Source organism: Ruegeria sp. C2 (assembly GCF_056537765.1).
On sequence record NZ_JBQFRZ010000014.1, the window covers coordinates 1 to 56644 of the forward strand.

The 56644-nt window shown below is 55.9% G+C and carries 53 protein-coding genes and 5 pseudogenes (1 of these 58 cut by a window edge); 23 read left to right on the forward strand and 35 right to left on the reverse strand.

Features of this window, described 5'->3' with window-relative positions; genetic code table 11:
- Positions 1–85 (reverse strand): annotated as a pseudogene (locus tag ACR0IV_RS20725) (IS5/IS1182 family transposase); the annotation flags it as partial.
- 914 nt (positions 86–999) lie between these two features.
- Between ACR0IV_RS20725 and ACR0IV_RS20730 the strand changes: the two are divergent.
- Entirely contained in the window at positions 1000–4266 is a 3267-nt protein-coding gene (locus ACR0IV_RS20730) for a transglutaminase-like domain-containing protein (protein WP_480660898.1), read from the forward strand.
- A gap of 297 nt (positions 4267–4563) precedes the next feature.
- Here ACR0IV_RS20730 and ACR0IV_RS20735 read toward each other — a convergent pair.
- Positions 4564–5270 (reverse strand): annotated as a pseudogene (locus tag ACR0IV_RS20735) (IS6 family transposase).
- Between the two features lie 145 nt (positions 5271–5415).
- Here ACR0IV_RS20735 and ACR0IV_RS20740 point away from each other — a divergent pair.
- Entirely contained in the window at positions 5416–5889 is a 474-nt protein-coding gene (locus ACR0IV_RS20740) for a DUF6714 family protein (protein WP_480660900.1), read from the forward strand.
- A 31-nt stretch (positions 5890–5920) separates the two neighbouring features.
- Here the strand turns inward: ACR0IV_RS20740 and ACR0IV_RS20745 are convergent, their stop codons facing one another.
- The 4 genes from ACR0IV_RS20745 to ACR0IV_RS20760 form a co-directional block, all read right to left on the reverse strand.
- Entirely contained in the window at positions 5921–6259 is a 339-nt protein-coding gene (locus ACR0IV_RS20745) for a hypothetical protein (RefSeq protein ID WP_480660902.1), read from the reverse strand.
- A gap of 127 nt (positions 6260–6386) precedes the next feature.
- Entirely contained in the window at positions 6387–6518 is a 132-nt protein-coding gene (locus ACR0IV_RS20750) for a cytochrome c peroxidase (protein WP_480660988.1), read from the reverse strand.
- A gap of 234 nt (positions 6519–6752) precedes the next feature.
- On the reverse strand, positions 6753–7298 hold the full coding sequence (locus ACR0IV_RS20755) for a GNAT family N-acetyltransferase (RefSeq protein ID WP_480660904.1): 546 nt from the start codon (positions 7296–7298) through the stop codon (positions 6753–6755).
- A gap of 17 nt (positions 7299–7315) precedes the next feature.
- The gene (locus tag ACR0IV_RS20760) at positions 7316–8725 is read right to left on the reverse strand and encodes a tetratricopeptide repeat protein (protein WP_480660906.1); all 1410 of its coding nucleotides are present in this window, start codon (positions 8723–8725) and stop codon (positions 7316–7318) included.
- Between the two features lie 46 nt (positions 8726–8771).
- Here ACR0IV_RS20760 and ACR0IV_RS20765 point away from each other — a divergent pair, with 46 nt between their 5' ends.
- A complete protein-coding gene (locus ACR0IV_RS20765; protein WP_480734437.1) occupies positions 8772–10457 on the forward strand; it encodes a winged helix-turn-helix domain-containing protein in 1686 nt (561 codons plus the stop codon).
- A 327-nt stretch (positions 10458–10784) separates the two neighbouring features.
- On the opposite strand, the gene ACR0IV_RS20770 is transcribed toward ACR0IV_RS20765, so the two are convergent.
- The 7 genes from ACR0IV_RS20770 to ACR0IV_RS20800 all read right to left on the reverse strand — a co-directional run bounded on the left by ACR0IV_RS20770 (position 10785) and on the right by ACR0IV_RS20800 (position 18542).
- On the reverse strand, positions 10785–12842 hold the full coding sequence (locus tag ACR0IV_RS20770; RefSeq protein WP_480660908.1) for a DEAD/DEAH box helicase: 2058 nt from the start codon (positions 12840–12842) through the stop codon (positions 10785–10787).
- A 471-nt stretch (positions 12843–13313) separates the two neighbouring features.
- Positions 13314–14252 carry an HAD-IIA family hydrolase gene (locus ACR0IV_RS20775; protein WP_480660910.1) on the reverse strand — a complete coding sequence of 313 codons (939 nt, stop codon included), beginning with the start codon at positions 14250–14252 and terminating at the stop codon, positions 13314–13316.
- On the reverse strand, positions 14216–15031 hold the full coding sequence (gene phnE / locus ACR0IV_RS20780) for a phosphonate ABC transporter, permease protein PhnE (RefSeq protein ID WP_480660912.1): 816 nt from the start codon (positions 15029–15031) through the stop codon (positions 14216–14218). The genes ACR0IV_RS20775 and phnE (ACR0IV_RS20780) overlap by 37 nt, the downstream gene beginning before the upstream one ends.
- A complete protein-coding gene (phnE, locus tag ACR0IV_RS20785; protein ID WP_480469232.1) occupies positions 15031–15846 on the reverse strand; it encodes a phosphonate ABC transporter, permease protein PhnE in 816 nt (271 codons plus the stop codon). Before phnE (ACR0IV_RS20785) ends, phnE (ACR0IV_RS20780) begins: the two co-directional genes overlap by 1 nt.
- Positions 15843–16637: a phosphonate ABC transporter ATP-binding protein gene (gene phnC, locus ACR0IV_RS20790; protein ID WP_480660915.1), complete on the reverse strand. Its 795-nt coding sequence runs from the start codon at positions 16635–16637 to the stop codon at positions 15843–15845. The genes phnE (ACR0IV_RS20785) and phnC overlap by 4 nt, the downstream gene beginning before the upstream one ends.
- Before the next feature lie 60 nt (positions 16638–16697).
- Positions 16698–17672 (reverse strand): phosphate/phosphite/phosphonate ABC transporter substrate-binding protein, encoded by a 975-nt coding sequence (gene phnD / locus ACR0IV_RS20795; protein ID WP_480469231.1) that lies wholly within the window; start codon positions 17670–17672, stop codon positions 16698–16700.
- Positions 17673–17732: 60 nt separating this feature from the next.
- The gene (locus ACR0IV_RS20800; protein ID WP_480692857.1) at positions 17733–18542 is read right to left on the reverse strand and encodes a DeoR/GlpR family DNA-binding transcription regulator; all 810 of its coding nucleotides are present in this window, start codon (positions 18540–18542) and stop codon (positions 17733–17735) included.
- 244 nt (positions 18543–18786) lie between these two features.
- Here ACR0IV_RS20800 and ACR0IV_RS20805 point away from each other — a divergent pair, with 244 nt between their 5' ends.
- Together ACR0IV_RS20805 and ACR0IV_RS20810 are read left to right on the forward strand one after the other, a co-directional pair.
- A complete protein-coding gene (locus tag ACR0IV_RS20805; RefSeq protein ID WP_480660919.1) occupies positions 18787–18963 on the forward strand; it encodes a hypothetical protein in 177 nt (58 codons plus the stop codon).
- A 192-nt stretch (positions 18964–19155) separates the two neighbouring features.
- Positions 19156–19287: pseudogene (locus ACR0IV_RS20810) on the forward strand (IS5/IS1182 family transposase); the annotation flags it as partial.
- Between the two features lie 99 nt (positions 19288–19386).
- Here the strand turns inward: ACR0IV_RS20810 and ACR0IV_RS20815 are convergent.
- The 6 genes from ACR0IV_RS20815 to ACR0IV_RS20840 all read right to left on the reverse strand — a co-directional run bounded on the left by ACR0IV_RS20815 (position 19387) and on the right by ACR0IV_RS20840 (position 25640).
- Positions 19387–20304 carry a hypothetical protein gene (locus ACR0IV_RS20815; protein ID WP_480660921.1) on the reverse strand — a complete coding sequence of 306 codons (918 nt, stop codon included), beginning with the start codon at positions 20302–20304 and terminating at the stop codon, positions 19387–19389.
- A gap of 9 nt (positions 20305–20313) precedes the next feature.
- Positions 20314–21627 (reverse strand): TRAP transporter large permease, encoded by a 1314-nt coding sequence (locus tag ACR0IV_RS20820; protein ID WP_480471037.1) that lies wholly within the window; start codon positions 21625–21627, stop codon positions 20314–20316.
- Positions 21628–21638: 11 nt separating this feature from the next.
- Positions 21639–22172 (reverse strand): TRAP transporter small permease, encoded by a 534-nt coding sequence (locus ACR0IV_RS20825; protein ID WP_480471038.1) that lies wholly within the window; start codon positions 22170–22172, stop codon positions 21639–21641.
- A 66-nt stretch (positions 22173–22238) separates the two neighbouring features.
- Positions 22239–23207, reverse strand: coding sequence for a TRAP transporter substrate-binding protein (locus ACR0IV_RS20830; protein WP_480660924.1), 969 nt, complete (start codon positions 23205–23207; stop codon positions 22239–22241).
- A gap of 52 nt (positions 23208–23259) precedes the next feature.
- The gene (locus ACR0IV_RS20835) at positions 23260–24510 is read right to left on the reverse strand and encodes an NAD(P)/FAD-dependent oxidoreductase (protein ID WP_480660926.1); all 1251 of its coding nucleotides are present in this window, start codon (positions 24508–24510) and stop codon (positions 23260–23262) included.
- Positions 24507–25640: an enolase C-terminal domain-like protein gene (locus ACR0IV_RS20840; protein WP_480660928.1), complete on the reverse strand. Its 1134-nt coding sequence runs from the start codon at positions 25638–25640 to the stop codon at positions 24507–24509. Before ACR0IV_RS20840 ends, ACR0IV_RS20835 begins: the two co-directional genes overlap by 4 nt.
- 97 nt (positions 25641–25737) lie before the next feature.
- On the opposite strand from ACR0IV_RS20840, the gene ACR0IV_RS20845 reads away from it, so the two are divergent.
- The gene (locus tag ACR0IV_RS20845; RefSeq protein ID WP_480660930.1) at positions 25738–26658 is read left to right on the forward strand and encodes a LysR family transcriptional regulator; all 921 of its coding nucleotides are present in this window, start codon (positions 25738–25740) and stop codon (positions 26656–26658) included.
- Here the strand turns inward: ACR0IV_RS20845 and ACR0IV_RS20850 are convergent.
- On the reverse strand, positions 26619–28313 hold the full coding sequence (locus tag ACR0IV_RS20850; RefSeq protein WP_480485016.1) for a thiamine pyrophosphate-binding protein: 1695 nt from the start codon (positions 28311–28313) through the stop codon (positions 26619–26621). The two genes, ACR0IV_RS20845 and ACR0IV_RS20850, sit on opposite strands and share 40 nt — an antisense overlap.
- A 112-nt stretch (positions 28314–28425) precedes the next feature.
- On the opposite strand from ACR0IV_RS20850, the gene ACR0IV_RS20855 reads away from it, so the two are divergent.
- Together ACR0IV_RS20855 and ACR0IV_RS20860 are read left to right on the forward strand one after the other, a co-directional pair.
- Positions 28426–29130: a GntR family transcriptional regulator gene (locus ACR0IV_RS20855; RefSeq protein ID WP_480660932.1), complete on the forward strand. Its 705-nt coding sequence runs from the start codon at positions 28426–28428 to the stop codon at positions 29128–29130.
- Entirely contained in the window at positions 29127–29837 is a 711-nt protein-coding gene (locus tag ACR0IV_RS20860; RefSeq protein ID WP_480660934.1) for an aspartate/glutamate racemase family protein, read from the forward strand. The genes ACR0IV_RS20855 and ACR0IV_RS20860 overlap by 4 nt, the downstream gene beginning before the upstream one ends.
- 92 nt (positions 29838–29929) lie before the next feature.
- Here the strand turns inward: ACR0IV_RS20860 and ACR0IV_RS20865 are convergent, their stop codons facing one another.
- The 6 genes from ACR0IV_RS20865 to ACR0IV_RS20890 all read right to left on the reverse strand — a co-directional run bounded on the left by ACR0IV_RS20865 (position 29930) and on the right by ACR0IV_RS20890 (position 35263).
- On the reverse strand, positions 29930–30607 hold the full coding sequence (locus ACR0IV_RS20865; protein ID WP_480660936.1) for an aspartate/glutamate racemase family protein: 678 nt from the start codon (positions 30605–30607) through the stop codon (positions 29930–29932).
- A 7-nt stretch (positions 30608–30614) separates the two neighbouring features.
- Positions 30615–31337, reverse strand: a complete 723-nt coding sequence (locus ACR0IV_RS20870) for an ABC transporter ATP-binding protein (RefSeq protein ID WP_480472234.1) — start codon at positions 31335–31337, stop codon at positions 30615–30617.
- 3 nt (positions 31338–31340) lie between these two features.
- Positions 31341–32123: an ABC transporter ATP-binding protein gene (locus tag ACR0IV_RS20875; protein ID WP_480472233.1), complete on the reverse strand. Its 783-nt coding sequence runs from the start codon at positions 32121–32123 to the stop codon at positions 31341–31343.
- On the reverse strand, positions 32120–33091 hold the full coding sequence (locus tag ACR0IV_RS20880) for a branched-chain amino acid ABC transporter permease (protein WP_480660990.1): 972 nt from the start codon (positions 33089–33091) through the stop codon (positions 32120–32122). Before ACR0IV_RS20880 ends, ACR0IV_RS20875 begins: the two co-directional genes overlap by 4 nt.
- 19 nt (positions 33092–33110) lie before the next feature.
- A complete protein-coding gene (locus ACR0IV_RS20885) occupies positions 33111–33980 on the reverse strand; it encodes a branched-chain amino acid ABC transporter permease (RefSeq protein WP_480472232.1) in 870 nt (289 codons plus the stop codon).
- A 95-nt stretch (positions 33981–34075) separates the two neighbouring features.
- The gene (locus tag ACR0IV_RS20890) at positions 34076–35263 is read right to left on the reverse strand and encodes an ABC transporter substrate-binding protein (RefSeq protein ID WP_480472231.1); all 1188 of its coding nucleotides are present in this window, start codon (positions 35261–35263) and stop codon (positions 34076–34078) included.
- A 228-nt stretch (positions 35264–35491) separates the two neighbouring features.
- Between ACR0IV_RS20890 and ACR0IV_RS20895 the strand changes: the two genes are divergently transcribed.
- The 6 genes and pseudogenes from ACR0IV_RS20895 to ACR0IV_RS20920 all read left to right on the forward strand — a co-directional run bounded on the left by ACR0IV_RS20895 (position 35492) and on the right by ACR0IV_RS20920 (position 39030).
- Positions 35492–36202: a GntR family transcriptional regulator gene (locus ACR0IV_RS20895; RefSeq protein ID WP_480660939.1), complete on the forward strand. Its 711-nt coding sequence runs from the start codon at positions 35492–35494 to the stop codon at positions 36200–36202.
- Between the two features lie 107 nt (positions 36203–36309).
- Positions 36310–36567: pseudogene (locus ACR0IV_RS20900) on the forward strand (integrase core domain-containing protein); the annotation flags it as partial.
- 178 nt (positions 36568–36745) lie between these two features.
- The gene (locus ACR0IV_RS20905; protein WP_480660992.1) at positions 36746–37108 is read left to right on the forward strand and encodes a DDE-type integrase/transposase/recombinase; all 363 of its coding nucleotides are present in this window, start codon (positions 36746–36748) and stop codon (positions 37106–37108) included.
- Positions 37109–37170: 62 nt separating this feature from the next.
- Positions 37171–37308 (forward strand): annotated as a pseudogene (locus ACR0IV_RS20910) (DUF2950 family protein); the annotation flags it as partial.
- A gap of 136 nt (positions 37309–37444) precedes the next feature.
- Entirely contained in the window at positions 37445–38023 is a 579-nt protein-coding gene (locus ACR0IV_RS20915; protein ID WP_480660941.1) for a helix-turn-helix domain-containing protein, read from the forward strand.
- Positions 38024–38139: 116 nt separating this feature from the next.
- Complete coding sequence (locus ACR0IV_RS20920; protein WP_480660943.1) at positions 38140–39030, forward strand: LysR substrate-binding domain-containing protein; 891 nt, start codon at positions 38140–38142, stop codon at positions 39028–39030.
- On the opposite strand, the gene ACR0IV_RS20925 is transcribed toward ACR0IV_RS20920, so the two are convergent.
- Genes ACR0IV_RS20925 through ACR0IV_RS20935 form a run of 3 tightly spaced genes read right to left on the reverse strand, consistent with a single transcriptional unit; the run spans position 39017 to position 41228 of the window.
- The gene (locus tag ACR0IV_RS20925; RefSeq protein ID WP_480472227.1) at positions 39017–39589 is read right to left on the reverse strand and encodes a thiamine pyrophosphate-dependent enzyme; all 573 of its coding nucleotides are present in this window, start codon (positions 39587–39589) and stop codon (positions 39017–39019) included. The genes ACR0IV_RS20920 and ACR0IV_RS20925 overlap by 14 nt on opposite strands.
- Entirely contained in the window at positions 39586–40134 is a 549-nt protein-coding gene (locus ACR0IV_RS20930; protein WP_480472226.1) for a decarboxylase, read from the reverse strand. Before ACR0IV_RS20930 ends, ACR0IV_RS20925 begins: the two co-directional genes overlap by 4 nt.
- The gene (locus ACR0IV_RS20935; RefSeq protein WP_480660946.1) at positions 40134–41228 is read right to left on the reverse strand and encodes a pyridoxal phosphate-dependent aminotransferase; all 1095 of its coding nucleotides are present in this window, start codon (positions 41226–41228) and stop codon (positions 40134–40136) included. The genes ACR0IV_RS20930 and ACR0IV_RS20935 overlap by 1 nt, the downstream gene beginning before the upstream one ends.
- A 129-nt stretch (positions 41229–41357) precedes the next feature.
- Here ACR0IV_RS20935 and ACR0IV_RS20940 point away from each other — a divergent pair, with 129 nt between their 5' ends.
- From ACR0IV_RS20940 to ACR0IV_RS20970, 7 genes are read left to right on the forward strand one after another with little or no spacing between them, the layout of a single operon-like run.
- On the forward strand, positions 41358–42383 hold the full coding sequence (locus tag ACR0IV_RS20940) for a succinylglutamate desuccinylase/aspartoacylase family protein (RefSeq protein ID WP_480660948.1): 1026 nt from the start codon (positions 41358–41360) through the stop codon (positions 42381–42383).
- Positions 42380–43840: an aldehyde dehydrogenase gene (locus tag ACR0IV_RS20945; protein ID WP_480660950.1), complete on the forward strand. Its 1461-nt coding sequence runs from the start codon at positions 42380–42382 to the stop codon at positions 43838–43840. Before ACR0IV_RS20940 ends, ACR0IV_RS20945 begins: the two co-directional genes overlap by 4 nt.
- A gap of 24 nt (positions 43841–43864) precedes the next feature.
- Positions 43865–45235 carry a Rieske 2Fe-2S domain-containing protein gene (locus ACR0IV_RS20950; protein WP_480660952.1) on the forward strand — a complete coding sequence of 457 codons (1371 nt, stop codon included), beginning with the start codon at positions 43865–43867 and terminating at the stop codon, positions 45233–45235.
- Positions 45232–45864 carry a hypothetical protein gene (locus ACR0IV_RS20955; protein ID WP_480660954.1) on the forward strand — a complete coding sequence of 211 codons (633 nt, stop codon included), beginning with the start codon at positions 45232–45234 and terminating at the stop codon, positions 45862–45864. The genes ACR0IV_RS20950 and ACR0IV_RS20955 overlap by 4 nt, the downstream gene beginning before the upstream one ends.
- Positions 45864–46490, forward strand: coding sequence for a hypothetical protein (locus ACR0IV_RS20960; protein WP_480660956.1), 627 nt, complete (start codon positions 45864–45866; stop codon positions 46488–46490). The genes ACR0IV_RS20955 and ACR0IV_RS20960 overlap by 1 nt, the downstream gene beginning before the upstream one ends.
- Positions 46490–47680 (forward strand): YlbE family protein, encoded by a 1191-nt coding sequence (locus ACR0IV_RS20965; protein ID WP_480660958.1) that lies wholly within the window; start codon positions 46490–46492, stop codon positions 47678–47680. The genes ACR0IV_RS20960 and ACR0IV_RS20965 overlap by 1 nt, the downstream gene beginning before the upstream one ends.
- On the forward strand, positions 47677–49011 hold the full coding sequence (locus ACR0IV_RS20970; RefSeq protein ID WP_480660960.1) for an amidase: 1335 nt from the start codon (positions 47677–47679) through the stop codon (positions 49009–49011). Before ACR0IV_RS20965 ends, ACR0IV_RS20970 begins: the two co-directional genes overlap by 4 nt.
- Here ACR0IV_RS20970 and ACR0IV_RS20975 read toward each other — a convergent pair.
- Genes ACR0IV_RS20975 through ACR0IV_RS20995 form a run of 5 tightly spaced genes read right to left on the reverse strand, consistent with a single transcriptional unit; the run spans position 48965 to position 54835 of the window.
- Entirely contained in the window at positions 48965–49897 is a 933-nt protein-coding gene (locus tag ACR0IV_RS20975; protein ID WP_480472217.1) for an AEC family transporter, read from the reverse strand. The genes ACR0IV_RS20970 and ACR0IV_RS20975 overlap by 47 nt on opposite strands.
- Before the next feature lie 60 nt (positions 49898–49957).
- Positions 49958–50455 carry a sarcosine oxidase subunit gamma family protein gene (locus tag ACR0IV_RS20980; RefSeq protein WP_480660964.1) on the reverse strand — a complete coding sequence of 166 codons (498 nt, stop codon included), beginning with the start codon at positions 50453–50455 and terminating at the stop codon, positions 49958–49960.
- A 1-nt stretch (position 50456) separates the two neighbouring features.
- Positions 50457–53327 (reverse strand): 2Fe-2S iron-sulfur cluster-binding protein, encoded by a 2871-nt coding sequence (locus ACR0IV_RS20985; RefSeq protein ID WP_480660966.1) that lies wholly within the window; start codon positions 53325–53327, stop codon positions 50457–50459.
- The gene (locus ACR0IV_RS20990; RefSeq protein WP_480660967.1) at positions 53314–53571 is read right to left on the reverse strand and encodes a sarcosine oxidase subunit delta; all 258 of its coding nucleotides are present in this window, start codon (positions 53569–53571) and stop codon (positions 53314–53316) included. The genes ACR0IV_RS20985 and ACR0IV_RS20990 overlap by 14 nt, the downstream gene beginning before the upstream one ends.
- Positions 53572–53584: 13 nt before the next feature.
- Positions 53585–54835, reverse strand: a complete 1251-nt coding sequence (locus tag ACR0IV_RS20995; RefSeq protein ID WP_480660969.1) for an FAD-dependent oxidoreductase — start codon at positions 54833–54835, stop codon at positions 53585–53587.
- Positions 54836–55137: 302 nt separating this feature from the next.
- Between ACR0IV_RS20995 and ACR0IV_RS21000 the strand changes: the two genes are divergently transcribed.
- Complete coding sequence (locus tag ACR0IV_RS21000) at positions 55138–55926, forward strand: phytanoyl-CoA dioxygenase family protein (RefSeq protein ID WP_480660971.1); 789 nt, start codon at positions 55138–55140, stop codon at positions 55924–55926.
- A gap of 195 nt (positions 55927–56121) precedes the next feature.
- Complete coding sequence (locus ACR0IV_RS21005; RefSeq protein ID WP_480660973.1) at positions 56122–56598, forward strand: N-acetyltransferase family protein; 477 nt, start codon at positions 56122–56124, stop codon at positions 56596–56598.
- A 34-nt stretch (positions 56599–56632) separates the two neighbouring features.
- Here ACR0IV_RS21005 and ACR0IV_RS21010 read toward each other — a convergent pair whose 3' ends face one another.
- A protein-coding gene (locus tag ACR0IV_RS21010; RefSeq protein ID WP_480660975.1) for an aromatic ring-hydroxylating dioxygenase subunit alpha crosses the window boundary here: on the reverse strand, positions 56633–56644 show its final stretch. It continues 1035 nt past the right edge of the window; only the last 12 of its 1047 coding nucleotides appear in the window; its start codon lies beyond the right edge, outside the window; the stop codon is at positions 56633–56635.

Genomic DNA, 56644 nt, shown 5'->3' on the forward strand with positions numbered 1-56644 from the left:
CAACGCGAGGTTTGCCGTGGGACTTTGGGAAGAAGGGCGCCAGACGCGCCATTTGCTCGTCGCTCAACCAGAAAAGATCAGACATGTTCACTGCTCGTTTTGAACGCGATGAATCACGCAGCCAAACGGAAATCAATGGGTCCTGAGCCTAGGATATCCAGCCCATCGCCATTTGAATCAATGACATGTTACCACCAGTGTTTCTTGCCGTTGATCAATATCACCACCCCAACCAGATGCGATTTGTTTGTCAGCTCGCTGAACCACCTTCCCTGTTCAGCCAGTTTGAAACGCTACTTATCCCCAAAATGCATAGTCTTGGAATTAAGGGTGCAGTCCGGCAATTGGTGACACAGTCCAGAAATTGAGAGCACAATTTTTAAACTGATTTTGCATAGTTTTCTGAAGCAAGCATCCAGCAATTAGCGTCCTGTGACATCGGGCTACAATTGGCTTTGTGAAGCTGGCTGCCCAAACCGAACGATGTTACGCCTCGCAAGTATGGCGGCGATGCGCAGTAGGCAAAATTTGCAAAGCTCGACGGGCGCCTCCAGTAGTCCCTTGCTTACGCCGGTATGCACTACCGCAGTAGCAGTCAGGGACGAAGTCGATTTTTGCAGTAACAACCGGAGGGATGAAACCCTTTTTGCGTGAAACTATCCACTACACCGTTAGGTCAGGTTGTAAGTCTAGGTGACAATGTGGACGAAATGCACTGCGCGCGCCTAGTATAAAAAGGTCGTCTAGGAGGTTCGCATGCCGACAATGCAGTAAAGACGAGAACGCATTACAGTTCAGCCGAGGGGAAGGAAATGATCTTCCACGATTGTACGATCGAATTTCGTAAAGACTTTGAAGCACTTCCATGGTGGATGCGAAAATCGCTCGTTCGCCACGGGAAGTCACGCATCGAAGCGTATTTTGTTTGTTTGGAAACACATTTCACGTTGAAAGCTCCGGTCAAGGACAGCGCACTCATATCCAATGGGATGTAGGCTAATGTTCTTTTCACGTAATTCTTGTTTGCTTCCGATCGTACTTGTCGCTGGTGTCAGTTATCCCGGCGATGCGTCTGCTCAAGAAGATGCGACGTCGCTCTTAACGCTCCAGGGCGCTGGGCTTGAAGCCGATCTGACTGCCCCGGAACATTTGCCGTCCATTGCCGCGCTGTTGGACGGCAATGCAGATACGGTCGCTCAATTTGACATTGTTGGCGGGGAACCGGTGGATGTGGTGATTGGTTTCGGAGGACGCGTTGCCAGTGCGACGGAACTTGTTCTTGCCCTGTCAAACAATCCCTCAGACACGCCACCTGCCCGGGTGGATATTTTGATTTCAACCTACTCTCCGACTTCCGGGTTTCGATCTATGTTCGAAGAACGCATAGATGCACTGAAGCCCGAACAGGTCATCACGCTGGCGCCCGCCGCGGCGTCCTGGGCATTAATTCGCCTTTTCCCGGCGGACGGTCAGACACAATTCGCCCTGACCGACGTGTGGTTGATGGGCCGGGACGGCCCACCAGAGCCGCAATATGCATTTGGCGAAGCTCCGGCGACAGCGATTACCATGATCGAAGAACTTGAAGCTCTTGGTGAAATCGGATTTTCGCTGACAGAGGCTGAGCAGGGCATTTTTGAGCGAGCGAAGACTGAAATGCTCGATATGCGCGATCTGGAGGAAATTGCCCTATTGGCTTCGGGTGTGATCGAACAATCCGATCGCAATGCCTACCGTGCACAGCTTGATGGGATCGAAGCCCAGATTCGTGCAGATTTAGATGAGAACGCATCCCCTTTTGTGCTTGGTGCAAACCTTTTGGAATGGTTGCACGAGAACACGTTTTCCAACGGGTACAGACTGCGACAAACGGATGTATCAACGGTTCTCGACCAAGGTATTTTTAACTGTGTCTCATCAGCAGCCCTGTATAACATTCTTGGTTGGCGTTTGGGTTTGGACCTAAGAACCATTGAAGTTCCCGACCATGCTTTTTCAGTACTCTATGACGGGATTGACCATGTGGACGTCGAGACAACGACCCGGCGTGGGTTCGCACCCGCCCGTGAACAAATCGAGGAATTCCGCGAGCTAACAGGGTTCAATTACATTCCCCAGTCGCACAAAGATCTACGACGCGAGATCGATCGCAACGGGACGGCTGCGTTGATCTACTATAATCACGGAGTGGAGTTTTATCGCGACGGAAAATTCCGTGAAGCTCTACTTGCCAATTTCCGCGCCATGAGCCTTGACCCTGAATTCTCATCCGCCATCACGAATGCACTGGCGGCGTTGAACGGATGGGCCAGATCGCTGGGGCAAGCCAGCGAATGGGAGCAGGCCACGGCCGTTGCTGCTTTGGGCCGACGATTGTCTGCAGATGACGAAATTCTTGCCGCAAACCAGCGCGCGGTATGGAGCAAATGGGCGGACTCTCTATCAGCTTCGGGGGACTATGTTGCAGCGCTTGAAATACTCGATCGGGCAGCGAAAGAGATTCCAGATCAAAACTTCGATCCCGACCGCATTGCCGTTTTTTTGAGGCCGGCAGAGGTAGCCATATCTCGCGGTGAATGGGAGCAAGCCTTTGCAATATCGGACCGGGCGGTCGATCTCCTGGAGGGTGCGGCACAAGCCGAAGTTGGTAAGTGGCAGTCAAACCTCTATCTTCGACAGGCGCGGTCTTTGATTGGCACAAAAGACTATGAGGTCACTGCGGATCTGCTGATGCAGGGTCTCAGCGCAGATGCCGACTCCAAAAGCGTTCAGCGACTGGCACGCTTCCTTGCGCAGGAATGGGCCAAGGACAGCGGTGGAATTATCGAAGGACTATCCAGAATTGCGGATTTATCAAACCGATTTGCGGCCCTTGCGGAATTTGATGCCGTGGCCGAAAATTTTGCCATAAAGCAAATCAATGCGGGACTCGGTGCGCGCACACTGGAAGAAACATTGGCCGTGGCGCAAGAAATTCAGCCTTTGATTGCCAAAGCGGGTTCCGATTTTGACGCCGGAGCGTATGCCTATAACGCTTATGGCCGCGCGCTGATCGATGGAGAGGATTGGCAAGCGGCTGCTGAACTGCATTCAGATGGGCTGTCAGCGCACCCCGATGACTATTACCTATCTAGGAATGCGCGCTTTGTTGCACAGAGATGGCAGGCAGCTGCGCTATCAGAAGGGGGAACCGCTGACCTGGAAGCGGTCAACGCCTTGCTTCGTCAGTTGTTTCCGACCTTCGCGATAGACCCAGGATTTGAAGAGAATGAGATTATCAGAAAGGTGAACACGCAACTGCGCGATGGAGACTATGATGATGCAGAGCGATTTCTGGCAAGTGCACAGCTGCTACTATCACCTGACAGCTTTCGCAAACTCAGAGTTCTAATCATTGATCATCGCGCACAACTCGCAATGAATGACAAAGATTGGGAAACAGCCGCAACACTCTATTCTAATGGCCGCAGCGAATTGAACGACGCCAAACTGTTTTCCAATAACGTGGCGTACGTGGCGCAGGAATGGACGCGTTCAGCTGGAGCTGAATCGGGCGCTCAGGGCGTAGCCACCGCGGCAGAAAAGCTGGGTATCTTGTTTCCAAGCGACGACAAGGTCGCGAAAATGGGCACGCGAACAATACAGAAACTGATCTCCGAAGCCGTTCGATCCGGCGAGATTGACCTTGCGAAGACACAACTGGCGAGCGCAAGGCCGTTTCTTTCGCCCAAGGATTTCGACAGCAGCACCATTGTGCTTTACCGTGACTGGGGGAACGCGCGATTGGAGCAAAGTGATTGGCAAGGCGCACTGCTTGCCTATGCCGCTGGGCTTGAGCTGGTTCCGGACTCGCGCGATTTGCGACGCAATGTTCCTTATGCCTTTCAAGAATGGTCCAAAACTGCACTCAACGCGGATGGCCCGATTGGCTTGATCGCTGCAGTTGAGAAGATGGAGCAGACCTTTCCTGATAGGAAAACCTTGTCAGATATTTTAGACAACGTTCTGTCTGATCGGGTTGAAGTGATGATCAATGACGACAGGCCGGACGCCGCCTTGAAACTCATTGACGACGTTGCGGTTGTTCTTGATCCCGACACGACGCACGATGTTAAAGTATACGCCTACGAGAAATGGGCGAGGCTGTATTTCAACAATGATGGCTGGCAGCGCGCGGTGGAAATCTACGACCAAGGGCTTGAAGACGTGGGCAAAAGCTCGCTTTTAGAGAACAATCGGCGATATGCGCAATCAAAAGCGGATTAGGCGGCTCAGGCCTCCCCGGTCGAACCTCACGATCACCCCCTGGATGCACTTGACGCGGATGATGTGGGGGCGACACCCAAGTTGCTCAAAGCTTGGCTTGGTAGAGATAGTTATTCTGGTTGGGACCCTCCTGAAGTTAGGGTCGACCTCGCAGCACCGGACCTGTCGCAAGGTTTAAACTAATTGCGTTCGTGCAGCTAGGGGATGCCTGGTTAGTAGCAACAATCAGTTGAAAGCTTGCTCATAGGCTTTGTCAGGTTGTTTGTTGTCTGCAGCACAAAACTATCAGGGTGGAGTTCAAGCGTTCAGTTCGCGCGTGTAATTCTGCAAAATACCAAAAGCATCGGTTCGGGCGTGACGATAAGTACTGGCAGAAAGGTGGTGGCGTTTTGGACGGGACAATACGGCGATTTGGTCATGAGCCGCCAGATATTTCTGCACCTGTCCAGATGATCTGAATCGTCCCATGATCTTCTCCCGACGGCAGGTGTGTCGATGCCAGACTTCGGCTCGATTATTCAGGCCCTTGTGCTGGCGGTGTTCGACCTCTGGTGCAATATCAGCTTTTGAGGCGTCAGACCAAAGCTTGTCTGTGACCAGTACACGAGGATGACGCCTTCGCCTAAACAGCTCGCGAAGTAACCGCTCAGCCGCTTTCTTGTTTCAGCGCGACTAAATCAGGATATCGAGCACATCACCATTTGAATCAACCGCGCGCCAAAGCCGGTGTCTCTTACCCCTTATCAAGATCACCACTTCATCGAAGTACCACTTGTCCGAAGGCTTGGGTCGAATCTGCATGTTTTCACAGCAGACTGTCTGCCAAAAAGTGCCACCCGATCCCGTACTGTTTCGTAGGAAACCTAGATCCCTCGCGACGCAAGAAAACCCTCCACATTCCGTAGGCTCAAGGCAAATCCATTGTACGCCCATACAGCATACCCGATCACGGAACGAGAAAAACGAAAGCCTTTGAGCCAGGACACGTCGGATAGGTTTAGCATGACGCTTCGCCACAACGACATCCCACATCCTGCAACCGGACAAAGCCCCTAAAGAACCTTTGTCCGGCATCCATCGCAATCACTTGAATTCAAACGGTTCCTGATACACTCGATTTCAAGGTTTCAGTCAGGTTAATATCTCAACATGTCAAAGGTAGCGACAACAACGGAAGCTCTTACAACTCAAATCATCACTGCATTTGTCGGTCTTGATCCACCTGCTGACGATGAGCTTCTTCACCCCGAATGTATGGATGATGTGGATGTTCTTGAATTTTATGGAGGGGTCAAATGGCATGAGATAACCGATCAAATGATCGTAAACGGTTATGCTGCCCCCACTGCTTTCAGCGCCAAGGCATTCCAGTACTATTTGCCTGCATATCTGATTTGGACTCTGCACAATTCAGATAGCTTGGAATACGCCAGTGAAAGCATTCTTCTGGCACTTGACCCCGGTACATCGAAAGAGATGCTACACGAGTTCCGGAAGTCCAAGTTCGATCAATTGACGTCTGCACAGAAGGAAGTCGTGTTGAGGTTTCTATACTATTTCAGCGGCCATCCTAAACTCGGTGAATTCGCGGAAGCCGCATTGGTTAATTACTGGATAGAATAAGATGTGTGGTAACTGGGTTAATGATATTCAACTATTTGATGTGATTGTTCGCAACGTTTTTTGTCATCATAGGCTTACCACTGTCAGCGACTGAGAATGACTGAAAACTATCTGACCCGGTTTGAAAACCTCCTAAAAGGTGCTGGTATCCGAGAATTCCGCCCAGTCGCTCAGCAATCAAGTCCCAAGCATCAGTTATCCGATCTTCTGTCACTGCGGTCGCGATCAGGTTCTCTCCCTTCTGGCCTGTCATTTCGATAGGCGACAGAACCGGGAACATAGCTTGCGCGATCGGCGCATTGGGCAGTCTAGCGGGCAAGTGTTCACGCGCGGGGCTCCAAAAAACTGCTGGGAAAAGTTCTTTGATCATCGGGCTCCAGCTTGCCATCGTGGAACATACGCGTGTAACTTCTCGCGCCAATATTGTAGAATGGCTGGGCATCGCGTGGTACGCGCCCGATCACGCCGTCCTTCGTCTCGCGCTTCTGACCTACGCCTTAGCCACCCTCGCCAATACCCAGCGCCAATCCGTCCCCAGTTCCTAGCGACGGGTCGTGACAAGTTCCGAAGGAAATGTTGCGATTGCTTGAAAGAATGGGTTCAAAGAGGAGATATTGTCCAAGAGTGATGAGCGCCTGGTCAGGATTTCCATCCTACAGAAAATCTGTATCTGTCAGAGACGGAGGCATGGGTTGAATGTAGGCTCGCGCAGCCGGGTAGGCTATCACCGTTGTCAGGCATAGTATCGAGATCGTCAGATTTGCTGAGCGCTTGGAGCAATATTTAGAGTCATGTCTTTGTCCTTCGCAAGCTGACGCCTCTTGCTGCGTTTGATAGCAACTCAGCAACTCTGGTTTTCATTTTCAAAAAGAGTGGTTTGCCAGATGGCCGACGCGCAGATCGGCCGCTGCGTGATGATCCGACAATCGGCCCATCATCACTGCATCGACAAAGCCGCCTGGGCGACGGGCGTATCTGCGAATTACGCCTTCGCGCTCGAATCCAAACGCTTCGTAAAGCTCGATGGCATGTGTATTGTCCGACCAGACCAACAGACCGATCCGCTCCAGCTGCAACCAGTTGTCACAGAGGTCCAGCATCGCGCCTAGTAACGCTTTGGCTATTCCCTTGCCCTGAAAATCGCTGCGGACTGCGACCAGGTCAATTTCGCCCACATGGTTGTGGCGTGGCACGTCTGGTTCCGACGACATAAAGCAGATGCCAACGACACAGCTGTCTACTTCAGCCACCAGCTTGTAATCACCGGGTCCCGTGTTGATACGTGCTTCGACATTGGCGTTTGCAATATGTGGTAGGCGCATTGTGCCCAACATCACGGAATCATCTGTTAAAATGCATTTGATGTCCGATACGTCTTGTGCCTCGACATGGCGGATTTCAGTTCTCATTTTTTTTATCCTCTCAATCAGGTCTTTTGGCGCGGGCAAACCGCGCTCGCGCCAGTTTCTTTGCGATGCGGGTTGTTGGCCACGGTCACGGAACCCTGAGGATGCGCGTTCGCACGACCCAGAAAGCGTTTATTGATGGGGCTGTGTGGTTTGACGGCAATCCGCTCGTTTGCCAGGGCTTCAGCAGCATTGTGATTGCCAGAACGAAGCGCGGCTTCGGTCAACGTCCAATCGATAATGTCGCGTTGTGCATGACTGCCGCCAAATGAATTTGCGATAAACCGAGCACCATGAAGCGCTTCGGTCGCATCTTCGTAGCGGCCCTGCCAAAACGCCCGGAACCCCTCGATCAAGGGCAGCCCTGTCGCTGCGGCCCAACGCGATGTCTCGCTGCCACTGGCGGGTGCATTGCGATACTGATCAACGACACGATCAACCTCGTCATCGCGACCGGATCCCAGGTACGCCATAGCTGCGTGCCAGTCATTGAACGGATACAGTTTTCCATCGGCGTGGTTGTCCCAGCATGCTGCAACATCGGCCCAGCGGTCGGAAATGTCGTGATCTTCCAGATGCAAGCGCCACAGCAAGGCCGAGGCATCGACCAAATCCAGTGCAACATCGCTCTTTACTTCACGAATCCGCGCATCATACAGCTTGATCGCCTCATTGGCCTGACCGAGGTCGAGGTGATAAAGCGCCTTGTGCCACCAGTTGTGGACCTTGAAGAAGTTATCATCGCCCGACCAATTTGGTTCACGCGACGCCATCCATTCGATCCCGTCCTCAGCACGTCCCTGCATTTCCAGCACGTGAGCGACAGCATGCTGCGCCCAGCAGTCTAAGGGGTCGCGTTCGATCGCTTCCCGACCAAGGGCTTCAGCACGACCATAGTCACCGGTCTCTTCCAACCCGAAGGAGTACATGCCCAGCAGGATGGAATAGCCCGGCTGGTCTTCCGACCACTTCGGTAAGATCCGTGCAATTCGGTCACGCAGGTCGCGCGCATTGGCGCGGTAGAAGTCCATCAAATGACCAGCTTGCAGGCCCAGGATATCGTGTGGAAACGACATGTTGTGGCGATCCAGCTTGACGGCAGCTTCTGTCCAATTGTTGGCAAGAAGCGCATTCAGGGCATCGACATGCGATTTTTCCAGATCGGATTTGGCAAGTGGGCGGACTGTCGCCAAAATGTTCCGTGCCTCAGCTGCAGCATCAGGCTCGGTTGCCAATCCGAACAGATAGGCTTTCAGGATATATGGCATTGCATAGTCCGGCGAGGCCTCGATCGCCTGATCGGCCAGTGCCACGGGATCGCCCCTGTAAATGTTGAACGCGCGCATGGCAGCGTTGAAATAGTCCGCAGCGATTTCAATTGAACCCGCAGCTGGCCAGTTTCCGGACAATTTCGTTTCTTGGTGGGACATGTCACTCTCCAAACTCTGTTTTGACTGGGCGGATTGCCCGAATGCGATGGCTTTACCGCGCCGTCGCCTGCGCTGCTTGAAGTCAACTGGGAGATTTTTGGGAGATCATTGGAAATCTGTATTTGAGACATCGCTTGGGATAAAATGGCGAGAGCGAAGGAGCGGTACGAGAATGCGATACGAGTTCGATGCCTTCACGTTAGACACTGACACCCGCGAGCTTAGCCGCGGTGCGACCGCTGTCGCGCTCGAGCCGCAAGTTTTTGATCTGTTGGTTCTTCTGCTCGAAAACCGACACCGGGTGGTTTCCAAAGATGAGATTGTCCAACGCGTATGGTTTGGACGCGTAGTTTCGGATTGGACAATCCTCAGCCGCATAAAATCGCTACGTCAGGCATTGGGCGATGATGGGAGCGCTCAGAAATACATCCGTACGTTGCGCGGGCAAGGGTTTCGCTTTGTGGCACCCGCCAAAATAGTGTCGGTAGAAAGCGTCATAGCGCTGGAAGCGTCCGAAGACACCGAGCAGAAAACGGTCGGGGCGCCACCATGTATCGCCGTGTTGCCGTTTTCAGCGATCGGCGACCTAGAGGTCGGAAGATCATTGGCGGATGCAATCCCGCGCGAATTGATCAGATCGCTTTCCAGTGTGCGTTGGTTGCGTGTCATTGCACACGGATCGTCATTCAGGTTCCGAGGACAGACGATTGAGTTTGAAGACGTAAAGTCACTGCTGGGTGCTCAGTACTGTATCTCCGGAATGGTGGAGACTTTGGCTGATCGTCTCTATGTAGATGTTGAAATGGCCGATACCCGCACCGGTGAGGTCGTCTGGGCAATTCGCAAAGAGGCCCCGATTGACGAGGTGCAACGTTTGCGAACCGAAATTGCCGGGGCTGTGCTCAATATTTCTGAGTTTGAGCTTCCTGAACACGAAGCGCGGCTCCTTGATGTAGATGATGCAGAAAATCTGGATGCATGGTCATCCTTGCATCTGGGAATTCGTCATATGTATCGATTCAACAAGTCAGATACAGAAACAGCCCGAAAGATGTTCGAACGTGCTGTAGCGCTAGAACCAACATTGGCACGCGCGCATGCTGGGATTTCATTCACCACTTTCCAACGCGTGTTTCTGGGATATTCGTCCGACCTTGCTGCGGACCGACTGGCCGCCAGACGCAGCGCTGAGGAAAGCGTTATGCTTCAACCTCGTGACCCGTTTTCGAATGTTGTGATGGGCAGAAGCCTGTGGCTGACAGGAGATACAGAGGCGAGTAAGCCGTGGTTTGATCGGGCGGTTCTTGAAAGCCCGAATTACGCATTTGGCCGTTACGCTTCCAGTTGGGCAAAGGTTTTCACATCGGACTACGCAGGTGGAAACGAAATGACTGACCTTGCCATTGCTCTTAGCCCGCTCGATCCGCTCCGGGGCGGCATGCTCTGCAACAAGATGTGGATCGCACTTGCCGCAAAGGACTATGATGCTGCCGTTCAGTGGGCACAAAAAACCGCGCTTACGCCTGGTGCGCATGCGGGCCACGCGATGTTTGCGGCGATGACAAACCGTTTGATTGGCAATGATGAAGGTGTGTCGCGGTGGCTGAAGGAAACGAAACGCCGTAACCCGGGGTTCAGCAAAGCAAAAGCAAAGGCTCTGGTTCCGAGTAGTCACACTGAATTTCGCGCCCTAACAGAAGAGGCTTCGATCGCGCTTGGTCTTCCCGACTGATGGTTGCGGCGCAAAGCTGGAATTGCCGCGCGAGCTACCAAGTGCAGTTTCGGTAATAGCTGCATGAGTAGTCGGCGGTTTGGTCCTTTTATCGAGCTTTGCAAAGCCCAGTTACGAAAGTCTGGATTGGGCTGCCCTCCGACGCTCAAACATAAAGGTGGACCAAATCAAATGGAGCATTCCAGAGGTCCACTTTAGGAAAGCTGCAACCCAGCACCGCGGAGCAGGATGAATGTCGCCTTTGCGCCGAAAAATTATGCCAAATCAACATTCTTTGGGCAACCCACATATCTTTTCCTACCGGTTTGTCGATAGGTGCCGGAGTGTTCAATTTCTTCTAGAAGGCTTGCGGAAAGGTCTTGCTTCTCCGCCCTTGCTGTTTTTGCTTTTTGAACGCGGCGCGTTTGAGACTTTGTTGCCGGTCTTGGGAGGCGCCTTTCGTGCTCTCAGAGATTTGGATGTGTCGGAGGCGTTCTTGTCTTGTTTTTGCCGCTTCTTATCCTTCGCGGCGGGCTGTGGTTTTACCTTTGCCCGCTCGCTTTTTGGTTGCGCCTGCAAACCCTTGTCCTGCTTTGACTTGTCTTCGTTTGCTCGTTCATTCGATTTGCTTGCAGCGGATTTTCCTCTGCCCTTTGGGCGCTTGAACACATTCTGGGCATCTTGGTCGGAAAGCTCGGAGCCGCGCGCAGCTTTCGTCGGATTACCTGAACGAGGTCCTCGTTTTTTGGCTGTGTCGTTTGATGAATAAGGTGCCGCGGGCGGCCCCTTAGGTGAGGCATCGAAATCTGGTGTGTCCGCCAGTTCAGTCAGCGTTGCACCTTGTTCTATGGAGAGCTCGGCCCCCAACTCTTGTTTCATTGCGGGCACTGCATCATTGGCAATCTCGACAAAAGTCTCTTGGTATTGAACGCGGATTGCGCCGATGGCGTCTTTGGACAAACCCGTATTGCGGCACAGCATTGGCAACAACCAACGCGGCTCTGCACGCTGTTTGCGCCCCAAAGAAAGTGAGAACCAAGTGCTTGGCCCAAACGCCGCGCGCTTGTCAGTGTTGCGTTTTTCGGATTCCAGCGTCGCGCTGAGTATCTCAGGTGCTGAGTGGCGCTCTCGGTAGAGACGCAAATAGGCTGCCGCGACCTGCTCTGGAGTCCTTCCGCTGAGCAGCCGTTCTGCAAAAGCTGTTTCCTCGGCACTTGGCGGCTCATCCAAGGCGGGATTGGAGATTATGCGTTCCTCTTCCCGTGCGAGCACCTCATCCGCAGAGGGCGGGGCGCCCCATTCGGCTTCCAACTTGGCTGTCTTCAGCAAGCGCTGCGCCTTCGCGCGTTGCCGACCCGGCACGATCAGGATGGACGATCCCTTGCGCCCGGCGCGGCCTGTGCGTCCAGAGCGGTGCAGCAAGGTTTCCGCATTAGAAGGGAGATCTGCATGGATCACCAACTCCAGCCCCGGAAGATCAATACCGCGGGCGGCCACGTCCGTCGCAACGCAAACTTGCGCGCGCCTGTCACGCAGGGCTTGCAGTGCATTGGTGCGCTCTGTCTGGCTGAGCTCCCCTGACAATGAGACGACAGCAAATCCCCGGTTGGAGAATTTCGCGGTCAGCCGGGCAACCATGGATCGGGTGTTGGCGAACACAATCGCAGTCTGTACGTCGTGATAGCACAGCAAATTGATGATCGCTTTTTCGATGTCCGATGGCGCCACGTTCAAGGCGCTATAGGTGATGTCCGAATGCTGTGCTTCTGAATTTCCAACCTTGATCCGCTGTGCATCTTCCTTCTGGTAGGTCTGGGCGAGCTTGGCAATGCCGCGCGGAACGGTGGCCGAGAACATCAAGGTGCGCCGGTTCTGAGGTGTTTGATCAAGGATGTATTCAAGGTCTTCAGCGAAGCCCATGTCCAGCATTTCGTCGGCTTCGTCGAGGACGACGGTCCGTAGATCGCTCAGATCGATCACCCCGCGTGTGATATGATCGCGTAGCCGTCCAGGGGTGGCGACCACGACATGTGCACCGCGCTCGAGCGCCCTGCGTTCAGTGCGCGCATCCATACCACCTACTGCCGACGCAGTGACTATCCCGGCCTCAGCAAACAGCCAGTCGAACTCTCGCCGAACTTGTAAGGCCAATTCGCGCGTGGGTGCGATGACCACGGCCAATGGCGCCGCTGCTCGGTCAAATCGACCGTGCTTATCGAGAAGCTCTTCCGCCATTGCCAGCCCGAAGCCCACGGTTTTGCCCGAACCGGTTTGCGCAGAGACAAGCAGATCTTTTCCGGCCAACGCTTCGTCTGACACGGCCTCTTGCACAGGCGTCAAGCCGTCATAGCCTTTTTGGGACAGCGCTGTGGATAGGGTTTTCGGGAGGGAAGAGAAATCTTGCATGGGTCACCAAGTGCGGGGAAAGACCTGGCGATAGTGGTATTTGGTTCAGATGTATAGCCCGTAATGTGCGCCCGAAAGAGAATGTATCAACCACAGGAAACTGGCTTTCGCAACCGCTCAACCAATCGCCGCTGCGTTTTGACCTTGTGAATCGGGTCGGCAAGGGTTCGTATTGCGGCGAAGGCTCGGTCTAGTGCAGCCGCAACGCAGCGTTAGTCAGCGCCGCCAACGGCAGGTTTGGGCCGCAAAGGTTCTCAAGTTAGGGCAGGTTTGCATCGTCGAAGCATCAATGATGCTGCCATTCTCCGGTTCACAGCGATGTTACAACAACTGCGTCCAACACAGCATGCCAGTCACGGCTCGCCAGTTCGACTATCTGGTAGTTCCTGACGGCGAGGCGCACTAGGAGTAGGTGTCAGACGCGTGCACGCCTTCTTTGATCCAGACCCCGATATCTCCTATTCGGGGAGGTCAGGGGCGGGTTACCACAAAGTTCGGTACTATCCCTGCCTGCCTGATCGCTGCTTCGACATCATGCCCTGCAAAGAACCCAAATCCTGAGATGAGTGCCGAAGCTATGCCCGCACTGCGTGCGCCCAGAACGTCGGTGTGCAGGCTGTCGCCGACCATCAGAACGCGGGACTTGTCGGTGTGCCCGAGGCGTTGGAAAGCAAGGTCATAGATGTTAGCAAAAGGCTTGCCAAAGAACTGAGGAACGACACCTGTCCGATCTGCCAGCCGGTGCGCAAAAAGGCCGGGCTCTTGGGAAAAACCGTATTCACGAGGAGCGACGATGTCGGGGTTGCCGACCATTACCGGGCGGGGGCGCTCCAGCAAGGCGGCCTCCAACATGGCCTGACGCGCTTCGGTCCAGACCGCCGACCCGATCATCAAGAACCCGTCGACGGTTTCGTAGGGCGTCGGGTCATCCTCCAGATAGGAGAGTGTCAGCCCCTCCAAATCTCGAAGACCAGCGCTGGGAGTTGCCATCAATCCCCAGTGCAATTCACTTTGGCCGTTTAGCTTAGACAACAATGTGGCCCGGCTAGTGATCACATCCTGCGGTGCGAAGTCATAGCCAAGCCTGGTATATTTCTCCAAAAGAGTTGCGTGGGGAAACCCCGCGGCATTCGACACGACCAGAACACGCTTGCCGGCGGCTTGCAGTGACCTGACCCGATCCGGCGTCTCTGGGATCGCCGTTTCGCCAATATTAAGAACTCCGAAGGCGTCGAGGAGAAACACGTCGAACTCATGAGCTATGTCCTCTAGCGTCTCGACCTGACGATAGCTCACTTCAGCTGTGCTGGTTTTTGGAAGGCGGTGTCGTACCGCCTCGTAGGCTTCAAAAGCCTCTTGCGCAGAGAAACCGGTCAAATGATGGCCCCTCGTACTTTCGCCGAAACCCATTCACTGATCATCACCGCGACAAGAATTACAATCAGGATCAGGCTGACTTGTGGCCAAGCCAGAACGTTGAGTGAAGCTGACAATTGCAACCCAATTCCGCCGGCTCCGACCAGCCCAAGCACTGTGGATTCGCGGATGTTGATATCCCAACGGAAGACAGCAATGCCTGCAAAAGCGGGTAGAATTTGCGGAACGATTCCGTAAGCCATGACCTGCCAACGCGATGCACCGGTTGCCGTGATAGCCTCGACCTGAGAGTGATCAATTTCCTCGATTGCTTCATAAAGAAGCTTTGCGCAGAACCCGATTGAACGGATGGCGATTGCTATGACACCAGCAAAGACACCCGGACCAATAATCGCGATTAGCAGAAGCGCCCAGATCAACGAGTTGATTGAGCGGGTCGAGACAATGATCAACAGGGCGATGGGTCGAATGAACAGAGCAGATGGCGTGGTGTTGCGGGCCGCCAAGAAGGCAACCGGCACCGCCATGCACAGGGCGATGATTGTACCCAGGGTGGCGATGTTCAGAGTATCCCAAATCGGGCGGCCCAGTTGGGTGATGTAGTCCCATTTGGGAGGCGTTGCACGGGTCCAGATATCGTTGGCGATGCGGGGTGCGTCCCAGACGAAAAACCAGGTCGTTGATTCCGAGATGAACTGCCAGCAGTAGACAAAGACTGCCACGCCCAACAGCCAGCCGAACCATCGAACCAGACTTTGACCCGTCGTTCGCCGGCGCCAGATTTGTGTGTCGTCGCGTTCAAGTACCGGCATTACTGAACCCTCGCGCGGATAATTCCGGAAAGGTATTCAAGTGCCATGACGATCCCGATGATGAGGATAAGAATGGCTGCTGCCGTGTCGTATTCATAGCGATCAAACGCAGTGTTCAATGTTGCACCGATACCGCCAGCGCCCACGAGCCCAAGAATTGCGCTTTCTCGGAAATTGATGTCGATCCGATACATGGAAAGCCCCACAAGCCGCGGCATCACCTGAGGCTGAACGCCATAGTTGATCCATTGTGGCCAGCGCGCGCCAGAGGCCTTGATCGCCTCGGCCTGAACCTTGTCCATGGCTTCGATATCTTCGGCCAGAAGTTTAGAGAGAAACCCAATGGTCGCGAAGGAAAGCGTAAGAAACCCTGCCAGTGGACCAAAGCCGAAGATAGCCACCAGCAAAATGGCGACGATGATCTCTTGCAATGCCCGACTTATCGCGACGATGCCCCGGCAAATCATATAGATTGGCAGCGGAGCGATATTGCGGGCCGCACCCAATCCAATCGGGATCGAAATCAGGATGCCCACGACCGATGCGGCCACGGTCATTATGATACTTTCCAGAAGGCCGCTCCAAATGTCTGACCACCGTGAAATGAAGTCTGGGCTGGTAAACGCAAGTACAAATGCCCACCCCCGGTCCAGTCCTTCATAGACCCGGCCCCAATCAACTTCGATGGTCATGAAAGCCGCGATCAGATAGGCGAAAAAACCCAGCAACAATGCCCAGCGGAGCAAGGGGTTTTTGACAAAGGCAGGCTTACGCCAACCCTTTCCCAACATGTCGTCTAGTTCTCGATGGCTCATTCCGCAGCCTCGACATCTTCATCTTCGTCGACTTTTTCGATGGTCGCTTCCCAGTCCTCTTCCCCATAGATTTCGGTCAGCTTCTCGGGGGTAAGGCCTGTTGGAAGACCATCATAAACGATTTCGCCAAAGCGGAGGCCCACGACGCGCGGAACGAACATTTGGGCAAGCGCCACATCATGGATATTGATAATGGCCGCCAGTCCGCGTTCCTGACACAGTTCGGTGATCAGGCGCATAATCTGGCGACTGGTCTTTGGGTCCAGCGACGCAGTCGGCTCATCAACCAACAGAAGTTTCGGGTTTTGAATCAAGGCGCGGCAGATGCCGACCCTTTGGCGTTGACCACCGGACAGTTCATCCGCTCGTTTATCCGCCATGTGCAAAAGCCCCACCCGATCAAGCAGGCGGAAGGCCTCGTCGATATCCGACTGCGGATACCGCCGCAGAAAGCTGCGCCAGAACCCCACATATCCCAGCCGTCCCGACAACACGTTTTCCATCACCGTGAGGCGTTCGACCAAGGCATATTCCTGAAAGATCATGCCCATTTCGCGGCGCGCTTTCCGCAGGGCGCCCGATCCGAGTTTGGTCAGGTCCACGTCATCCAGAAGGACGCCACCGCTTGTGGGTTCAACCAACCGGTTAATGCAGCGGATCATGGTCGATTTGCCTGCCCCCGAGGGCCCAATCAACGCAAGAACCTGTCCTTTTGGAACCTCAAGATCAATGGCCTTCAGAGCCTGATCTCCGGTTTTGTATGTTTTCGTCAGCTTTTGAAGACGCAGCATAAAATGCCCCAGATTAGGGTGAATAGCGGGCCCTTTCAGGCCCGCCGAATTAGCCAAAGATCACTGGCAGGCGTAGGAGACACCATTTGCTGCGTCAATCTTACGGATGACATCCCAGAATTCCTGATAGGTCATCTCAAGGAACTGGCCTTCGTTCGATTTCGAGAACTCAGCTTCTAGGGTCGTGCCGTCCCAGTCGAAGTTGAAGAAGGCATTGCGGATCTTCTCTTGCAGCTCGGGCGTCAGGTTGTAGACGGTACCAAACCCGGTGGTTGGAAAGGTCTGCGACTTGTAGATCGTTACAACATCATCTTCCTTGATCACATCGCGCAAGATCATCCGCGATTTTACCGAGTTCGCGATCGACGCCGCCAGGTAATCCTTGTTGGCGACACCCAGGATCGAGTTGTCGTGCTTGCCCGAGTAGACAGGTTCGAAATCCCGTTCGGGCAAAAGATCAAAGTCGCTTTTCAGGATTGCCGAGGGCGCTTTGAAGCCTGAATTGGATGTGGGTGAGGTGAAGGCCAGTTGCTTGCCCTTGATGTCCTCGACCTTTTCGATGCCCGAACCCGGATAAGTGATGATTTCCATCTCATAACCGAAATTACCGTCTTTCGAAGCCATGATCGTGAATGGCCGGAACCCGGCGCAGTTTACCGCCAATGGGTTGGAACCGGTGTTGAAACCCGCAATATGCAGACGCCCTGAACGCATCGCTTCTATCTGGGCCGCATTGTTCTGAACCGGAAAGAAGACAACGTCCTTGCCGGTTTCCGCTTTCAAATGGTCAAGAAAATCAGACCAGGCGGTTTTGTATACGGCGGGGTCTTCAACCGGCGTATATGCAAAAATCAGGGTGTCAGGATCAATTTGTTCAGAGGGATCGGTGGGGATATCCGCAATCAAATCCCCATCTGCGTCACAAAAACGCTCGTCCAGATCACCGCGCGGACAATCCTGCGCCGACGCCGTCCCGCTCAGCGACATGAGCGCGATTGCGGATGCCCCAATCAACAGTTTGATATCGATCTTCATATTTTCCTCCCAGTCATTCGCGGTCCTCTATCGATCCGCTGTTAATGAATCATGCCTTGCCTACCCGGCGACGAGAACATCGACCTCGGCGCCCTCAATAGCGTTACGCAATTCTCCTGTTGGTTTTTTGTCGGTAACTATGGAATCCAGGCCGTTGATATCTCCCACTTGGGAGAGGCCCCTGCGGCCGAATTTCCCGGAATCAATAAGAAGATGCCGCTTTTCGGCACGCGTCAGCATCATCCTCTTTACTGCAGCAAAACCCCGCACTGTCTCTGACGGACCTTCGGTTGAGAAGCCCGAAGACCCGATCATGCACCTGTCGACGTTGAATCGGGACAGAAATTCCAGCGTTTCTGTTCCGATCGTTGCAGATTCAGTTGCCAGATACTCCCCCGGGCACAACAGGACCTGCGCAGCCCCATGGCCGAGGGTCATCGCAACGGGAATTGAATTGGTGATCACCGTGCAATGAGTGCCGAGATAAGCCAGCGCACGCGCCATCTCGATGGTGGTCGAGCCGGAATCGATCATGACCGTTTCACCGGCCCGGATCAGTTCTGCCGCCGTAACACCTATCCGCTCGCGTTCCTCAACCTGCGCATTTGTCCGTTCATCCAAACCTGGATAGTGCCCTTGCGCAGGGGCTGATGCCCCCCCATGCGCGCGCGCGATCAAGCCGTCATTCGACAGGGCATCGAAATCCCTGCGCACCGTCTCGTTGGAGACGTTAAACCGCTTTGCAAGTTCGTTGATGCGAATGTGCGGGCGCAGCTTCAACTCCAACAATATCTGTTGGCGCCGGTCGGATTTCTTGACCCGGCTCTGGTTCTTCTCAGACATTTTACCGCGCGTTTTGGTTTTGGACATCCGACGACCCGACTAGGTTTCGAAATCTACTTTTGTGGGCTTTCGGACATTTTGCAATAATTTTTGCTGCATAACCCTCGAAAGGTTGTGAGAATTCGAGAAGTTCCAAATATTTCAAAGCACAGAGTAAAGATGCACAGACTGATCAAATTCAGAATGAAAATCGAAGGGACGTCTTAACCAGCCAACTTGCGAATAAGACAGTTTCCTTTTGGGATTTGATCATGTGGCATTGAGATACAGTATGAGCGACGTCGAAACAGCAGATCAGATTGCGGCGCTTCCGATGCGCTGGGACAAGGCTGGCAGGTTACCGCAACTGCGCCAGTTCAGCGCCATCGCCTCGATCAGTGTGGCTGCCGTTTTGCATGGTTCTGTATTTCGGTCGTCAGCTAAGCGTTGGTGTTCACACATACGCTGACGCTTTCCTTCATTCGCTGATCCTTCAAGGGTACGAATTGGATGCTGCCGCCCATCTGCCCTGGGCGGACATCAAACCGAGTCCTAAAGGCCACCGCATGTCCTTTTCGAACCATTTCAGTGGTAAACCTCATCGAATTGTTCGTTGACAAAGTTTTGGGCCGTTTCCGCTGCCGGTGGGTTGGATTGGCCTCTCTACCGGCTGAGAAACCTGGTCGAGAGATGCTTTAACAAACTGAAGAATGCGCGGCGTGTGGCAACTCGCTATAACGAGACAGCCGAAAGCTTCCTTGGCTTCGTAGATATCACCTCGATCCGCCTCTGAATCCGCTATTTGTCAGCATGACATAAGCTCTTAATATCACTTATTAACCAGCCGCTCTGTTAAGCTAAAGCAAATATCTATGGAACACACGTAGGTCGATCACCCGGAATACATCCGGCGCATGACCAAAGGCGTCAGGTACATCGGTATCTGATACGCGCCAATGAACACCATGATCGGCGCGGTGACCTCGGGTGGCAAAGCGACAAAGAACAGCGCGATGTTGCGATTGCCCGCGATCAGCGACACCGCAGTCGCCTCCGCCGACGCCCAGCGCTTGCGAGTCAGTTGGAAGGTGGCAATCTGCGCGCCAAAATTCATCAGACAGGCGAAAGCGATCCAGAACACGGCCAGCCACGGATCAATCAGAGCCGCCGCGCTGACCGATGGCATCAATCCTATGACAAACACGGCCAAGGTGATCGTGGCACCCCCCTCAAGCTGCAGTAGTGTTGCTTTAGATGGGCGCGGCAACATTTTCTGACGCAGCAAGACGGCGACAAGTGTAACGCCAGAAATCGTAAGAAACAGGCGAAATACAGCTTTCAGGACTGCCCCAATATCTCCAAGTTCGGGCATCAGCCAGAAGATCGGCAGAGCGGTCACAGGTAGCAAAGCCGTCCCAACCACGACCAGGCGCATTGCGTGCTCAGCGGGATATCCCATCATCATGCAGAGGTTCGGGCTGCCCGAGATCGAAGGTGCCGCAGTCATGATCAGCAGAGACAGAACGACCGCCGTACCCGTCCATCCACCTGCAAATCCGATTGAGACAACGATCAGCGGCGTAAGAACCTGAAAACCGATCACCGCTATCAGGACCCGACCCAGATCGGTCAGAGATCCCAGGATGGCCACTGGCTCCATCCGTAGAATGGTCAAGAACAGCAACAGGACCACAAGCGGCGGCAATAGTGGGCGCATCGGCTCGGCCAGAGCTGGCAGCAGTAACCCCGCAGCCAGCCCCAGGACCAGAACATAGGGGCCGTTGCGCGCCGCCCAGAGCAGCGGGTTCACTGCGCTGCCCTACCCGCCCGGGGTCCCTCGCAGGTTCTCGGGCAGCCATGTGGCGAGTTCAGGGAACCAGATCAGGAGGAAGACCATCAGCACCATGATCAGGAACATCGGAATCGCAGCGCGGGCGATGTAACTCATTTCATGATTAGTCATCCCCTGCATCACAAACAGGTTGAAGCCAATCGGCGGCGTGATCTGCGCCATTTCGACGACGACCACGATAAAGATGCCAAACCAGATCAGATCAATTCCGGCGTCGCGGATCATTGGCTCGACCACCGCCATGGTCAGCACGACGGAAGAAATACCGTCAAGAAAGCAACCCAGAATGATGTAGAATACCAACAAAACCATCAGCAGCTCGAATCGGGTCAACTCCCAACCTGCGATCAAGTCCGCCAGACCACGAGGCAGGCCAGTGAAACCCATCGAAAGCGACAAGAAGGCCGCGCCTGCAAGGATCAGCGCGATCATCGCGCTGGTGCGCGTGGCACCCATTAAGCTCTCGGTGAAGGTCTTCCAGTTGAGCGACCCCTGCCCTGCGGCCAGCAGCAACCCCCCGATCACGCCGAACGCTGCAGCCTCGGTCGCAGTGGCATAGCCCAGATACATCGAGCCGATGACCACCACGATCAGCAGGATTACAGGGAGCAGAAAACGCGAGTTCTTAATCTTTTCGGAGAAGGACAGCTTACCCTCTTGGTTCGGATTCCAGTCTTTACCCAGCTTCGAGTAAATCGCGACATACCCCATGAACATCGCAGCGAGCACGAGGCCCGGCAGAATGCCCGCAAAGAACAGCTTGGTGATCGATTCATTGATCGTCACGCCATAGACGATCAACGTCAGCGATGGCGGGATCATCAGGCCCAGCGTCGCCGCTCCGGTCAAAGTCCCGATAATCATCCGCTCGGGGTAGTTGCGTCTGCGCAATTCCGGGATCGACATCTTACCGACGGTGGTCAATGTGGCCGCAGACGAGCCCGAGACGGCTGCAAATACGGTGCAGCCGACGATATTCGTATGCACCAGCCCTCCGGGAAGCGGAGCCATCCATGGCGACAAGCCTTTGAACATGTCCTCGGATAATCGCGTTCGATAGAGAATTTCACCCATCCAGATGAACATGGGCAGCGCCGTCAGGGTCCAGGACGAAGACGCAGACCAGATGGTGGTGATCATCACGTCGCCCACGGGGCGGGTCGTGAACAACTCCATCCCGACCCAGGCAACGCCCATCAGGGCCAGTCCGACCCAAATACCGGTGCCCAGAAGCGTAAAGAGAACAAAGAGAAAGAGGATGATGACAGACAGGTTTTCCATGCTCTTATTCCCTATTCCCCGTGGCTCTGATCAGCCAGATCGCGGACGATGCGGTGATCACCCTTGAAGACGACGTGGATGAGGTGATCGGTCAGAGCGATAGCGAGGATCACGGCGCCAATCAGCATGGTGGATTGCGGAATCCAAAGGGCGGTTTTGTCCTGCCCTTGGCTGATATCGTTGAACTTCCAGCTCCAGTAGACAAAGCGGTAGGCGTACCAGCAAAAATACCACATGACGGCAGAGCCGACGGCAAAACACCAGATTTCCAGGATGCGACGCACACCTTCCGGAACTGCGTTCAGCAGGATCGATACGCGGATGTGACTGCCCCGGTTTAGCGCATTGGCAAAGGCAAGGAACGAGGCAGCGGCCATTGCATACCCGGCATAGTCAGGCGCGCCGGGAAAAACCTCTCCGGTCCAACGGGCCAGCATCTGCACGACAATCAGCAGCAAAATGGCAATCAGGCTGAGCGCCGCCATAACCCCTGCTGCAAGATAGATGAAATCCAGTACGGACCGAAGCCCTCGCAATACAGCCATACCGTCCCCGTTTGTTATGATTGAATGAATCGCGGGCGGCGAATAATACGCCGCCCGCAAGCGCGGTTATTGCGATGAATTGAAGGTGTCGACGATGGCCTTGCCTTCGTCTCCGGCAGCTTCCAGCCATTCATTGGTCATGGTGACGCCGATCTCTTTCAATTCCTGAACCATCTGATCAGATGCCGGACCAACAGTCATACCGCCATCCCGCAGGCCTTGCAGGGTGAAGCCGGTATATTCCTTGGCACGCCAGTTTCCGGCATATTCGGCCAGTTCGGCACAAGCCTTGATGACGTTCTTGTTCGCGTCGGATACTCCGGACCAGACATCAGAATTCACCATCACGTAGTTGCGTGGCAACCAGGCATCGACTTCATAGAAATAATTCAGGCTTTCCCAGACTTTACGGTCATATCCCGTAGAACCAGACGACACCATTGCATCAGCGACACCGGTTGCGAATGCCTGGCTGATCTCAGCCGCTTCAACGGTCACCGGCAGCATACCCGTCAACTCGGCCAGCCTTGAGGTGGCATTGTTGTAGGACCGGAACTTGATACCTTCCATTTCGGCAACCGAGTTGACTTCGTTCTTGAAGTACAGTCCCTGCGGTGGCCAGGGAACAGCATAAAGCAGCGTCAGGTTCTGTTCGGCCAGCAGGCTCTCGATCGACGGCTTCGCCGCTTCCCAAAGCTTGGCGCTGTCGTCAAACGAGGTGGCAAGGAACGGGATCGAATCAAAGCCGAACAAAGCGTTTTCGTTTTGGTGCCCCGAAAGCAAACGCTCACCAATCGGCGCCTGCCCGGTCTGGATTGCACGTTTGATGTCAGCACCTTTGAACAGTGATCCTGACGGGTGCGTGACGATCTCGATCTCGCCACCTGTACCTGTGGTTACACATTTGGCGAATTCCGCACCGGTGGCCGAGTGGAAATTGGAAGCCGAATAAGCCATCGGCATGTCCCATTTCTCGGCGAGCGCGGGCGCTGCGGTCAGAGCAGTTGCTGCCAGAAGGTTTGTCAGTTTTTTCATCATATTCTCCCTATTGAATTCTGAGAGGCCAATGTTGGGCATCGACCTATTCTTATGTTCCAAAACGTGAAGGCGCGTAGACGCTCATATCCGTATTTGGGGTTCTGCCCACGATCATCTGCGCCAACAGACGCCCCGTCTTGGGTCCGCCTGTCAGACCGATATGGTGATGACCAAAGCCCATATACGCGCCGTCAATCCCCGGAACATCGCCGATGATGGGGATCGAGTCAGCCGGGGCGGGCCTGTGCCCCATCCATTCCACTTCCTCCTTCCATGTCACGCCCGGAAAAGCAGCTCGGGCATTTTTGCGCATCAATTCAAACGGCGCGCGCGAGGGTGGGGCGTCCAGCCCACCAAATTCTACAATACCCGCCAACCGTATGCGCCCGTCCATGGGTGTGGCAACAAATTTGCCGGATGCCACCATGACAGGGCTGCGCGGCTTCGCAGAAGGGTCCACCAATTCAAGATGATAGCCACGTTCGCTTTCAAGCGGAACAGAAATGCCCAACCGTTTCGTCAGAGGCCCAGACCATACACCCGCTGTCACAATGGCCGTGTCGCAAGGGATAATGTCGCCGTCCGCACGCACGCCAATAACCCGGCCATCTTCGCGCGCGACGTCCTCAACACTGGCGCGGATAATTCGACCGCCTTTAGATTCAACATATGCGGCGAGGTCTTTTACGTAACGTCCGGGGTCTGTGATGTGACCGTGATCGGACAGTTTGGCGGCAAAACCAATATCTTCGCTGAACACCGGATCATAATCGTGGAATGCCTTACCTTCCAATTCCTCCCACTGAAACCCGTGCTTGCGTCGTATATTCCAGCCAAAGGCATCTCCTTCGAAATGCGACCGATCATTGTAGAGAAACAGGTAATCAGACGGAACGATCCACTTTTCAGCTCCCGTGCCAGCCGCCAGGGCTTTGTGATCGTTCAGACTGTCGCCGACGATAGGTGTAAGGGCGGCTGCAATCCGCGCAACATCGTCGGCATTGGCGTGACCAAGATATTGCCTCAACCACGGGAGCAGTTTTGGTAAATAGCCCCATTTCAGGAACAATGGCTGCGAGGGGCTCAGCAACATCTTCGGGGCTTTGCCGATCAGGCCCGGAACCGTCACAGGCACAATAGAACAGGACGCCAGAACACCCCCATTGCCGTGCGAGGTTCCTTCACCCGGCCCGGCCCTGTCGATCAAGATGACATCATGACCGTCTCGTTGCAGCCACACGGCTGCCGAAACGCCTACAATACCTGCGCCGATAATGGCTATGGTCTTCCTTTCACTCATGCCGCCACCGCCTTAGCCACAGCATAATGGTCCAACTTCGCCACGTCGGGTCTGCCACCCAGACCTGGGCCAGAGGGGACGACAACTTGGCCTGCACGAATTTTGAATGGGTCCTCGAGGATGTCTTCTTTCAAGAAATAGGACGCCTGGTAAAATTCACATCCAAGGGTGATCTCTGGTGTTGCGGCGATCATGTGGGTCCCAGCCAGATGCGCCAGGCCCGCCTCGAACATGTCTCCACCGTAGGCTGCCAGGCCATGCGCTGCCGCAATGCGGGCGACCGTTTGCCCACGCGAAAGACCTCCCGATTTCATGATTTTTACTGACACGCCGTCGCAAATCCCCTCGCGCGCAGCGCGCTCCATATCTTCGGGTCCAAAGACGCTTTCATCAGCCAGTAACGGCACGTCGATCATCTGTCGCAGCTTTGCCATCATTCCAAAATGATGTGCCCGCACGGGCTGTTCGATGAAATCCGGACTGAACTGAGCCACGTCACGCACTTGCGCCGGAGCTTCTTCGATGCTCAGGCCTTGGTTATAGTCAACCCGCACTGCAAACTCCGGATGATTTTGCATTAGGTATTCGAGCCGCATGATGTCAAAGGCATGATCCTTGAACCCGGTCTTGAGCTTGACGATCCGAACACCATCCTCCTGCAAACGCGCCAGCAGCTCGATATCCTGTGCAAAATCAGGGTTGGCGATTGAGCAACTGAGCGGAATGGTTTCACGGCACCTACCCCCCAGAAGCGACCAGACCGGAACCCCACTGACCCGACCAGCAAGATCGAGCAGAGCGGTTTCCAGCGCTGCCTTGGCTTCAGTACAGTGAGCTACAGCAAAGGCCGCACGCGCCATGATTGCCGAGCGATCACCAATCTTTGCCCCCATCACGAGCGGACGCAGATAGCGATCAAGTGCAGCATAGGTGGCTTCAGGTGTGCCGGTGAACACCGACCAGGGTGACGCTTCTCCGAACCCTTCGGTCCCGTCCTCAGCGCGCAGCCGCAAAACGACAACCTCGCAAGCTCCTTCCACAGCGCCGATGCCATGATCCCGCCGCGACGTGACCGGCAGTTTCAGGTGCCACAGATCGAACCCGATGATTTCCTGGTCCAGATTGCTCATTTCATCCCCTGTTGATGAAAGGAAGCCTGCCTTGACCAGCATATCATTTCAAATACTATATCTTTGCGAGTACATCAGAAAAAATGATACTATTACGATGTCCCTACGATTTCGTCAGTTGCAAGCCTTCCACGCCATCATGGAAACTGGAACCGTCACCGGCGCGGCCTCGGTTCTGGGTATTTCACAACCGGGGATCAGCAATCTACTTGCGCAGCTGGAACGCGAGGCCCGGTTGCCTCTGTTTGAACGCAACAAGGGGCGTTTGCTGCCCACCCCCGAAGCCGAGTTACTCTATCGCGAGGTTGATACAGTCGTACGTGGGCTGGATCATGTGGCACAGGCTGTAACGGATCTGCAGAATAAGCATCCCGGTCAGTTGCAGGTTGCGGCACCTCATTTGCTCTCGTTCGGTTTCATACCACGCGAGATCGCACGCTTCGCCGAGAGCCGCCCGAACCTGTCAGTCAGTTTTCAGTCACAATATTCATCCAAGATTCAAGAATGGGTGATCTCGGGCCTTTTCGAGATCGGCATTGTCGAGATGCCAATCCTGCACGACACACTAAATTATCAGGTGTTTCAGTTCGAAACACTTGCAACCTTCCCCGAAGATAGCCCGCTGGCGAAACACGACGTTCTGACGCCAGAAATTCTAGAAAACGAGCCCTTCATTGTGATGGGGCCTGAGCATCAGACCCATCGCCGGACACGCGACATTTTCCAGACCGCCGGGCGCACATGGCGGACGCAGATCCACACGCACCTGTCCGAAAACCTGCTGAGTTTCGTCAAACAAGGTATGGGCGTTGCAATGATCGATCCCTTTACAGTCACGTTTGACGGAGAGAGCGGGTATCAAACCCGTCCATTCCGCCCCGCGGTGATGCTGGATCTTGCCATCATCACGGCCAAGGGCCGCCCCCTGTCGACCATCGCACAAGCGTTTCTGGCTCAACTGACCCCGTCAATCGCCTCTTATGCCACCCATTCGGAAACAGGCGCCGCCGCCTCGTGAAGTTGCTGCGAATGGATGTCGACCAGCGTAGGGCCATCATGTTCGATTGCCTGTTTCAGAACCCCGGCCAGTTCCTCAGGATCTTTGACCGTCCATGACTTCACGCCAAAGGCCGATGCCACCGCCGCATGATCCGTGCGATTGAAATCGACGTTATAGTACCGCTGGCCGAACCCGGAATCTTGCCCGGCTTTGATCCAGCCAAAGACCGAATTCGAGAACACGATTGAGGTGATCGGCATATTGTGTCGAACCATGGTTTCGAACTCGCCGCATGTGAATCCGAATGACCCGTCGCCCATAACAGACAGAGTCTTGACGGATGGCCGCCCCACATGCGCGCCCATCGCTGCACCCAGCGAATACCCCAACGCCCCATGCGCCCGGTTAGTAATGAAATGTCGCCCCGGTTTGCGCCAGCGGTAATGCGCGCTGAAATAGGGACAAGGTGTGCCGGGATCGGCGACCACAATCGCATCATCATCGAGAATATCCATAAGTGAGGCCATGACGGCCTCGGGGCGGATCGGCGTTTCACGGCTCGCGGCGAGCGGAGCGAACGCCGCCATCTTGGCCTCCCACGCGGCGCGCGCCTTCTCGGCACCGCCAAGGCTGGGGAGGTCCTGCCGCGTCTCCAATGCGGTAGCCAAAGCCTCAAGCGCCAGGCGGGCATCGGCGCAGATAGCCACCTCGGTCTGATAATTCGCCCCGATCACCATCGGGTCGCTGTCGATATGGATAATGATGGCGTTGCGGCCCGGACTTCTCCAACGTTCTGTGGTGACTGATCCGGCACGACAACCAATGAATAGAACCACGTCTGCCTGATCGATCACGGACCGGGTCGCTGGCACGCCCCCGTTCGATCCGACAACACCCAAAGCCAGCGGGTCGGACTCGGCGATGGAGCCCTGCCCGGAAACCGTTGTGGCGACTGGCATATCCAACAGATCGGCAACGCGGCTCAGCGCACCTTCCGCACCAGACAGAACCGGCCCGCCACCACAAACAGCAACTGCAGACTTTGCTTTGACCAGTATCTCGGCAGCTGCTTCGACTGCATCCTGATCAGGTCCTGCGCGCTCTGCTGGATAACTTTGATGCCGTTCGTCCGCCCAAATCTCAGCCTCATCCACCTGGCCTTTTTGCGTATCGAACGGAAGAGCCAGATGTGTCGCACCGGGGGTTCCGGTGGTCATCGCCCGGAACGCTGCACGAACCATCGCGGGCAACCGCGTCGCATCGTCCAATGAGGCGTTCCACTTGGCAAGAGGTCGGAACAATCCAGACTGATCCAGCTCGGTCAACGGATACTTCCCCCGGCTTGTTGTTGCCACATCCGAAGTGATTGCCAGGATCGGCACCGAGCTTTCGTTGGCTTCGACAACGCCGGGCAAGATATAGGTTGCCCCGCCTCCTGAAGGTCCTTCGCAGACGCCGGGCTTGCCGGTCACGCGCGCATATCCATCCGCCATATAGGCTGCATGCCGTTCGTCGCGCGTCAGAATATGCTGAATGCCGTGATCCATCCGCGCCATCGCATCATAGAATGGTAGCGTGGTATCGCCGCACAGACCAAACATATGCTTCACGCCATGCGCCTCTAACATGCGTACCATTGCCTCAGCCCCAGTGAGATAATTCGTCCCCGTCATGGCTTGCGATTCCTTTGGATCAAGATTGCACACAATTCTGTATACAGTTTTGTATATTGATTTCAAGAACCGCTTGTGCCACCAGTGGACCGCAACCGAAAGGACGAAAAACATGGCGAGTCCACGCGTCGATGACATCTATGATCAGGTCAAAGCGATGGCGGTCTCTTTCCGTCTACGCCCAGGGGACCGCCTGAACGAAGTGGCCCTGTCGAAAGAGCTGGGCGTCAGCCGCACACCTCTGCGTGAGGCTCTGAACAGGCTCGTAGCTGAACGATTGTTCGATTTCCGTCCTGGTCAGGGTTTTTTCTGCCGCCCGCTTGATGCGCAAAGTGTGTTTGACCTGTTCGAACTGCGCCAGATTATTGAGGTCGCCGCCGTCCGTACCGCATGTAGCAAAGCAACAGATGATGAGCTCCAGTCGCTGCGAGAGGAACTCTACACGACCGGGATCGACATCACAGGCCTGACCGTCGAGGAAGCCGTGAACCGGGATGAGGCATTCCATTTGGAGATCGCCAGATTGTCCGGCAACGCAGAGCTTCTGCAGACGCTGATCCGGATCAATGAGCGCATCCGCTATATCCGCTGGATCTCAATGAGCATGGACCGTCTTCATCGTTCGAAAGACGAACATAAGAAGGTGATGAAAGCACTTCTGAACCGCAATGAAAACGACGCCGCACGCATTTTAGGCGCTCATATCACTAAGCGAATGGATCAGGTACAAGAGGCGGTGCGGCAAGGGATTTCCAGCATCTATATGGAAGGATCCGACGTCATTTCGACCCGCATCATCGAGGAGGCAGAAGCATGATCACTCAAGGCGGTAAATCCATCTACGGCGCTTCTGTCGGAATCCTCATGCTGGATGCACAGTTTCCTCGTATCCCCGGCGATATGGGTAATGCGCTGACCTGGCCATTTCCGGTACTCTATCGCATTGTCCGCGATGCCTCACCCGACCGGGTTGTCCGGCACAAGGCCGAAGGTATGCTAGACGCCTTCATCAAAGCTGCGCAGGATCTGGTCAAAGATGGAGTGGATGGTATCACCACCAATTGCGGATTTCTGTCACTGTTTCAAAAGGAGCTTTCAGAGGCCGTCCCGGTCCCGGTCGTTACGTCCTCGCTGATGCAGGTCGACATGGTGAACCGCACGCTTCCAGCGGGCAAGCGCGCCGGGGTTTTGACGATATCGGCCTCGACCCTCACCAAGGATCACCTACAGGCTGCACAGGTACCTCCGGACACACCCATCGGCACCACAGAAGGGGGCCGCGAGTTTACGCGAGCCATACTCGATAATGAGATGGCACTGGATATCGAGAAAGCCCGCGCGGACAACGTTGAAGCAGCCCTTGTACTTCAGTCGAACTATCCAGAGCTTGGAGCTATTGTTCTGGAATGCACGAATATGTCCCCATATGCGGCGGACATTCTGCAGGCGACAGGCTTGCCGGTCTATTCAATGGTCTCACTCGTTAGTTGGTTTCAATCGGGGCTGACGCCTTCGATCTACTAGCAGAACACCCAAAACTCGCGAGTGACACACAGTTCTTAATGTGTTGTCAAATCATACGGCTTATTACAGGTGTCGTTGCCCGAAGAGAATTCTCAAGCATAAGAGCAAAGCTTTGTAGTCGTCAGTTTTGCCTTAACCAAGGCCTCTACAAACGTAACTCCGCAAGCAACCCCATCGACGACTGGCAGGCCGAATTCCTCGGACAAATGCGACATCAGGTCAGTCATTCCGGCACAACCCAGAACAATGGCTTCGGCCCGATCCTCGTCGATTGCCGAGCGGATTTCAGCGCGGATAATATCAACCGTATTCGGATCGTTCTCTTCCAGCTTAAGAACCGGTACATCTGACGCGCGTACCCGGACGCATCGGCGATCCAGGCCATAGCGCAACAGATTGGCTTCCAGTCCCGCCAATGAGCGGGATAGTGTCGTAATGACGCTGAACTTGGGACTGATCATAGACGCCGCGTGATAGGCGGCCTCACCAACACCAACGACCGGAGCTGAGGTGATGCAACGTACAGCGTCGACGCCTGTGTCATCGAAACAGGCCACTACGATGCCATCCACATCCGGATGCTGCTTGACCACATCCAACAAGCCCGGAACACAGGTCGAAACATCCAGATACCCTTGGATACTGGCGGGACCATCCTGCGAATTGATGGCAATGATCTCGGTATCAGGGCTCGCGACGGCGCGGGCCGCCGCCTCGATCTTTCGAGTCATAGAACCGGTGGTGTTGGGATTGACGACTAACAGTTTCACAATATCCTCACACTTCCCCGCCCAGATAAGCGGCTTTGATCCGGGGATCGGTCAAAAGCTCTTTGGAATTGCCTGAGATCACCACATTTCCGGTGGTCAGCGCATAGGCACGGTGCGAAATCGATAGCGCCATGCGCGAGTTCTGCTCGACAAGCAGTACCGACACGCCTTCGTCCCGGTTGATCGCCACGATGGACCGCGCGATGTCCTGCACCAGTTTAGGCGCAATTCCCAGCGACGGCTCATCCAGCAAAAGTAAGCGAGGTTTGGCCATCAGGGCGCGCCCGATTACCATCATCTGCTGCTCGCCGCCCGACAGAGTGCCAGCCGATTGCGAATACCGCTCACGCAGGCGCGGAAACCGTTCCAGAACCGAATCCAGCGTGCGCTGCACTTCCGCCTTGTCCGAACGGGTGAACGCCCCCATCAGCAGATTGTCTTTCACCGTCATGTAAGGAAAGACACGCCGCCCCTCGGGCACCATCGCGATGCCTTTCGAGACGATTTCGGCCGGGTTGGTTCCGGCAATCTGTTCGCCCTCAAACGCCACTGAACCGGATTTGATCTTCGCCAGCCCGGTGATCGCCCGCAAGATCGAACTTTTGCCCGCGCCATTAGCGCCAATCAGAGCGACAGTTTCACCTTGTTCCAAATCAATCGATACACCTTTCAGCGCATAGACGTGATCGTAGTAGAGTTCGACATCCTTGAATTCCAACATCTTGCTCATGGTTCAGATCCCGATTTCGTCATCTGCGCTGCCCAGATAGGCTTCGATGACTTTTTCGTTGTTCTGGATTTCTGCCGGCGTACCCTCGGCAATCATTTCGCCGAAGTTCAAAACCACAATCCGGTCGGAGATTTTCATCACCGCTGGCATATCGTGTTCCACCAACAATACGGTGACACCCCGGTCATCGCGCACCTTGCGTACCAGATCGACCATTTTCATGGTTTCATCGTGGTTCATTCCCGCAAAGGGCTCATCCAGCAGCAGTACCTTTGGATCGGTCGCCAGGCCAATGGCGATCCCCAGCGCCCGCAGATTGCCCTGCGGCAGGTTCGAGGCCTGCTCGTTGGCGATGTCTGTCATGCCGAGGAAATCGATCAGATCGTCCGCATATTGCCCAAAACTGTCGACATCTTCATGCGCCGTTTTGGTCCCCCAGAAATACCCGGCCAACGAAGCTCTGGCCCGCAGATGCTGCGCGACAACGATGCTTTCGCGGACCGTCATCGATTTGAAGATCGTCGTCTCCTGAAAGGTTCGGACAACCCCCTTTCGGGCCACCACATGCGGCTTCAGATTCGAGATGCGTTTACCTTCGAACAACACTTCGCCTGATGTCGTCGGCAGGAAAGACGAAATCATCTTGAACAACGTGCTTTTGCCTGCCCCGTTTGGCCCGATCACTGACAAGATCTCGTTCTCGTTCACATTGAACGAGATATCGCTGTTGGCAGTCAGCCCTCCGAACTTCTTGGTGACATGACGGACTTCCAGAAGATGGCTCATTTGTCCGCCCCCTTGTGACCCGGCAGGCGCAGGCTGAGCAGCCCGTTAGGCAGGAACAGCATCAGGATGATCAACATGCTGGAATAGGCTAACAACTGGAAGCGACCAAGTTCAAACAACAAGTCCCAACCGAAGTACAGAACCAGCGTGCCCAGCATCGGACCAAAGACATAGCCCAACCCGCCGAGGAAACAGTTCAGCATGAAATTCACGCTATCGGCGACCTGAAAGCTAGATGGGTAAACCGACTGGGCAATGGAACCGAACATCGCCCCTCCAATGCCGCCCAGAAAGGACGAAATGGCGAACACGATGACCCGGATGTACGAGATGTTCACGCCGATCGAACTCGCCAGTTCCTCATTCTGTTGCATCGACCGGCACAAGTGGCCAAGCCGCGAGTTCACCAGCCGATACATGGCCGCAAAGGTCAGAACCATCAGCACGCAGGCGGTGTAGTAGAAGGCCAGCCTCGGGTTCTCAAGCGTCGCGAAATCCGGGATCAGTGTAAGTCCAAGGACCGAGACGCCTCCGGGAAGCGGGATCGAGGTAATTCCCTTCGCCCCGTTGGTAATGGGCAGGGCCAACGCGGTCAGCGTTACCACCTGTGTCAGCACCAACGAGATCATGGCGAAATAGACGCCGCGCAAACGCAGGATCGGCAGTCCGATCACAACCGCCACTCCGGCAGCAAACAGCCCCGCAAGCGGCAATGATAACCAGAAAGACATACCTGCCTTTGTCACCAGAATGGCCGACACATAAGCTCCGATCAGCGCAAAGGCACCCTGACCGATATTGATGCGGCCAATATAGAAGGTCAGCCAGACACCCGCGCTGGCGATGGACAAAAGTGCCACCGAGGTCAGGGTATAGTACAGATCGGACCGTCCTGAGGCCGCGACGAAGCCGGGCACCAGGATGAATATCGCCAGCAGGAACACTGCCAGACCGGCCCATTGGATCATGTTGAGTTTCGGCACTGCGCTATCCCCACGGCTTACCCATCAGCCCCTGTGGGCGGATGGCCAGGAAAATCATCAGCGAGACGAAAATCAGCAGATAGGTGATGTCGCCGTATTGCGAGAGGACGGCCAAACCGATGGCTTCCAGGAACCCAAGGATGATACCGCCAGCTATCGCACCGGAAATCACGCCCGCACCACCGATCATTACCATCATGAAGGCCTTGATCGAAGTTGGGCCACCCATCCCCAGATTGACGCCGGTGATGGTCACCAGCAGCCCGCCGACCAGACCGGCCAGCATCGCGCCCAGTGCAAACCCGATCATGGAATAACGGTCGACATTGACGCCCATCAACTGCGCCGCGGTTCTGTCCTGCGCCAGCGCGCGCAGGGCGCGGCCGGTTTTGGAATACTGCATGAACAGAATGAATGAGACGATGGACAGAATAGCCAGAACGCAGATCAGAATGCGGTCATACGGCATGATCAATCTGAAATCCCAGTTGAAAACACCGTCGACGATTTTGGGGACACCGCGTTGTTTCTCGCCAAAGACCAGCAAGATTATGGCGTCGAACAGGAAGGCCAACCCGGCCGCCAACAGCATCGTGCTTTCCTCGCGCGAGGACCTTCGGATAACTGGCGCGAACAGGAACCTTTCGATCAATGCACCCAATACGGCAAGAGTGATGCACGAGGCCAGCAACGCCAGCACAAAGGGCCAGCCGAGTTGCCCGTAGAATGTGTAGGTGACAAATCCGCCCAGAACATACATCTGCCCATGGGCAAAGTTCAGCACGTTCATCAAGGCGAAAATCAGCGTCAAACCCAGGGCGATCATCGCATATTGCGCCCCCAGATAGATACCGTTTGCTAATATCTGTTCCATGAGTATCCCGCGTAAGGTTCGGGTCTCCCGGGCTGACTGTCAGCCCGGGAGAGTGAGTGGCTCGTTAGGCTTTTGCCTTGATTGGGAGTATTGCCTCAGTCAACTTCAGCGACGAAAAGCGTGTCAAACTCTCCGTCCTGGTAGACATTCACTACCAGCGGAACGGCAATCTGACGCTTTTGTCCAAACGATGTGGTCCCCACATATCGCATCGTGGCATCGCCTTTCATGAAGGGGTTGGGGGCCTCAAATGTATCCATCGTGGTCTGGAAAGCAGTGACGTCGTCAATGCCAGCCGGGTTGGCGTTCAACGTCGCCAAAATGTATTCCAGCGCATAAACCTTGGTGTTCGACTCGTCGTTATACTCGCCGAACATATCGGTATAGCGTTTGACGAACTCCTTCATGTCATCCGATGCGATCTCGGGTGTTGACGCGCCACCGACAGAAATGAACCCATTGGCCAAGTCCCCTGCCCCTTCGCGCAGAACTGTCGCGTCCTGCGCAGTTTCGGTCGAGATCAGGCCCTGGAATCCAAGTTCACGTGCCGAGCGGATCAGTTGCGGCGCATTGGCCGGAGAGACGCCCGAAAGAACCAGCAAATCGGGTTGCGTACGCATGACCGGGGTCAGGACCGGAGTAAAATCGGTGGTGTCCACCTGATAGGTGACGTTGTCCGAAACAACCTCAAGCCCCAGCGCCTTGGCCGCTTCCACACCACCGTCCCGCTGGCTTAGCGGATCGGATTCGTTCGCGGCAACAAACGCCACGGTCTTCACGCCCTTTTCGTCTTTCAGGTACTTATAGATCGCAGGACCAGATTGGTAATTCGCCACCATCCCCAGAACCGCGTTGGATGCAGGTGCGGTATAAAGCTCTTTCGGGAAGGCGTAAGGGAAATACATGATCCCGTTGGCCTCGGCCACGGGGCGCACGGCGGCAGCGCCGTCATCGACATTCGGGCCGACCACATAGTGGATGCCTTCCTGCGCCATCTTTTCCATGCCCGCGATTGCGCGCTTGGGGTCTTTCTGGTCATCGAAGGATACGATCTCGATATCATAGGTCGTATCGCCGATCTTATACCCGCCCTTTTCATTGAGCCACTCGGCACGAGCCTCCATTGAGCGCTGGTTGGAAATCCCCCAGGCCGCCGCCGGGCCGGATGTCACGCCCACAAATCCGATCTTGAGGACAGGGTTTTCGGCCCAGGCCGCAGAAGCCAGCGCCGTTACGGAAAATGCCAGGGCAACTGAAGTTTTCATCAGGGTTCTACGTTTCATTCTTTCCTCCCTATGAGGTCTCGGCGCCTCTTCTGTGCGCTTGGCGAAGTAAACAATGCGTCGGGTCGAATCCCGGAATGCACCTTGGATACTGCATTGTTAACAATCTATGTCAACGTTTTTAGTAAACGTATCTGTTGAATTTGCGAACAGAAGTCAAATATATTGTCAGTTAAGAGTAGTACGGCTAAATACGATCGACGTGTATTCCAGCCAAATTGGAACAAGATGACAGACGCCCAGCAAAAACTCGACACCGTTCAATCCGATCCGAATGAGCAATTGATCGTCGACCGTATCTATTCGGCAGTCATGGAACAAAAGCTGGCACCCAGAACCAAGTTGAGCGAACAAACTTTATGTGAAACTTTCGGCGTCGGTCGGATGCGGGTCCGAAGAGCTTTGCTGCTGCTGAGTAGCCAAGGCATTGTCGAACTGCGCTCAAATCGCGGCGCCTTTATTGCCTGCCCGAGTCCTAAGGAAGCCCAGGAGGTTTTCGAAGCTCGCTTGATGATCGAAACGGGCATCGTGCGAGAATTGACACGTGAGATCAGCAGCGCAGGTGTCAATGCGTTGCGAACACATATCGAAAAAGAAGACGAAGCTCGCGCAAGGAACGACAGAACTGAGGTTATCAGACTTTCCGGCGAGTTTCATGTCGAATTGGCTAAATGCCACAATAACGCGGTACTCACACGCGTCGTTAAGGAACTGGCGACCCGGTCGTCTCTGATCGTAGCACTGTTCGGCACCCACAAGGATTCATCTTGCCCAGATGATGAGCATGCATCAATCATTGATGCAATCGTGAGTGGCGACCCGCAATCCGCGGAAGACAACATCCGACACCACCTTCTCCATATCAAAAACAGCTTGGATCTGGAGCAAACCCAAAAGGTTGAACCCGATCTTGCTAAGATACTCACCGGGCGCATGTAATTGGTCGTGCCCAAACTATTAGAGGGGCCTACGTCAACGAAGTTGTGGGCGCACTTGTCCTTCGACTTCGGTAAACAGCAGAAAACCGGATGTCATTACACTTGGGAATTGCCGCTGTCGGCGCAAGGACGGCATACATTGAGTTAGGCTCACCTTTGGAGAATGGATGTTGCGATAGCTTCAACGGTCGAATGAGGGATAAACTGCTCAATGGCGAGATATTCCATAACCTGCGCGAAGCGCAGATCGTCACCGAAAATTGGAAAAAGCACTACAACACCAGAAGACCACACATTGCATTGGCTTATCGCCCACCAGCGCCGGAAACCATCGTGCCGATAGGTCAAAGGCCGATCATGCACTAACAATCAAATTGGACCCGGCAGATGGGGTCACTCAACCCTGATCCCCACTGCTGAAATGGTCTTCCGCCATCATTAGCAAACGGAGAATCAGAATAGGAACGAAACGACACAAGCCCGAAGAGATTATCACGAAGCTACGGTAGGTTGAGGTGCTTGGGTTGGGCAAAAGAACCGTCCCATAGCGACCAGGCTCTTTGGCAAAGCGCTGTCGTCAAGTCAATTCCCGAGTAAGATCGTCATCGACAAAAGCGGTGCTGATGCGACCGGCATGCGAGAAGTGAACAGAATTCTGAGGCGATTTGGGTGCCCCGCCAAAGCACAGACAATCAAGCCCCAGTATCTGAGCAACATGATCGAACAGGATCATCGATTCATCAAGCGTCTCATCGGGCACATGTGTGGGTTCAAATCGTTCAGATTTGTCTCGGCTACTTTGGACGGCATCGAAGTCGCGAACATGATCCAGAAGGGCAATTCTCCAGCACTACGACTGCGGGCTTTCGGATGTTTGCTGAGATCGCAGGATAGGTGTGTCCAGTAAGTCGCTGGCGCTGGCCGTCGCAAAAGATTGCGACACATCCAGCCTAGGTTCCCTCTTATTATGGCGAGATTGGCATCCTTTCTTTCATGGTTGGCGAAGCTGGCATTATCTATGAGGCAAGTTTTGGTCGTGAGACGCCAGAGATGACAGAAGGATTTTCGGCCTACGATCCCAGACCAGATTGGATGCCTATCGAGTAGTGACCCAAGGTTCGAGTTTTTCCCGTATAGTTGCTTTCGCCAACGGCGGTACAAATGATTGACTGGGCCAACAAAATTGGCGCAACTATAGAAATTAGCTTTAGGCGAACCATCTTCGAGATCGGCACGGAAGACTGTGATCAAACAAAGAGATATTGAGCACGATGTCGGACAAACGCTGCTGAGATTGAGGCAGGAACGTAGTCTGACCCTTTCTGAGTTGGCCACTACAGCGCAGATTTCAACGTCGATGATTAGCCGTATCGAGAACGGTAGCGTCTCGCCCTCTCTTGGGACGCTTCAGGCTTTGGCGGAGGCAATGGATGTCCCTCTGATGGCATTGTTCGCACATACCGAGGTTTCGGCAGACGTGCATCATGTCAAAGCCTGCGAAGGATTGGCCTCGCGGCGGATCACACAAGGACACGCGCATGACTACCTGTTGCTTGGCAAGCATGGCGGGCCAGGCGGCATGTTTCAATCTGCGAGGATCAGCATCTCGAAAGACCAGTCAGAAACGTTGCCAAGTTATCAGCACGAAGGATACGTCTTTCTGTACCTGATCAAGGGTGATGCAGTGTATCGGTGCGGTACAGAAAGCTTTGCCATGACAACCGGCGATACCCTGAGTTTCGATGCCAAATTGCCTCATGGGTTTTCCGAGATCGTGTCAGACAGTATCGAATTCATCACAGTTTCGACCCGCCCACAATAATGATGGTCTCACGTTGTCCGCGGACTTTTACAACATAGCTTTCTCCAGCTATTGTCGGTCATTTCATAATATTTTACTATGAGTGGCCAACCCATAGAACGACAGCGTTGCCCCATATGAAGATCACATTCAAACAGGTTGACGCGTTTCGTACCGTTGTATCGACCGGAACGGTGACCGAGGCTGCAGCGATGCTTGGGATATCGCAACCAGCGGTCAGTCGGTTGATTTCGGATTTCGAAGCCGAGGTTGGTTTTCAGCTGTTCCAACGGTCAGGACGGGTATTGGTGCCCACCGATGAAGCCCGGTTGCTGGTAGAAGAGGTGCGCCAGGCCGTCAGCGGTATGGAGCACATCAAAGACTCGGCCGCTGCAATCGGTAAATTCGGTCATGCCCGGCTGAATCTCGTGATCACGCCGGGGGTCTCTTCTCAACTGGCACCCGATCTACTCGGTGAATTCGCAACCGCTTGGCCGCACGCCATGGCGCGCATGGAAATCGCCCCCAGCGACGATGCGGTCGAATGGATGGTATCCCAGAACTATGATTTTGGGATCACGACGACTGAACCGGCCAATCCCTCTTTCGAAAGCCTTGTTATCCGTGACAGCGATGTGTGCTGCGTGCTGCCCACTGGCCACCGTCTGGCAGATAATACAATCGTGCAGGCGCGGGACTTGGAGGGTGAGAACTTCATATCTTACATGCCGTCTTCACGCTTCCGGTTCGAGATCGATCAGTTTTTTGAAGCAAAAGACATCGCACGGCACATGCAGTACGAAACCCGGACCACCGATGCCGTTTGTCGTCTGGTCGCTCGAGGCCTTGGCGTTTCTGTCGTCGGGGCCAGCCTTGAATACCTCAAGACACTACCCGACTGCGTCGCCCTGCCCTTTGCCGCGCCGCTGACGTTTCGGGCAGTATTGTTCTGGTCCAAGAACAAACCACTCACGGCCGTTGGGCAATCTTTTCTGAACATCGTCCAGACGAAAGTCACCCGCGATTGAGCGCCTCGCGAAATGTTTCGCGGGCCTGCGCACTGTGGATATAGGCGTAGTCTCGCGGGTGCGATTCTCCGGCTTGTATCTCCATTGAAACGAATTGCGGGCCGCTGGCCGACAAGACATGTGGCAGTGACTCTGAGAATTGGTCAAGCGCTGTAAAGCGCTGCACTCCGGCATAGCCCGCGGCCCATGCCATGGCCGCAAAGTCGACGCGTTCAGCACCAGGCAAGGGATGTGATCCGTTTACTTCATACACCCTGTTGGCGGACAGGAAATGATACAAGTTGCTGACCCCGGCATTGGCAATCGTCACAAGCGAGCCGAGGTTCATTAGCAAACTGCCGTCCCCGTCCAGAACGATCACCCGCCGGTCAGGATTTGCCAGCGCCAGCCCTAGACCGTGTGAGGATGCCTGGCCCATCGCTCCGACAGCCACGTAGTTCAGATCGCGCGGGTTCAGCGCCAACCAGTCGAAACAACTTTGGTAGACCGCGACCACGATATCTTCTTCGCGTACATGCGGGATCAATGCCTTAAGAGCTGCGTCTCGATACATGATCATGGGGCCTCCGGCGATCGGCCAATCAAGAAGATATGAGGTCTGGACGCCGCATAGGCAGCCTCGACCATGGACGGAATCTGAGCCTCGTCCCCCGGTGCCTCGATCAAAGAATGCGACAGGTTCATCGCGTCCAGAACCGGCTGGATGATCCGAACACCGTACGCGGCCGATTGATCCGGTAGCAGATGCGGTTCTTTCCCTTGCAGGCCAACCATCATGACGATGGGCAATTCGTAGTCGACACCAATCGCCCGGATCGCATTCAATGAATCCATCAAACCGGTCTGCTGCATCATCAGTATTGCCCGCGTGCCGTTGTAAGACATCGCGCCACAAATACTGACGCCTTCATCTTCCTTGCAGATCCGGGTCAGGCGAAAATCGGGATCGCGCGAGATCGGCCATAACAGACCATCGCTGGTCACTATGTCCGGCAGGGCCACAACTTCACCGATGTGGCACGCTTTGATAGCTGCAATGATAGCGGCCCCGGACACATGCGCCACCGACGGCGCGTCGTTGCGGGATTGCGGTGCAGCGACCATCACGAAGCTCCGTCTAGAAACGCGGCGATCCCGCAACGCGCCGCATGCATTTCATGAGGGTGACCAACGGTGATGCGGATGTAGTCGTGGTAAGCAGCCGAGGCGAATCTGCGCACGGCAACGCCACGTTGTCGCAGGAATCGATCGGCCGCTTCGGCAGATTTTCCTTGGTCCGGGAAGCGAACCAATACGAAATTGGCCTGACTTGGTACAACCTCCAACCCCAGAGCACGCAATTCTGTTTCGATCCAGCGCCGTCCCTGCGCGTTGGCTTGGAAAACCGCCTGTGTATGCGCCTTATCTTCCAACGCGGCGATGGCCGCGGCAACCGAAGGAGACGCAACCGGGAACGTCAGCCCGATCCGCCGTACGCTGTCCACAACGTCGCTGGGCCCGTACATCCACCCTACACGTGCCCCGGCCAGCCCGTATATTTTGGAAAATGTCCGGCACATAACCACATTTTCTGAATCCTCGACCAGCCTGTGCGCAGGCTCGTAATCATGGGCGTCGACATATTCTTCATATGCGGCATCAATGATCAGCAAAACATGGTCGGGCAATGCCGCGTGTAGCCGTCGCAACTCGGCCCGGTTCAGGTAGGTTCCAGCTGGGTTTTCGGGATTGGCGAGGTAGACCACGCGCGTACGTTCACTTAACGCGTCGATCATCCGGTCCACCGACGGCTTGAAGCTGTCATCATCAACAGACACGACCTCGGCATCATTGGCATAGGCGTAGTTGGGCACTTTCAGATAGCCATTGGCGCTGCGGATCAGCTCGGTTCCTGGCCCCAGATACGCGCGGGCCAGCCGTGCCAACAGATCGTCCGATCCCTGCCCGGTTGTGATCCGCGCCGCGTCCAGCCCAAAATGCGCGGCAATGGCAGGGGCCAGAATATTGTCTGGATTTTCCATGTACCGCTCCACCGAACTAATGGCCGCACAAGCGGCGGCACGCGCGTTCGGGCTCGGGCCAAAAACGTTCTCATTTGAATTCAGCAGAGCCGCTGGCGGTGGCACGTCTTCGGACGCCCCGCCCACCATATGAGGTTTGATTTTTTCGATTCCCGCTTTCGCGCGCGTCAGAGTCATAGAGTTCCTCCGGCAAAGCCAGGATGGCTTTGCGCCATCGCACTTCATATCACATAATAACAGATTTTTTACAATTCACTTTCAAAAAAATTATGATATGAAGTGGATGCGCCAGCAAAAAGAAATCAGATGACCCGCACAGACTCTCACCAATCCAGCAGGCTGCACCTGACCATCGATCTTGATGCGCCGGGCAGGCAGGTGGGCGATCAGATGCTGAAGTGGTCGGACAATTCGGTGCCGCTGGGCTATCACCCAGTACCGGTGATCAGCCTGAAAGGGCGGCCGGGACCGAGTGTTCTGGTCCTTGGCGGTACGCATGGGGATGAATTCGAAGGACCGGCCGCGATAATGCGGCTCGCGGCGCGCCTGAACTCCGACGAGTTGGCTGGACAGGTGATCCTGATCCCCGGGCTAAGCGCACCGGCGCTGGCGGCTGCGTCCCGTGTCTCTCCGCTGGATGGTCAGAACCTGAACCGTGCCTTTCCCGGAGATGCCGATGGCGGTCCAACCGCAATGCTGGCGCATTTTGTCGAGACGGTTCTTTTGCCACGCGTGGACGCCGCAATCGACTTGCATTCCGGGGGCAAAGCCTCGGTCTTCGAACCCTGCGCATTAGCCGCCCGTACGCAAGACAAGGCGCTCACCTCCGCCAACATGGACCTTGCCCGTGCCTTTGGATTGCCTTTGATCTGGGTGCTGGGCACACATAATGACAATCGATCTGTAAACTCGGCAGCCGAGCGGACCAACACGCCCATGATCGCGACCGAATTGGGCGGAGGAGGAGGAGTTGATCCCGAAATCACCGATCTGGCTGAAACGGGTTTGCTTCGATGCCTCAGGCATCTGGGAATCTTACAAGGCGATAAGCCCGAACCGGCAGCAGCACAATGCGTGGAGATCGCTGACCCGTCACAATCGGTATACGCCCCCGCGGATGGTTTGTTTGATCGGCGCTGTAGGGCTGGCCAATATGTCGAACGTGGTACACTCGCTGGAAGGTTGCATTTCCCGGCGGAGCCTGAGCGTGCATCAATAGATCTGAACTTCTCCGCCTCGGGGTATGTTCTGGCCCATGGCAACCGGGGCGTGGTCTGTCGCGGCGACCTGCTGGCACTGGTGGCACAACCTGCGGTCGGAGACATTGAATGAGGGCGTACACTCCATTCATCTCGGGCGCGTTTGTGGACTGGAGCGGCGAAATGTTGACCAGCGTCGACCCCGCAACAGGTCAAGGGTGGAGCACCATCGCCCGCGGCAATGCCCAAACCGCCGATCAGGCAATCCGAGACGCTGATCACGCCTTTCGCAACGGGCCATGGGCAAAAACGGGCCCAAATGAACGCGCCGATATGCTCGACCGGCTGGCGGATGTTCTGGAACATCGATGGGAAGAGCTTGTAACACCGGAAATCCGCGACAATGGCAAACGGATCACCGAAGTACGGGGCCAGTTTTCCGGGCTGCACACTTGGTTTCGCTACTTCGCCATCCAAGCGCGCAAGCTGGGACCCGAAGCTCAAGTGAACTCCATCCACGGTGTCCACAGCGTCGGCCACCACATTCCCTATGGCGTAGTTGTTGCCATTACGCCGTGGAATTCACCCCTGATGATCCTGGCATGGAAACTGGCCCCAGCCTTGGCGGCGGGCAATACTGTGGTCGTCAAACCATCGGAAATGGCGTCGGCCTCGACTTTGGAATTCGCGCGCTTGGCACATGACGCGGGCTTGCCACCCGGCGTGCTGAACGTCGTCACCGGGCTGGGGCACGAGGTCGGCGAAGCGTTGGTACGGCACCCTCTGACACGCAAGGTCACCTTTACAGGATCCGATCTGGGCGGTCGCAAAGTAGCCGAGGCTGCGGCGGCAGGTGTGATCCCTGCGGTACTGGAACTGGGCGGCAAGTCACCCCAGGTGGTGTTCGCCGATTGCGATCTGGACAACGTGGTCAATGGGATTTTGTCCGGGATCTTCCTGTCCAATGGTCAGACCTGCGTCGCCGGTTCGCGCCTGATCGTCGAGGTCGGTTTGAAAGACACGCTGGTCTCGCGCCTGATCAACCGCGCGCGCATGTTGAAGATGGGCGATCCGATGGACCCTGAAACACAGATCGCACCGCTGGCCAACGAACCCCATCTGCACAAAGTCATTGCGATGATCGACCAAGCCAAAGCCGAACGGGCCGTTTGTGTACTGGACGGGTTGGAATCCACTGCAGGGCGCAGCGGGTTCTATGTCGGGCCGACCATATTCGACGGTGTTTCGCCTGAGATGCAGCTTTGGCGGCAAGAGGTCTTCGGCCCTGTACTGGCAGTCACCAGCTTTGAAACCGAAGACGAAGCCATAGCACTGGCCAATGACAGTGACTATGGTCTGGCCGCAGGGGTCTGGACGACAGACTCCAAGAAAGGCGAACGGGTTGCTGAAGCCGTTGCAGCAGGCACGGTTTACATCAACCATTATCGCAGCGTCGATCCCGCTAGCCCCATCGGCGGGATCAAGCTGTCGGGCTATGGCCGTGAGCTTGGTCCCGACGCCATCAAGGATTTTTGCCAAACCAAATCGATCTGGACCGGTGCCAAACCGATGCCTGATCCCTTCCCCTGACCACCGGCGTGCACGGAGGACGCAATGAACGATCATTTCTCGGCCCCCCAAGGCAATTTCCGCGGCCATGACCAGCAGAATGTCTGGCACGAAACCCCTGACCCTGAGCTGACCGAAGTTGGCCCCGGCACACCTTGCGGTGAGTATCTGCGCCGATTCTGGATGCCGGTTGCGATGACGGACCAGATCGGTGACCTGCCCTATCGCATCCGCATTCTGGGCGAAGATCTGGTTCTGTTTCGCGAAAAGAAAGAGGGCAAGCTGGGGCTGACCCATCTGCATTGCTGCCACCGCAACATGAGCCTTGAGTTTGGTATTGTCGAGGAAGGCGGCATTCGCTGCTCCTATCACGGCTGGAAATACGGGCTGGACGGCACCGTTCTGGAAACCCCGTGCGAACCGCCCGCTTCTCAGGTCAAGAAAAAGGCCTGTCTTGGGGCCTATCCGGTGATCGAATACAAGGGCTTGGCCTTTGCCTATTTGGGCCCGGCCAGTGAACAGCCGCCCTTTCCGGTGATGGACACGTTTGACGAAGAGGGCGATGAACTGGTGCCCTACCTCATCAAATCCCCCTGCAACTGGCTGCAAGTGATGGAAAACGCCTGGGACCCCTTCCACGTGGTCTACTTGCACACACTGGCCGTGCGCAGCCAGTTCATCGACGCTTTTGCCGAAATGCCGATGATCGAGTTTCACGAAAGCCAGACGGGCGATTTCTACACCAATGTCCGACGCTTCGAGGATATCGTCTGGGTCCGGATACATGACCACATGCTGCCGTCGTTCACACAGAATGGGGGTCATTTCCCGGTTCCGGATGGGCCGCGCTATTTTGGGCGCTGTGGGTTGTCGCGCTGGATCACCCCAATTGACGATACCAACACGATGGTCATCGCCTGGCGACATTTCCGGGATGCGGCGGCGAATGACGACCCCAAGGGGCTGACGGACAAAAGCAAGGTTGGCTACGGCATGACAGATTTCTATGGCCAAGACCCGGACCGTCCCTATGAAATGCGCCAGCGTGATCCGGGCGACTACGATGCCTGGGTAAGCCAAGGGCCAAAGAACATCCATGCGCGCGAAAACCTCAGCTTTACCGACCGGGGTGTCGCCAAGGCGCGCCGTCTGCTGCGCAACGCCATTCGCGCCCTGCAAAACGGTGAACGCCCGCCGCAACCCGCCGATAATTTCGCAGGCAAGGTGATCCCGACCTATGCCGGGGATACGATGCTGCGCATTCCGTTGCAGAAGGGTCGCGACGATGGGGCGGTGCTGAAAGAGATTTCGCATCAAGTGGCCGAGATCTACAAATCCGGCGACCATCTTCAGGGCGACGCCCGTAGGGCGTTCATCATCGACGCCCTCAAAGACTACGAGGCAAGCTGGTCATGACCACACGCATTCCCCACAACCCCGGCCGCGTTGACTGGTCCGGCGAAAACCCGGGCATCTATCTGAAGCGGGACCCCGGACAGGATTATTACGACACTCTGGCGCTGTTTTTTCGGGTGGCTCTGTCGCCCTATGGGCGCGGGAATGCAGCGTTGATCCTAGGTGCTCCGGATCAGGCGCAGGGCTGGCCGCAAGTGCCCAACCTGATCATGACCGACAACCAGCGAATGATGCGCTGGATCGTTGATGGCTGGGTGACGAAAATGCCAACCTTTATCGGCAAGGCCGGGCTAAGCGCAATGACATGGCTGGATTGCGACAGCGTGGAAAAACGTCCCGGCGACTTGAAATCCCGGTACTCCGAAACCCTGCGAGGATCGGGCGTGACGGTCGAGATGATCTGGCAGGATATGGGCCCACCTTTGCCAGTTGAGGTGACCAAGGAAAACTCGGCCACCAAAGCGCATGAGATGTATTCTGTGTTCCTTGAGGCCAAAGCGGCACAGATTGTGATCAACGGCACCCCTCTGCCCGGTCAGGTTGCCAGCCGCCAATTCTTTGGTCGCACCATGTCGACCGCCTTTCTGGCCTTCTCTGAGACCTGGGTGACCCCGCAGGAGGATCTGTGATGCCTTTGAATGAACCGATCACCCCCGGCACCGTTGATTGGACCGGCGAAAACCCCGGCATCCTGCTGAAAGACGACAACGACAATTTCTCGGCTATGGCACTGTTTTTTCGCGTGGCATGGTCTCCGGTAGGTCAGGGTCAGGTTTTGCTGCTCTACGGAGCACCGGATCGGATTGAGGGACCCCTCGACGCACCAAACGTGATCCTGAGTGACAATCCAGACCTTACGGCGTTTCTGAAGACCAATTTCATCAGCAAACTGGCCGCTTTCGCCAACGCCCCAGCCTTTGCAACCCTACCCGAGATCGGCGCGCAGGTCGTACGCTCAACCGGTGATCCCATGAGCCATCGCTATACCGAGACCATCGTCGGCGAGAACCTGACAATTGAGCTGATCTGGGAGGGGTTCGAACCACCCCGCGCGCTGGAATTGTCTCCGCATGAGGTCGCCTCGGGCGAGCAGAACATGTTCTCGCTTTTGGTGCCCGCACATTCGGCGCAGATCATCGTCAATGGCCACCCGTTGCCGGGCAAGCTGGGCACACGTGTACAGGCCGGATACGAGACGACGACTGCATTTCTGTATTTCTCGGAAACTTGGATCATTCCACCAGAGGGCACGTGATGCTGCATCCGGCCGATCAATTAGCCTTTGACCGGGCAATGGTGACGCAACCGGTCTGGAACCGGTTCAATACGGCATCTGAGGCGCTGGGCCTGGATGAAAATGTGCTTCTGCACGCCGGTCCTGCCTTTGCCAACCCGGATCAGATCACTGTACCGATCCTGAATTCGGCCTGTGTTGCTGCCGTCTGGCAAGGTCTGGCGAAGGATTTTGATCAGGCCGAGGCGATGATCAGCGGGGGTGAGATCGTTTTGAAGCCTGCGCAGGACCACGACGTCGTGACACCTCTGGCTGCCGTGGTCTCGGCCGATATGCCGCTGCACACGATCTATGATGCATGGCGCGGGCAGCAACGGGTCTATGCACCGATCAACGCAGGCAGTCGCCCCGCGATGCGGCTGGGGCTGCGGTCCGAGGCGGTTCTGGATCATATTCGATGGCTCAACACCCGGTTTCTGGATGTTTTGGAGAAAGGGCTTGCCGAGGGAATCGCACTGGTACCACTGGCCGTAATCGGCTTGTTGGGCGGGGATGACTGTCACGGGCGTACGCCTGTGGCCGCGCAGGCACTGATTGCAGAACTCGAGGATCGAACGCCCGGCGGGATCACCGATCACGATGTGCTGGCGTTCATTAACAGCTCGCCCTCACTGTTTCTGAACCTGTGGATGGCCGCCACCAAGTGCATGATGAAACTGGCCGAAGGGATTGACGGTTCCAGCTTTGTAACGGCGGCAGGCGGCAATGGGCGAGAGGTCGGCATTCAGGTTTCTGGCCTTACGAACCAATGGTTCACGATTCCGGCCGGCACGCCGAAAGGCACATTCGATGTGGACTTGCCAAAAGACCGAGCCTTGGGCGCGATTGGTGACAGCGCCGTGGTCGAAGCCTTTGGACTGGGCGCAATGGCCATCGAATTGAGCCCCGAACAGCAAAAAGGGCTTGGTGCCTATCTGCCCGATGACGCACAAGCGCGCATGTCGGGCCTATCGGTTGGGGCGCACCCTTATTTCCGAGCGTTGGATGTAAGGTTGGGCAGCACGGCGCGTGGTGCTGTTGCGCAGGGGTCGGGACCAGTGATCGGCTTAGGTATCCTTGACCGGCTGGGTCAAGCCGGACGGTTGGGTGGTGGCATCTACGACATGCCCGTCACACCGTTTGCAGCAGCGTTGAAAGCGTTGGAGGCATGATCGCGCTGAATCAACACTCTGCCCATGTGCTTGCCGCGATGATCCAGCGGGGTGAGGTGAAACCGTCCGAGGTGATGGCCGCACATCTGGACCGGATCAAAGATCGTGAACCTGTCATCGGGGCCTTCCAGACCCTCGATGCGGCGCGCGCCATGGAGCGGGCCTATGCCGCCGATGCACTCCCCTCTGGCGGCGCGCTCCATGGCGTGCCTTTTGTGATCAAGGACATCATCGACACAGACGAAATGCCAACAGGGTGGGGCAGCGACCTGTATGCCAGGCGGAGCCCAGAGCGCAATGCGGCCTGTGTACAGGCCTTTCTAGACGCCGGTGCAATACCGATCGGTAAAACCGTCACTACCGAATTTGCCTATTTCAGACCGGGCAAGACCGCCAACCCGGCCAACCCAGCACACACTCCTGGTGGGTCGTCATCCGGCTCGGCCGCGGCTGTGGCCGATTTCATGACACCGCTCGCATTCGGGTCTCAAACGGCCGCGTCGCTGATCCGACCTGCCGCCTATTGCGGGGTATGCGGGTTCAAGCCAACGACCGGACGGTATGATCTGACGGGTGTCATGGGGCTGTCCGAAAGCCTTGATACGCTGGGTATTCTGACCCGTGACCCTCGGGACCTGGCTCTGTCCGACGCTGTGTTGCGCGGTACAGACCTGCGTCCGCCACCTGAGTTCGATGATGCCCTGCCCCGGATCAGCTTAATGCGCGGCCCATATTGGCAGGACGGCTCAGTCGAAATGCGGGATACCTGCACGCGCGCCCTGGGCGCCATTGCCGCCACCGGCGCTGAGGTCGGAGAGATCGCCCACCCGCCTGTTTTTTCCGAACTCACTCAGGCTCAGATCGCTGTTATGGGGTACGAGGTCGCGCGACAACGCGCGACGGAGTACGCGGTCGGCGTTCCCGGTATCAGCCCGCAGTTTCATGAGCTTGTCACCGCAGGTTTGGCAGTCAGCGACAGGGAATACCGTGCAGCTCTGGACCTGCGGGACCGTGCAGATGCGATGCTGGATCAAATGTTCCGCGACATAGATGCGCTTTTGGTTCCCTCTGCGCCCGGACCGGCCCCTATGGGATTGGAGGCGACCGGAGATCCGCTTTATTCTCGCATGTGGAACCTGTTGCAAGTGCCGTCGGTGGCGCTGCCCTTTGGGACCGATCAAAACGGGCTGCCACTAGGCATTCAACTGATCGGACGAAAAGGTGGTGATGCCCGCCTATTAGATACCGCGGCCTGGGTTCACCAACATCTATCGCGATTAGCCATCACGGGATCAGCGGCAACAGCACGGCGAGCGAGACCGGAATGCTGACGGCGGCAATCAGCGTCTGTAGCGTAACAATAGCCGCCATCAGCGGTGCATCACCACCCAGTTGCTTGGCCAGCGTGTAGGACGAGGCACCTGTCGGCACGACCGAATAGACGACCGCAATCTGCAGCACATCGCGTGGCAGCCCGGTCAGCAAGCCGATCACCAGGACCGCGACAGGAAACACAACCATCTTACCTGCAAAGGCAAGGATCAAAGGCAGCGTGCTGGCAGCCATAGCACGAACCCTCAGATTGGCCCCCACCGCAAGCAAGGTAATCGGCAAAGCCCCCGCCCCCAAAACATCCGTTACATCATGCACGACCGCGATCCTGTCCCCGATCAACTGGTTGGCGCAAACCGCCAGAAAGATCGAGATCACGTATGGATTGCGCGCCAGTTCTCGCAAAATGGCGATGGGCAGGCTATTGGCGCGGTCGCTTTTCAGCGCACCGACCATCAAGATGACCATCACGATATTGGTCGTCGGCACCAATATCGCCGTTGCAAGAATAGCGATGTCCAGTGCCGCCGGCCCGTACAGATTGGCCGCCAGTGCAAGACCAATGAATGAATTGTGCCGCGCGCTGCCTTGCAAAATCGAAGTCGCCTGAGGCGGTGCGAACCCCAGCAGACGGGCGGAGACAACTGCAAACACAAGTGCCGCCACAAACCCGCCCAGAATAGCCATCGAATAAAGCCCCAAAGCCGACTTGTCCAAAGGTGACAGTGAGATTTTGCTGAACAAAAGGCAGGGCATCAGAACCCAATAGACAAGCTTGTCATTCAGGTTCCAGAAATCGGTACTGGGAATACCGCCTTTGCGCAGGGCAAGCCCCAGCGCAATGATCAGGAAGATCGGCAGGATTGAGGTCAGCGTCATCAGCATTGCGGCATCTCTTTCACCCCGGTGATTACCGATCCGCTGTGCCGCCCCGCGCCTGTTGGGTCAAGCCATGGCCCGCGCCAGATAGTCGTCGATCATGTCACCAAAGCTCTGTTCGACCGCGAACTCGAACCCGTCCTGATACCGCATCACCAGTGCCTTGAGGCCAAAAACCTCGGAATAGGTCACTGCATCCGGTCCGAACACGCTGTCATGCAGGTCCAGCGGGCAGGCAATCGCCATGATCTCGGCCGCATCGGGACCAGTAACGCGGAAAAAGGTCATCGTGTCCGAAACCCGAACGATACTGATATCAGCCGGGCAGTCCGTGGGTTTCAACTGGGCCTCCAGAGCCTCTTCCCGCGCCAGCGGCGCTCGGGCGATCCAATGATCACGACCGACATAGAAAAGCTCCGTCCCCTCTTCTTCCGTCCGGTGATTGGCACGGTCCGGAAAACCCGGCAATGTATCGCCAACCCAGGCCCCGACCGCCTCAGCCGCTCCCTTGAGGTCGAACAACGCGGTCAGCCCGCAGCGTTGAACCGTAACATCGTAGCTCATCTCAGGACCTCAGTAGTTTGCCTTCGGGATCGTGGAACACCGGTTTCGTCACCTTGACCGGGATCACATCATCCTTCAGCCGGACATGGGCGGTTTCGCCCTGACGCGCATGGCCGTTTTCCAACAGCGCCAGCCCGACCCAGCGGTTGTTCACCACGCTCCAGACACAGGCCGTAACCAGCCCGTCTGTCGCCTCTTTCCGGCCTCCCGGCGTCAGGGGCGCGCCTTCTGGGATTTGCCGGTTGGGATCTTCTGGCAGGATGCCCACCAACTCGCGCCGTGGCGCACCGCGCGATCGGCGCAGCTCAATCGACCGTTTGCCCAGATAATCCGACTTTTTCTTGGACATCACCCAACCCATACCCAGATCATAAGCATCGACGGTCCCGTCAACCTCGTGTCCCAGTGACAGAAACCCTTTTTCGACCCGCAGCACATGGCTGGATTCCGACCCTACAGGCAGAATGCCAAAGGGCGTGCCGGCTTCCATCACCTTTTCCCACAGCTCGGCCATGTGGCGGGGGGCGACATTCACCTCAAAGGACAGCTCTCCGGTAAAACTTACGCGCACGACCCGAGTCGGCACTCCGGCGACAGTGCCTTCGCGGAAGGACATGAACGGAAACGCCTCGGGTGAGAGGTCAATATCGGTGCCAAGCGCCAGCATCACTTCACGCGCTTTGGGGCCGCATATGGTGGCATTGTTCCACTGGCTGGTGACCGTAGTGATCATCACCTGCCAATCGGGAAACTCGGTCTGCAGCAGTTTCTCCATATGCTGGTTCACCGCATCCGCATGGCCGGTCGAGGTCGAGATTAGCCAGCGATGCTCATCCAGTCGAAAGGCCACGCCATCATCCAGGATCAGGCCATCCTCGGTCAGCATCAAGCCATACCGCCCATCACCCGGTTTCAGGCTGGACATGATGTTGGAGTAGACGAAATCCAGGAATTTCGGAACGTCTCGCCCTTTCAATTCGAACGTCCCCAGCGGCGAGCCGTCATAGACACCCACGCCCTCACGCACGGCACGACATTCGCGATTCACCGCCTCTTGCAGACCTTCGTTGGGTTTCGGAAAATACCCCGGACGCCGCCAGCGGGCTCCGGCTTCGTACATCACCGCACCATTGTCCTTATTCCACTGGGTCACAGGGGTATGACGATACGGGAACAGCCTCCAGCCTTCGCGCAATCCACCTATCGCGCCGAAGGACACCGGGGTGTATGGTGAACGAAAGGTTGTTGTGCCGACCTCTTGCAGCGGCAGACCCTTTTCCATCGCGACAGTGCCGATGATGTTGATATTGCCGGTCTTGCCTTGATCAATGCCCATGCCACCGGTTGTATAGCGTTTGACATGTTCGACATTGTCATAGCCTTCGCGCAGGGCCAGATGCACATCACTGACCGAGACATCATTCTGAACGTCCAGAAACGCCTTGCCGCGCTGACCGGCAACATCCACCCGCCAAAGCGGCTCAATCGCATAGGTAAAGTCTTCACCCCCATCGACAATCTGATCAAGCGTCAGATTACCCGCCGCCGCGCCCACGGCTCGACAGGCCTGCGCCGCCTGATCGGGACAGAAGGCCGCCAGATCCTCGTCAAACCGTAACGTGCTACGGGACTGAGACCACAGATGCACCGTTGGGCTCCACCCGCCGGAACACGCCAGCAGGTCGCAGTCGATCCAAACTCCTGCTCCACCGGTTTTGGGCACAGCCTTTACAGCGCGGACACTCTTGTGCCCTCGAACCTCACTGACGACGGTCGCGACATGCACTGTGACCCCGGACACCAAATCCAACGCCGCCTGTGGCACCTTGTTACGACTGTCAAGGATCGCCTCGACCGTGACGCCTGCGGCAGCCAAATCTGCGGCCACTGCATAAGCGCTGTTGTTGTTGGTAAACAGCACCACGCGCTGTCCGGGCATCACGCCCCAACGATTCACATATGCTTGCACGGAAGAGGCCAGCATCACGCCGGGGCGATCATTGTCGCCGAATACCATCGCGCGTTCGGTGGCGCCGGTTGCGGTCACAACCTCGGCTGCACGAACCCGCCAACTGCGTTCAAGGATCCCATCCTGCTCGGGGTCACGCTCATTGACAATCATCAGATTGTGCTCGCGATAAGCCCAGACGGTTGCATTTTGCAGATGGGTCACGTTCTGCATCCCATCCAGCTCGGCCACAGCATCGGCCACCCAATCCATCGCCGGGCGGCCCCCGATGGTCAGGTTCCGATTGAGCAGGCTACCGCCAGCCTCGGTCCCCTCATCCGCCAAAAACACCCGCTTGCCCGCACGCCCTGCTTCAAGCGCTGCTTGCAATCCGGCGGGACCCGCCCCGGCGATCAGCACGTCGGCATGGGCATGCCGTGCCTCGAAATGACCCTTGGACGGAGGTTTGGACGGAGCAGCAGCCAGACCGGCGGCCTTGCGGATCGAAGGTTCAAACAGGTGCCAGTTGGGCCATTTGAATGTCTTGTAGTAAAACCCGGCCGGGATGAACCGTGTGAATAGCTGGTTGATACCACCCAGATCGAACTCGGGCGAGGGCCAGCAATTGACCGACCTTGCGCTCAGGCCGTCGCGCAGCGGTATGGTGGTCGCAGGGCGGTTGCCCGAGGCATCTTCGCCATCCAGTTCAACCAAAGTCGCAGGTTCCTCGGGTCCATGACCCATGATCCCGCGCGGGCGGTGATATTTGAAACTGCGCGCGGTGACACGAACACCGTTGGCCAGCAGAGCCGAAGCGAGCGTATCCCCTTCGTAACCCTCATAAGGCTTGCCGTTGAACGTAAACCGCACAGGGCGGTTTCGGTCGATACGCCCACCCGAAGCGCGGCGGTTACTCTGTGCCATCGGGTGCCTCCACAATGTCATGGGTCCGGGTGTCGCGCCAGATCGTGAACCATTCACCGCACCCGCGCGCGTGCCACCATTTTTCTTGGACCGGCCCCAGCGGATTTGGCGTTACAGTCAGATATTCGACCCATTCTGCATCGCTGACCGCATTGGGGTCGGGACGATCCGCCTCAACCGGTCCCCCATAGATGAATTCGCTTTCATTACGCTTGCCACAGAACGGGCAGGTTATAAGCAACATGATCCGTCCTTTCCTATCGCGCAGTGGTGGTGCCAGCTTCCATTACGAAATCCAGATGCCGGAACCGACCGAGCGTGAAGGGCGCCATCAGCGGGTGCGGTTGTTCCTTGGCAACCAGATGCGCCAGTGTCAGTCCGCCCGCCGGGATCGCCTTGTACCCGCCCCACCATCCGGCGGTGACGAACAGGCCCGGAACTTCGGTCTGGTCCATGATGGGTGAGGCATCATGCGCAATATCCAGATGCCCGCCCCATTGCCGCATCAGCTTGAGCTTTTTGAAGCTTGGGAACAGAGACAGCATCGCGGTCACTGTATCCTCGAAAACGTGCTGTTTGATGTCGCGGCGAAAGCTCTGCCCCATATCGGGTGCCCCGCCGATTACCATTTCGCCCTTGTCGGACTGGCTGAAATAGAACCCGCTGTCGGGGCAATTCACGATCACGTCGACCAGCGGCTTCACCGGCTCGGACACAAATGCCGTCAGGTTTATCGTCCGCAAAGGCAGTTTCAATCCGACCGTCTCGGTCAACGTTGTCGTATGCCCCGAAACGGCCACCACCACCTTGCTTGCCTTAACGACGCCGCGATTTGTCTCAACCCCTTCGATCCTGCCATCTGCCCCGCGTATCAGGGATTGCACTGCGGTTTGCTGGTGAATTTCAACCCCGCGCGCGTCCGCCGCGCGCGCATAGCCCCATGCCACGGCGTCATGCCGGTTCACACCCGCATCCGTATGCACCATCCCGCAGATCACCGGCAGGCGTGCATCAGGCCCACCCCCAGTCAGCGCCGGAATGCGTCGGCGCAATTCCTCGGTCGTGATTTGCTCATAGGTCGAGCCGTAAATATCCATCGTCAACTGCCGCCTGCGCAACTCACGCAGTTTGGGCCAGGTCTGCACCACATCCACCATGGTGCGCTTTGAGTGCATCATGTTGAAGTTCAGCTCATCCGTGAGCCCTTCGTACATGGCAACGGATTTGACGTAGAACGGAATCGACTCGTCCCGCATGTAATTCGAGCGGATCGTGACGGTGTTGCGGGCGATGTTTCCGCCCCCAAGCCAGCCGCGCTCAAGCACCGCAACGTTTGTGATGCCGAATTCCTTGGCCAGATAGTAGGCGGTTGCCAGCCCGTGGCCCCCCGCCCCGATCACAACCACATCATACTGATCTTTCAGCGGTGGGCTGCGCCAGGCCAGTTGCCAGTTACGGTGGCCGGACAGCGCATTCCGGGCAAGAGAGAAGATGGAGTATCTTTGCATGATAGTAATAATATTTATTAATATGCACTTTTCGTCAATGAGTTTTTGCCCGTTTGCCTTCGATAGCTCGATAAGCTCAGCCCTATGCGGTTTTGAAAAATTCAGGTAATGTATAGCCATGAGTTTACGCGTAGCGCAGTTCCATCAACGCCTCGCCGGCAAGTGGTCGGCGCGGTCACTATGGCCCTGCTTCATCATCAACTGCCGCAGCTCACCTGCCTTGTAACGCCAGATCAACCGGGCGCGATGCGCCCTCTATCTGTAACAGCCTCAGAGGGTGAGGCGATGGAAATGGACGTTACATGACACACAATTCTGACCTGAAATCCATTCAGGAAACGTATGCGCGCGACGGCGTCGTGCTGTTGAAACACGTATTGTCGAAGGACTGGTTGAACAAGCTACGCCAGGCCGTCGACGACGAAACCGCCAAAGGCGACCGCTATTTTGCCTACAAGAATATGCGCGAGCATCCGGGTGTGTTTCAGGAATATTGCCTGAGCTCGGATATCGGACGACGCGTGGCCGAGGTGGCTGACAGCCCATGGACCTCGCTGATCTACGATCAGATTTTTGCGAAAGAGCCAGGAACCAGAACCCAAACGGGTTGGCATACTGATCAACCCTATTGGCCGGTCGCGGGGCCTATCATGACAATGTGGATTGCATTGGACCCAGTGGACCCAGACAACGGAGCATTGGAATTTGTCCGCGGCTCACACGCGTGGGGTGCCAAGTACCGACCCTTTAAAACCGACCAGCTTGGTGCATTCCTGCATTATCTTGAGGAAGACAATCCCGACTATATCGACATGCCGGATTTCGAGGCCAATCGCACCGCGTATGACATCTTTCACTACCCGAAAATGGAACCCGGAGATGCGCTGGCTTTTGACGGCATGACCGTGCACTCAGCGATGGGAAACCGAACCTCGACGCGACGCAGGCGCGGCTATGCGATCCGCTTTGCTGTAGACGGGGCAACTTACCAACCGCGCGACTCTGTGACCGAATGGCTGCATGACGACAGCCTAAGCCCCGGTGCGCCCTTCGCCGGGGGGCGGTTTCCGGTGATCTACGGTGCGGCATAACCCCTAGTCATGTCTTCGGTAACTTGACGTTTGCCTGCCGAAAACGGATGGTTGGGTCATGATCATCATGACCCAATCCTTCGGACGCTATTACAACGCCCCCTAAAGTGGAGCGGTCAATGATGTTTAGTCTGAAAGTGCCGCCACAGTGCGGCATTTTTCGTTTCGCTTCTGTGGCCCGAACAGGAGGTGACGATGGAGAACACAAACTCAGACCCGATTGTGCAAATTCGCGACGCAGAGCTAAGTGATCTGTCTCAGATACTAACGATGATCCGCGCATTGGCCGAACATCACGGCGATGTTCCAGATGTCAACGCGTCAGATTTGAAACGTGATTTGTTCGCCAATCCGCCTTGGATTTATGCCCTGGTCGCCGAATTGGGCGATCAGATCGTCGGCTATGCCGCGCTTTGCCCTTTGGCCCAGTTGCAGGTGGGGCTGCGCGGCATTGATATACATCATCTCTTTGTCGAGCGGTCGTTTCGGGGCGTGGGGATCGGACGGCAACTGATCGAAGGGTCCAAACGTAAGGCGCGGGCTCTGTCCTGTCGTTACATGATGGTCGGTACACATCCCGATAATTCAACCGCTCAAGCTGTCTATCTGTCCTGTGGATTCGAGCAACGACACGGAACACATCCAAGGTTTCGCATTTCCCTTGATGCCTGACCGCATTGGGGCTTTGGACCGCTTGTCTCGCGCTTCATGCCTGAAC

Excerpts from the sequence above, each read along its gene's own strand:
- ACR0IV_RS20730 (WP_480660898.1), top strand. The coding sequence starts at position 1,000 with ATGTTCTTTTCACGTAATTCTTGTTTGCTTCCGATCGTACTTGTCGCT.
- ACR0IV_RS20740 (WP_480660900.1), top strand. The coding sequence starts at position 5,416 with ATGTCAAAGGTAGCGACAACAACGGAAGCTCTTACAACTCAAATCATC.
- ACR0IV_RS20745 (WP_480660902.1), bottom strand. The coding sequence starts at position 6,259 with ATGATCAAAGAACTTTTCCCAGCAGTTTTTTGGAGCCCCGCGCGTGAA.
- ACR0IV_RS20755 (WP_480660904.1), bottom strand. The coding sequence starts at position 7,298 with ATGAGAACTGAAATCCGCCATGTCGAGGCACAAGACGTATCGGACATC.
- ACR0IV_RS20760 (WP_480660906.1), bottom strand. The coding sequence starts at position 8,725 with ATGTCCCACCAAGAAACGAAATTGTCCGGAAACTGGCCAGCTGCGGGT.
- ACR0IV_RS20765 (WP_480734437.1), top strand. The coding sequence starts at position 8,772 with ATGGCTTTACCGCGCCGTCGCCTGCGCTGCTTGAAGTCAACTGGGAGA.
- ACR0IV_RS20770 (WP_480660908.1), bottom strand. The coding sequence starts at position 12,842 with ATGCAAGATTTCTCTTCCCTCCCGAAAACCCTATCCACAGCGCTGTCC.
- ACR0IV_RS20775 (WP_480660910.1), bottom strand. The coding sequence starts at position 14,252 with ATGGGTTTCGGCGAAAGTACGAGGGGCCATCATTTGACCGGTTTCTCT.
- phnE (WP_480660912.1), bottom strand. The coding sequence starts at position 15,031 with ATGCCGGTACTTGAACGCGACGACACACAAATCTGGCGCCGGCGAACG.
- phnE (WP_480469232.1), bottom strand. The coding sequence starts at position 15,846 with ATGAGCCATCGAGAACTAGACGACATGTTGGGAAAGGGTTGGCGTAAG.
- phnC (WP_480660915.1), bottom strand. The coding sequence starts at position 16,637 with ATGCTGCGTCTTCAAAAGCTGACGAAAACATACAAAACCGGAGATCAG.
- phnD (WP_480469231.1), bottom strand. The coding sequence starts at position 17,672 with ATGAAGATCGATATCAAACTGTTGATTGGGGCATCCGCAATCGCGCTC.
- ACR0IV_RS20800 (WP_480692857.1), bottom strand. The coding sequence starts at position 18,542 with ATGTCCAAAACCAAAACGCGCGGTAAAATGTCTGAGAAGAACCAGAGC.
- ACR0IV_RS20805 (WP_480660919.1), top strand. The coding sequence starts at position 18,787 with ATGAGCGACGTCGAAACAGCAGATCAGATTGCGGCGCTTCCGATGCGC.
- ACR0IV_RS20820 (WP_480471037.1), bottom strand. The coding sequence starts at position 21,627 with ATGGAAAACCTGTCTGTCATCATCCTCTTTCTCTTTGTTCTCTTTACG.
- ACR0IV_RS20825 (WP_480471038.1), bottom strand. The coding sequence starts at position 22,172 with ATGGCTGTATTGCGAGGGCTTCGGTCCGTACTGGATTTCATCTATCTT.
- ACR0IV_RS20830 (WP_480660924.1), bottom strand. The coding sequence starts at position 23,207 with ATGAAAAAACTGACAAACCTTCTGGCAGCAACTGCTCTGACCGCAGCG.
- ACR0IV_RS20835 (WP_480660926.1), bottom strand. The coding sequence starts at position 24,510 with ATGAGTGAAAGGAAGACCATAGCCATTATCGGCGCAGGTATTGTAGGC.
- ACR0IV_RS20840 (WP_480660928.1), bottom strand. The coding sequence starts at position 25,640 with ATGAGCAATCTGGACCAGGAAATCATCGGGTTCGATCTGTGGCACCTG.
- ACR0IV_RS20845 (WP_480660930.1), top strand. The coding sequence starts at position 25,738 with ATGTCCCTACGATTTCGTCAGTTGCAAGCCTTCCACGCCATCATGGAA.
- ACR0IV_RS20850 (WP_480485016.1), bottom strand. The coding sequence starts at position 28,313 with ATGACGGGGACGAATTATCTCACTGGGGCTGAGGCAATGGTACGCATG.
- ACR0IV_RS20855 (WP_480660932.1), top strand. The coding sequence starts at position 28,426 with ATGGCGAGTCCACGCGTCGATGACATCTATGATCAGGTCAAAGCGATG.
- ACR0IV_RS20860 (WP_480660934.1), top strand. The coding sequence starts at position 29,127 with ATGATCACTCAAGGCGGTAAATCCATCTACGGCGCTTCTGTCGGAATC.
- ACR0IV_RS20870 (WP_480472234.1), bottom strand. The coding sequence starts at position 31,337 with ATGAGCAAGATGTTGGAATTCAAGGATGTCGAACTCTACTACGATCAC.
- ACR0IV_RS20875 (WP_480472233.1), bottom strand. The coding sequence starts at position 32,123 with ATGAGCCATCTTCTGGAAGTCCGTCATGTCACCAAGAAGTTCGGAGGG.
- ACR0IV_RS20880 (WP_480660990.1), bottom strand. The coding sequence starts at position 33,091 with ATGATCCAATGGGCCGGTCTGGCAGTGTTCCTGCTGGCGATATTCATC.
- ACR0IV_RS20885 (WP_480472232.1), bottom strand. The coding sequence starts at position 33,980 with ATGGAACAGATATTAGCAAACGGTATCTATCTGGGGGCGCAATATGCG.
- ACR0IV_RS20890 (WP_480472231.1), bottom strand. The coding sequence starts at position 35,263 with ATGAAACGTAGAACCCTGATGAAAACTTCAGTTGCCCTGGCATTTTCC.
- ACR0IV_RS20895 (WP_480660939.1), top strand. The coding sequence starts at position 35,492 with ATGACAGACGCCCAGCAAAAACTCGACACCGTTCAATCCGATCCGAAT.
- ACR0IV_RS20920 (WP_480660943.1), top strand. The coding sequence starts at position 38,140 with ATGAAGATCACATTCAAACAGGTTGACGCGTTTCGTACCGTTGTATCG.
- ACR0IV_RS20925 (WP_480472227.1), bottom strand. The coding sequence starts at position 39,589 with ATGATCATGTATCGAGACGCAGCTCTTAAGGCATTGATCCCGCATGTA.
- ACR0IV_RS20930 (WP_480472226.1), bottom strand. The coding sequence starts at position 40,134 with ATGGTCGCTGCACCGCAATCCCGCAACGACGCGCCGTCGGTGGCGCAT.
- ACR0IV_RS20935 (WP_480660946.1), bottom strand. The coding sequence starts at position 41,228 with ATGACTCTGACGCGCGCGAAAGCGGGAATCGAAAAAATCAAACCTCAT.
- ACR0IV_RS20940 (WP_480660948.1), top strand. The coding sequence starts at position 41,358 with ATGACCCGCACAGACTCTCACCAATCCAGCAGGCTGCACCTGACCATC.
- ACR0IV_RS20945 (WP_480660950.1), top strand. The coding sequence starts at position 42,380 with ATGAGGGCGTACACTCCATTCATCTCGGGCGCGTTTGTGGACTGGAGC.
- ACR0IV_RS20950 (WP_480660952.1), top strand. The coding sequence starts at position 43,865 with ATGAACGATCATTTCTCGGCCCCCCAAGGCAATTTCCGCGGCCATGAC.
- ACR0IV_RS20955 (WP_480660954.1), top strand. The coding sequence starts at position 45,232 with ATGACCACACGCATTCCCCACAACCCCGGCCGCGTTGACTGGTCCGGC.
- ACR0IV_RS20960 (WP_480660956.1), top strand. The coding sequence starts at position 45,864 with ATGCCTTTGAATGAACCGATCACCCCCGGCACCGTTGATTGGACCGGC.
- ACR0IV_RS20965 (WP_480660958.1), top strand. The coding sequence starts at position 46,490 with ATGCTGCATCCGGCCGATCAATTAGCCTTTGACCGGGCAATGGTGACG.
- ACR0IV_RS20970 (WP_480660960.1), top strand. The coding sequence starts at position 47,677 with ATGATCGCGCTGAATCAACACTCTGCCCATGTGCTTGCCGCGATGATC.
- ACR0IV_RS20975 (WP_480472217.1), bottom strand. The coding sequence starts at position 49,897 with ATGCTGATGACGCTGACCTCAATCCTGCCGATCTTCCTGATCATTGCG.
- ACR0IV_RS20980 (WP_480660964.1), bottom strand. The coding sequence starts at position 50,455 with ATGAGCTACGATGTTACGGTTCAACGCTGCGGGCTGACCGCGTTGTTC.
- ACR0IV_RS20985 (WP_480660966.1), bottom strand. The coding sequence starts at position 53,327 with ATGGCACAGAGTAACCGCCGCGCTTCGGGTGGGCGTATCGACCGAAAC.
- ACR0IV_RS20990 (WP_480660967.1), bottom strand. The coding sequence starts at position 53,571 with ATGTTGCTTATAACCTGCCCGTTCTGTGGCAAGCGTAATGAAAGCGAA.
- ACR0IV_RS20995 (WP_480660969.1), bottom strand. The coding sequence starts at position 54,835 with ATGCAAAGATACTCCATCTTCTCTCTTGCCCGGAATGCGCTGTCCGGC.
- ACR0IV_RS21000 (WP_480660971.1), top strand. The coding sequence starts at position 55,138 with ATGACACACAATTCTGACCTGAAATCCATTCAGGAAACGTATGCGCGC.
- ACR0IV_RS21005 (WP_480660973.1), top strand. The coding sequence starts at position 56,122 with ATGGAGAACACAAACTCAGACCCGATTGTGCAAATTCGCGACGCAGAG.